Origin of the sequence: Blautia sp. MSK.18.38, from assembly GCF_024460535.1 — a bacterium.
Classification (GTDB): Bacteria; Bacillota; Clostridia; order Lachnospirales; family Lachnospiraceae; genus Blautia_A; species Blautia_A fusiformis.
Window position 1 is genome coordinate 1 of record NZ_JANFYP010000022.1, and the last position, 57671, is coordinate 57671.

The following is a 57671-nucleotide window of genomic DNA, read 5'->3' on the forward strand; positions in this document are numbered from 1 at the left end:
ATATTGGACTTCACATACAGAAAGAGAACATACAGAGTGTTGTGTGTTCTTTTTTTCGTTGGATAAAAAGAGAAATGCTTGAATGGGATATCTTTATGTATCTTTAAACGCCCAAATTAGAAATATTACTCTTCTTCACTCTTCTTCAACTTCGAATAATAACTATCCGCAGTATAAAGCGCCGCCACCGGATTATGCCCCAATACACGGTCTTTCGTCACTGCTGTCGTAGTCAGTGCCTCGGAATATTTGTAAAACAGACTGTCATGCCCCACACAAAGTCCGACCACAACATTCAGGTCCGTCTTCGCCTTGTTCAGAAGCTTTGCCTGCAGGATCGGATTACACATATTCACACCGACACCTTCGCAGCATTCCGGGATGCCGACCGATGTCTTCTTCTGTGTTCCGGCTTTACAGCCGACACCATACACCTCAAAGCCATGTCTGCGCAGGATATCTGCCAGGATACGGCTTTCTTTCAACAATCCGACACAGGTTGCGATCCCGATCTTTTTCGCATTAATCTTCTTTGCAAAATCCATGATTTCTTCGACACGGGTATGTTTGCAGTAATTCTCATACTCTACTTCAGCTGCAGCGATTGTTACTTTGCGGTTCTCGTCTTCATTGTAGCATTCCATAGCTTCATTTAGAACTTCTTCATCCATGTGTGTTGTCAGACAGAAATCCGGATAGGTTTTGTCCATTTTGCTGCAGTTTTTTACTGCGCAGTCGATACAGGACATGGCTTCTTTTTTCATTTTTTCACTCTCCTTTTGTATACCTTGGTATCTACAGAGGCCTGCCACTGGCAGATTCTCTAGATTAAGCTTTACTTTGTAAAATATCCTCTATTTACTTCATAATAACAAATACTTATACTACAGACAATGGTTTTCCGTTTTTATTTTCTTATTTTTTGTAGTTCTTTTCTATGAGAAACGTTCCCCGATTCAGGGTTGATTTGTCATGAATTGTCGATTCTGATTTTTGAAAAATTATTGAAAATTATCTTTTTAAACTTGAAGATATATAACAGTCTCTCTGATAGACCATCATCTTTGGATTTATACTATCATGTATAGGTTATTTCGTCAATCAAAACATTTATCCACTTCCCTCATTTTAATCCTAGCTCTTTCAATACCTCAGCCGAATACTAGCTACATGGAAGCCAATAAACCATGCAACAGCGGTTCTTTTATTCGCCAGTATATGCAATTTCTATCTCATAGCCGCCGTTCTCATAGTAGGCGTGGGAAAAATAGTATCTTATTGTTATTTTTGAAATATAAAATTTGAATCATAAAACTTCTTTCCCTCTCAAATCCATTTTTACCAAACCAACTACTAACAATCCAATAAAAATTGCCGTGTCCACAAATAACAGTACAACAACACTTTTTACCACTCCGAAAGTAAAAAGTATGGAGAAGATTTCCACTGACAACACAATAAAACACATATAATTTGTCAAATACTCTGTTATAATTTCTCCATAATAATTGTTCATCTGTAATTTCGCATAGATAAAAGGTTTTAATAAATAACGGATTATGATACATATAACAGGACAAATAAAAATCCAGTTTTTATTAACTAGGGATGTTGCCGCTCCTTTACTCCATTGTACTGGAATTTCTGTCGGCAACTTAGAATAAGACAAAGCCCCAATAATCAAGCATAGTGCGGTAATCATAGTCCAGGTAAGCATACTTCCCCATATATACAAAAAGCTGACGGAATCCAGTTTGAAAACAGTTCGATTATCTTTCCAATAGTCATGCAAATCTGTTACATATTGTTCTACCTGTAATTTTTCATAACTAATACTTTCTTCATCCAGTATTTTTTCGCACATGAGTTTCGCCTTATTCAAATCAGTAATCTGATTTTTTAATACTTCCTTTTGCTTCTCAAGCATTTCCTGCAATGTTACTTTTTCGGATATAATACTTCGTATATCTTCAATAGAAATTCCCAATGTACGTAGATATGCAATCTTCTTTATATTTTCCACATCATTTTCAGAATAATCTCTATAACCATTACTTTCATTTCTCGAAGGCTCAATAAGTTTTTCCTTTTCATAAAAACGGATATTAGAACGGGATAAACCTGTTCGCTCTTCTACGTCTTTTATAGTCATATTATGCCCTCCTTTCGAGCAACTCTATTTTACTTAATAATAAACTATAAACAAGGTTTACAGTCAAGCATTTATCAAAAAACTATAGTTGTTGATAAGGACATGAAAAGCTGTCCAAAATAGAAGGTGAACCGGATTGCTGCTCCGACTCAATCTTCCACGTGGAATACATCTTCCACCAGCATATTAAAGTATTTTGATATCCGCAGCATAAATTCGGCAGATGGGGTGCTGTCCCCACGTTCTATCCTGCCAACAGTTTTGGTGCTGTATCCGATAGCAGCGGCAAGGTCATCCTGGTAAATGCCACGCTGTTCCCGGATTTCTCTGATATTATTGGTAACCGCCATAAAAATCCCTTCTTTCAGTTCTATAGATATTTTCTTATTGTCAATTATGCAAAATAATGTGTCCAATAAAAAGGACTTGCAATTTTATCGGCAATGCTTTATCGGCAATGTCCTGTAATAGCAGAAGCATCAGATTTTCCAAGAACTTTTCCAAATATGTCTAAGCGGTCATTTTCACTAACCTTGATAGGTGCATACTTTTCATTAAGAGAGATAAGGAAAATTCCGTCTTTATCGTTTTGTAATTTCTTAATATAGGCTTCTCCGTTAAGAGCGAAGATGCCGATTTCTCCATTAGCAACAGATTCCTGTTGTAATACCCATGCAATCTGACCATCATGGAATTCAGGTTCCATACTGTCACCACTAATACGGACACCGAAAGTAGTATCTTCCGGCAGGATAGATTCATCTATGCGTACAGTCTCTTTCGGTCCGTCTACAAGGAAGTTACCGGTTCCGGCTGATACGGCATTTTCAAAAATATCAATGCTACGGAATGGAATTATCTTAGCAGTCTGCTTTTCATACATTCCGGATGCGTGGAGCAGATTGATATAATCCATAGCTTTTGCGGTATGCTCCTCAGTGCTATTCATGAAGAAGAAGGCGAAGAAAAGCTTCATCTTCTGATGGTTGATAACCATATTCCGGCAGGTGCTAAGCTGTACTAAAATTAAATATAAAATCTCTAAAACCATGATGTCAGACCACAGTTGACAACAATTTGACAACAAAATTTGGGAGAATGATGAATCGTTATGAAGCATGACGAATTTCAGGTGAAAGGACACAGGTTTGAGAATGAAATCAAAATTGATTCACTGGATCAATGATTGATATGCATGACAACAAGAGCACTTCTTAGAGTTAATCTGAGAGGTGCTTTTTTTTCGCACTAAAAAATATATCCCGGCAGTCAACTTCTGTAAAACAGTGAATTATGCGAAAATATCATGGATAAAAATTATAAACCAATCACAAGTATGAAGGAAGTATCGGAGCAGCTTAGAAAATTGCGCCGACAGTATCTGCGTTATCAACAGGCAGAGATTATTTACAGTATTTCTCATAAGAAATTATTTGAACTTGCCAGTGATGCAGGTGCGATTTACAGAATAGATGGAACCGTATTGATCAACCGGGATATTTTTGATGCCTATCTGGAATAATTCCATGAACCAGCGACAGGAAAGGATAAGGTGGTGTATGGGATATGCACGTAAAGATGTAGAGAAAACAAAGAAAATGGCAAAGAAATTTGTACGCTATCAGGAAGGGGCTGAGCTTTACAGCATTGGACTGAAGTTCCTCTCAGATTCCATGAAATGCCCGGTATTCCCGGTACATTTCAATCATATTTTTTTTTGCATTTTTCAAATAAGAAGTATCGGCGCTGATTCGTCCAAGAAGAAAATATCCCTGATAGATAGAAAGCATGCGCTGAGAAAGAATTTTTGCATGATCTGGAGACAATCCGGAGCATAACAATACTTCCTGAAAAATCTGCTCAAATTTTTTCAGTCCTTCCATAAATACAGATGCAACTGCAGGCTTGCTAAGTGCTGTTTCCATGCCCATCACCGCATACGGGCAGCCTGCAAATGTTTGTCCATTTGTCCTTTCAGATAAAAAATCAAAGATTTCTTCAATAAAACTTTCCCAGTCATTTCCCTGAGAACTATTTTGAAATTGTTCCAGTAAGATTTTTTGATAGTATTCCGTTACCGCTGTTGCCAGGTCATCCTTGCTTTTGAAATAAAAATAAAAAGATCCTTTTGGAAGCTCTGTTTGTTTGAGAATTTCGCTGATTCCAGTAGCAGAATACCCATTTTTCCAAAATAATTCAGCAGCACACTCGATCAGGCGTTGTCTGGATTCTTCACCCTTTTTCAATTCGCATTTCCTCCTTCAGTCTGGAAAGCAGATGTGTAAGTGCAAACATAAGCGTTTCATAATGCATGTAATCTAAAGTATTCCTATCTGCAAGAATTTGAAGACTTGCCGGGAACTCGTCATCAGCTTCCCAGAAACGAATGATAATCGGCAAAAAAGGAAAAAGATTTAATTTAAAAGCAACATCTCCTTTTTCCAGTTCCTTTCCGGAAAGTGATATACAGGCATTACGCAATTCAACGGTTTTTCCGTTAAAAAAGTCAGCGGTATTCTGAAAAAATCCTCTGTTCGGTGAGAGATTTCCTGTTCGGACAGAGGAAAGGCTGTTTATATTTACAAATTCATGTGACAGATGGCATCTATCCTTTGAATAACATAAAACATCATAAATAGTCATTGCTTCATTATGATTGGCTTCATGAACTGTTTCAAAATCATTATCTGACCACTGAACACTTCCCGTTTTTCGGTTAATACGATAGGTACGGTTAATAAAAGTAATATATAACCAGTCAGAATTGTAATCTAATGAATATTTATGTATCATTGTAGCCTGATCATATTGCAGGAAAACATGTGCCATTGAAATTTTTGTTTTATCATAATTATTGATAGCTTTCGTCATATATTTCTCCAAGAATATTTTGGTTGTAGTTATTTACAAAATAGACTAATCGGTCTATAAAGCCAATACATTTTGCGTAACAAATAAAAATTAATGATCATGAAAAGTAAATGACTAAGACTTCCCATACCTTCTAATGGCAGATGACAGAATCCCGGCAGTCAACTACTGCAAAACAGTATATAACAGTTGACAACAGTATTACGCTGTTATATACTGTTTGCAACAGGAGGGAACATATGAAGATTATAATCAATAATACATCGATGGTACCAATTTATGAACAGATCATGGAGCAGATCAAGGCGCAGATCATCTCCGGAGAGTTAAAAGAAAATGATATATTGCCGTCCGTGAGAACAATGGCAAAGGAATTGAAGATCAGTGCACTTACTGTGAAGAAAGCATATGACAATCTGGAAGCAGAGGGCATGACAGTCACAGTTCATGGGAAAGGAACGTATGTAGCGGCTTCGAATACACAGCTGATGGAAGAAGAGCGCAGGAAAGAGGTTGAGGCGGATCTGGAAGCAGCAATTCAGAAGGGAAGGCGCTGCGGAATGAAAGAGGAAGAGATCCGTTCGTTGTTTGAACTCATCATGGAGGATGAATGATTATGTTGGAGATCAAAGGAGTAAAGAAAAGCTACGGTGAATTTCAGTTAGACTGTTCGTTAAATGTAGAAAAAGGAAGAATCACCGGTCTGGTTGGAGAGAACGGAGCCGGTAAGAGTACTTTGTTCAAGGCAGTGCTCGGACTCATTTCTTATGATGCCGGTGAGATAAAGATCCTGGGAAAAATACCGGAAGAGTTAAGTGAAAAAGAGAAAGAAGAGCTGGGAGTTGTCCTGGCAGAAACCGGATTCAGTGGATACTTGAAAGGGAAAGATGTTGAGGCAGTCCTTGCCAAATTGTATCCAAAGTTTGAAGCAGAAAAATTTCATCAGATGTGTGAAGAATATCAGATTCCGTTGGATAAATTTATAAAAGAGTACTCAACAGGAATGAAAGCAAAGCTGAATCTGATCATTGCATTGACACATCAGGCAGAATTCCTGATGCTGGATGAGCCGACAGCAGGGCTTGATGTCGGAGCGAGGGAAAGGATGCTGGATATTTTAAGAGAGTATATGGAAGAAGAACCGGAGAGAAGTATCCTGATCAGTTCACATATTTCTTCGGACTTAGAACATCTGTGTGATGACATTTATGTGATACATAAAGGAAAGATTGTACTTCATGAAGCGATGGATACGATTCTTGAAAAATATGCAGTGTTGAAGGTCAGTGAGGAACAATATCAGGCAGTGGATAAAAGGTATCTTTTGAAAGAGAAAAAAGAGTTTTTTGGAGTTGCCTGTCTGACGAACGAGAAGCAGTATTATATAGAAAATTATCCGGAAATCGTAGTAGAGAGCGGATCACTCGATCAGGTGATCCTGATGTTGACAGGGGGCGAAAGATGATGAAAGGAATCAGAGGGCTTTTGGAAAAGGATTTTCGATTGTTTTTTCGACAGGGTGGTAATCTTTTTTTGGTGTTAGTGTTTGTAGCATTGTTTTTTATACTTACAGGAAAAACGGCAGCTGCTTTCATTGCAATGTATATCCCATCTGTTCTGGCGATATATTCAGGTAATACGATCAGTTATGATGAAAATGGCCATGGTTACACATATTTATTTTCTTTACCCGTAAATAAAAAAATATATGTCAGAGAAAAATATATTTTTTCCTTTATCATGACAGCATGTGGATGGTGCATTGGAATGATCTGTGCAGGAATTATGGTACTCATAAATCCTGAAGAGGTGTTTGATCTGGAAATGCTGGCAATGGAGTTGATCACATTTTTTGTGTTTCAGGCAATTGCGGGAATTATGATCGCGATCAGGATAAGGTTCGAAGGAGAGAAAGGGCGAATTGTGCTGCCAATCGCAATTTTAATTATTTTTGCGATTTGTTATACAATTAGATCTTTTGTGAAGACTAACTTGGGATTAAAAGAAAGTATTCTGCATATGATAGGGGGAATAGGGGATTTTGAAATCGGGATTGCCCTTATTGTGCTAAGTCTGCTTATATGGTTTGCTTCGTATAAGTATAGTATGAGCGCCATGAAGAAGAAAGAGTTTTAATATAGGCGTGGCAAAAATGATCCATTAAAAATAATGATCATAAAGATGTAATAGCTACCAAAAATATGAGAAAAACTTTGTGAAAAAATAGTCTTGTGTTTCGTAAGAGTCCCTTGTAAAATAACGGACAAGGATGAAAAGAAAAGGAGATTCTTATGGGAACTAATGAAAAAGATATGACTGCCGGATCTCCCGGAAAACTGATCATAACTTTTGCCATACCAATGATGCTTGGAAATATTTTTCAGCAGTTTTATACAATGGCAGACACCATGATTGTCGGACAAGTGGTAGGAGTTAAAGCACTGGCGGCAGTAGGTGCCGGAGATTGGCTGGTATGGCTGGTGTTGGGGATCATGACAGGTATCACACAGGGTTTTTCTATTCTTGTATCTCAGTATTATGGAGCAAGGGAAAAGGAAAATCTGAAATGTGCAGTAGCGAAAAGCTATATCATGACAGCATTACTGTCTGTGGTCGTACTCGCAGTAAGTGAAGGTACAGTTTATCATGTTCTTTTATTTTTACAGACACCGGATAATGTCATTAATCTGACAATGCTATATTTGCGGCTGATCTTTGCGGGAATCCCGATCATAGCTGCTTATAATATATTTGCAGCGATCCTTCGGGCACTTGGAAACAGCAGATCTCCGTTGATCGCAATGACAGTGGCAGCAGTGATCAATGTGGGACTGGATCTGTTATTTGTGGCGGTTTTTGGCTGGGGTATTGCCGGAGCAGCAGTGGCAACCGTTATCGCACAGGGATTTTCAGCCTTGTACTGTTTGATCGTATTACGTAAAATCCCGGATATCCGCCTGGAAAAGAAGGACTTTTACAGGCAGCCCTCTATGAGCCTGCGGCTTTTGGAACTGGCGGTTCCTCTTGCGATACAGAATGTGATCATCTCCGTGGGAGGACTTGTGGTACAGTATGTGATCAATGGATTTGGTTTTCTGTTTGTGGCGGGATTTACGGCATCGAACAAGCTGTATGGGGTTTTGGAGATGGCTGCCGTTTCATATGGATATGCTATTACAACCTATGTGGGCCAGAATCTTGGTGCAAAAAAATACCAGAGGATTCGAAAAGGCGTGCGCAGCGGCACTTATATGGCAGTGCTCACTTCGGCTTTCATTTCCGGCATGATGGTACTGTTTGGACGTAATGTACTGTCCCTGTTTGTATCCGGTGAACCGGATCAGACCCGACAGGTATTGGATATAGCATATAAGTATTTGTTTATTATGGCTGTCTTTTTGTGGGTGCTGTATCTGCTGTATGTGTATCGTTCCGCTATCCAGGGCCTGGGTAATACTTTGATTCCGCTTGCCAGCGGCATTGCAGAATTTATAATGCGTGTCAGTGTTGCGCTGCTGCTGCCAAAACTGATCGGTGAAGATGGAATATACTATGCAGAGATCTGTGCATGGAGCAGCGCAGCTGTTTTATTATTCGTAAGTTATATGATCATTATACGGAAATATAAAGAAGTCACCGTTCATACATAATGTTATTTACTTAAGAGATTTATAATAATACAGGCAGAAAATATCCGGGTTTCACTATGAAATGTTCAGATATTTTATATTTGACAAAAAACTATTTATATAAAAAGAAAAGTATGATATTATAATATTTATTCATTGCAACTATGAAAATTGAATAGTCAGAAGGGTGTACAAAGTACTTAATAAGGAATCTGGTGAAATGCCAGAACAGCCACCGCTACTGTGACAGGGACGAAAACCAAAATATCACTGGAGAGATCCGGGAAGATGGTAAGTAGGAAGAACTGGAGTCAGGAGACTTGCCTTTTTGACAGAAGAATTCTGATTCGGATGGGATACAGAAGGAATAAGCTCTGCCTGAGGTAGAGGTTTGTTTTTTGTGCTGATATGATGCTGGATCATATCAGCTTTTTTTATTTTAACCGAATAAACAGATGAAAAATGAGGAGAAATGAAAATGGGAAAAGTAATTGCAAAGCGTTTTATATTTATGATTCCGGTAGTGCTGGCGGTTACATTTATTATTTTTATGCTGAGTTTTATATCGGCAGGTGATGCGGCCAGAGTGCTGGCGGAGAAAAAATATGAGCATCCGTCACCGGAGCAGGTAGAAGAAGTACGGCATGAGGAAGGACTGGATCAGCCGGTGCTGGTACAATACGGGAAATGGCTGGATCAGGCACTTCATGGCGATTTTGGAAAATCATATTCTACCAGAAAACCGGCTTTTGAGGAATTAAAAAGATATTTTCCACAGACATTTAAACTGGCAGTTACTTCGTTTTTATTGTTGATGATCGTGTCAGTCCCTCTTGGAATTTTGTCGGCAATTTATGAAAACAGAGTTCTGGATAAAGTCATTCGCATTTTGTCGTCCCTCAGTGTATCTATGCCGTCTTTCTGGATCGGTCTGATGCTGCTCTATATATTTGGAGTAAAGCTAAAAGTGATTTCCGTGATCGGAGGAGATGCCGGAGGCATCCCGATTCTTGCGGCATTTGCCATGGATATCAGTTTCTTTGGAATTATGACGAGATTGATCCGTACCAATATGATACAGGTGCTGAAGCAGGATTACATACGTGCCAGCAGAGCTAAGGGATTGTCATCTGTAAATGTAATTTTGCGTCATGGTCTGAAAAATATCCTGATTCCTGTGCTGACACGTCTGGTATCAATTGTGATCGGTTTTTTCTGTGGCTCAGCTGTGATAGAAAGTATTTTTTCAATTCAGGGAATCGGAAATCTGGCATTGAAATCCGTGATCTCAAAAGACACTCCGGTGCTGCAATGTTTTATCTTTATTCTGGCTGTTGGCATTGTAGTATTAAATTTTCTTGTGGATATCGCCTATTCTGCGATTGACCGGCGAATCCAGTTAAAGTAAAGGAGAGATCATAGAATGGGAAGCAGAAGAAAGCAGAAAACAGAAAAAAGCATGATCCAGAATCTGTACTGGAAACAGGTATTCCGGTCACCGAAAACAAAAATAGGATTGATGGTGGTCATAATTTTTGCATTGGCAGCTATTTTTGCACCTGTACTGGCGCCGCATGATCCACTGCTTGTGGATGTTTCGATAAAATTAAAGAATCCGTCGGCGGCATATCCTTTAGGTACTGATCAGCTGGGACGATGTATTTTATCAAGACTTCTCTGGGGCAGCCGGTATTCACTGAGCTATAGCTTTACGGTGCTTCTGATTACTGTATGTGTCGGGGTGCCGATCGGACTGTTTGCCGGATATGTAGGTGGAAAAATCGATTCCATAATTATGAGGATCATTGATGTATTTATGGCTATGCCGGTCTTTATTGTGGCACTTGCCATTGCAGGAACCGTAGGAGCCAGCGGCGCTCATCTGATTCTGTCCTTATCGGTCGTATCCTGGGCAGAATATGCAAGGCTTGCCCGAGCATTGACACTTCAGGAAAAAAATAAAAATTATATGACCGCACTAAAAGCCGGCGGCTGCGGCCACGCAAGGATCATATTTAGGCATGTATTGAGAAATATCCTGCCATCTGTGATCGCACTGGCAACAATGGAAATCGGTTCGATCATTCTGTCAATTGCCGGTTTTTCCTTTATCGGCCTTGGTGTGCAGGCACCGACACCGGAATGGGGGATCATGCTCAGTGACAGTAGAAGTTATATCCAGACTTATCCAAGACTGATGTTTTATCCGGGCATACTGATCATGATCATTGTTCTGGCATTTAATTATCTGGGGGAGGGAATACAGAATGGAACAGCCCAAAAATGATGTCCTAAGGGTAAAAAGACTACATGTGGAGTTTCAGACATCTCACGGAATGGTTCATGCAGTAAAAGATGTCAGCCTGGAAGTAAAACGCGGAAGGATCCATGCTCTGGTGGGAGAAAGTGGAAGCGGCAAGTCAGTTACCTCTCTGACGATCATGAATCTGCTTGCAGGAAATGGAAAGGTGATATCCGGAGATGTGACACTGAACGAAAAGAGTCTTCTGAAGTTATCAGGAAAAGAAAAACGACAGTTATACGGAGACAGGATCGGAATGATCTTTCAGGATCCGACTGCTGCTCTTGATCCGCTTTTTACAGTTGAACAACTGCTTCTGGAAGGACTGAGAAAACATCGCAAAATGAGCAAAAAACAGGCAAGGGAAGTAGCGTTGGAAAGTCTGCGGATGATGAATCTGCGTGATCCGGAAGAACTGATGAAGAAAAAACCTTACGAATTGTCTGGTGGTATGTGCCAACGTGTTATGATCGCCATTGCCATGTCCATGAAACCGGATTATCTGATCGCAGATGAGCCGACGACAGCCTTGGATGTAACCGTACAGAAGCAGATCCTGGAAGAAATCTATCAGCTATCCAGGAAAGAAAATCTGGGCGTGTTATTTATTACGCATGATCTGGGTGTGGTGGCAGAGATCGCAGATGATGTTTCGATCATGAAAGACGGCGAAATAGTGGAAAACGGAACGGTTGAAGAGATCTTTTATCATCCGCAGCATTCATATACAAAAAAACTGTTGGATGCAGTTTTATAGGGGAAAAGTATGAGTACGTTACTAAAGACAGAACATTTAAAAAAATATTATGGCAAGAAAAAAATTGTGAAGGCAGTGGATGATGTAAGTCTGGAAATCCATGCAGGATCATCCATGGCCCTGATCGGTGAAAGTGGAAGTGGTAAAACTACATTCGGAAAGCTGATCGCCGGCCTGGAGAAACCTACAGATGGAAAATTCTGGTTTCAGGGACAGGAAATGCAGGATTTGTCTGAAAAGCAGTTTCGTCCATATCGCAAGAATCTTCAGATGGTCTTTCAAAGCAGCAGCGGGGTATTTGATCCCGGTTATACCATTGGAGAAAATATTCTGGAAATTTTGAAATTACATGAAAAACTGCAAGAGGGTGAGTATGAAGAGCGAGTAAAGGAGGCTTTGATCCAGACGGGGCTTGATCCGGATATCCGCAACCGTTATGTTGGACAGATTTCAGGAGGTCAGTGTCAGAGAGCTAATATTGCGAGAGCATTGGTATTAAGACCGGAACTTGTGATCTGTGATGAACCGGTATCCAGTCTGGATTATTCCATACGAAAGCAGATCCTGCATCTGTTAAATGAGCTGCAGGAAAAATATGAGATGACCTATTTACTGATCACTCACGATCTGTCCAACGTTCCATATCTCTGCAAAGAGGTGGCTATTATGTATCAGGGACGCGTGGTCGAGTTTATTGATCATACGGACAGCTTAAAGGAGACTGCCGTACATCCTTATACAAAAGATCTGTTTGATTCTATTCCGGTAAAAGAACCGAAAATGCGAAGAATCGGATCGCAGGAAAAGAAAATATTTTCAGATACCATTCCGGAACAGGGCTGCCCATATCAGAACCGGTGCAGAAGATGTACAAATATATGCAGAGAGCATATACCGGAATTGACAGAAATTGAAACAGGACATTTTGCGGCATGTCATATGCTGTAAAATATAAAACAAACAAAGGAGAGGAAGAAATGAAGAAAAGACGTGTAGCAAAATTGATAGCATTGAGCATGGTGGCGGCAACTTTACTGACAGGTGTCAATGTACAGGCAAAAGAGGAAAAAGTAGTTACGGCAATGACATCCATTGATCTGACTCCTGAACTTTGTGACCCTATAAAAAGTGGTCCGGACTTTCGTCTTTATGAAATGATCTATGATCCTCTGGTACGTTACGGAGAAAATGGAGAAATCAAACCGGCATTGGCAGAATCCTGGGATATCAGCGAAGATGGCACAACCTATACGTTCCATTTAAGAAAAGATGTGAAATTCTCGGACGGCACAGAGTTTAATGCAGACAATGTGATGTGGAATTATAACAGATGGGTGGAACAGGATGTGATCGGTAACTTTTCAGCCAAACTGGAAAATGTTACAAAGGTAGATGATTATACTGTAGAATTTAAGTTCGCAGAACCATGTTATACTCTGCTGATCGAATTCAGCTATCCAAGACCGTTCCGTTTTACCTGTGAAAGTGCACTGGATGAAGATGGAGAATTTTGTCAGGAAGTGGGTACCGGAATGTGGATGATCGACAGTTATGAAAGCGGTCAGGAGGTTGTCCTGGTACCAAATCCTAATTATTACGGTGAGAAACCAAATATTGATAAAGTAGTTCTGAAACAGGTGGTAGACGGTGATGCCAGAGTGATGGCACTTCAGAGTGGAGAGGCAGATCTGAATCTTCAGGATATTCCATCCGAAAGCTTCAGTATTATCCAGGCAGATAAAAATTTATCGACAGAACAACAGGTTTCCACACTTTCTTACTATCTGATCGAAAATTATGATACACCGGCGCTTCAGGATGTAAACGTACGTCAGGCACTGAATTATGCAACAAATAAAGAAAGCATTGTAAATGATCTGCTGGATGGTTACGGCAATCCTGCAACCGGACTTATGTCTCCGACAGTTCCTTATGTAACAGAAGAAAACAGCAAGGGCTATCCATATGATCCGGATAAAGCAAAGGAACTGTTAAAGGAAGCAGGATATGAGGATACAGATGGAGATGGTATTGTAGAAAAAGACGGAGAACCACTGAGCCTCAGACTGGTATTCCAGACTGAAGAATATGCTTCATGGAAATCTCTTTGTGAATTCCTGAAATCTGAATATGAGAAGGTCGGTGTAGGTATTGAACTGGTAGAAAAAGAATCCGCAGCTTACTATGATGAGATCTGGAACACCAGAGATTACGATCTGTGCATTTACCGTAGCTATGAAGATTCCTGGATGCCTCATGGATTCCTGAAATCAATGTTCTGTGCGGAAGATGGAGCAAAGGCAGTAAACTGGTACGATGAGGAGCTGAACAAAGATCTCGGAGAAGTATTAAAGACACAGGATGAAGAAAAGCGGACGGAATTATACGATAAGATCCTCACACGTATCAATGATCAGGCAGTAACAGTGCCGCTGTATTATCCGAACCGTGATTATATCTATAACAATACCAGACTGACCAATGTAGAGCTTGCACCGACTGCCTATGAAGGCATTAACTGGGCAACACTGGATGTAGTGGAGTAAAAAATGTTTGAAAAGATCGAGAATAAATGGACAGAAGATTCCGGCGATTATGATGATATGATCCAAAAACAATTGAGTAACAAAAGAACGGTATCTCACTGGACAAAAGAATTGAAAAGACTTCTTGGACCTGAGCCCCTTCGTATTTTAGAAGTGGGCTGCGGCCCGGGTTTTATGAGCATCATAGCAGCGCGTCTGGGACATGATGTAAAAGCGATCGATGGTTCATCAGGAATGGTAGAAAAAGCCAGAAGGAATATGCGACAGTATCATCAGCAGGTGGAAATCTGTGAGGAAGATGGTGTAACTTTGCCATTGGAACAGGAACAAAGCTATGATGTGATACTTTCCAGAGATGCGGTGTGGACATTATATGATCCGGAAAAAGCTTTCAGACGCTGGAAGGCTGTATTAAAACCAGGCGGAAGGATCATTTATTTTGATGGGGATTATCGTACCATCGAACCCACATTAAAAAATAAGATTCGTATGAAAATTGCTGATTTTCTTATTTATGTTACAGAAAGAAAAACATATGGATCTGACGTGAAGGAAAACAGCGGAATTTATGAAAAGCTGCCATTTACATCGCAGAAGCGTCCGGAAGCGGACTTTCAGATATTAAAAAAGGTACGCTTTGCCAGGATCCAGATCAGAGAGAACCGCTGGCTAAACAGACCATGGACGATGGATTTCTGGAAATACGGATATCAGGGAAAAAAATTTATTGTAGTAGCCACAAAGAAGGAGAAGTGACATGCAAAACGATAAGATCAAAGAGTACTGGGAAGGAGAAGCCGGCATTTACAGCGAAGGGATCAAGGCAGAACTGAAAAGTGAAACAGCAGAAAACTGGAAGAATCTGATTCTGGAGTATGCGCCGGAAAAAGAACATCTGGAAGTACTGGACGTAGGCTGCGGGCCGGGATTTTTTGAAATTATGCTGGGAAAAGAAGGACATCATGTGACCGGGATCGATATTACTGAAAATATGATCCATGAAGCAAAGGAAAATGTAAAGGCAGCAGGTTTATCCGCAGATCTGATGACTATGGACTGCCACAATCTGAATTTTCCGGATGAGACATTTGATATGGTTATCTGCAGAAATATCACATGGACGCTGGACGATCCACAGAAGGCTTACAAGGAGTGGCTGCGTGTACTGAAAAAAGGCGGACGTCTTTTGGTATCGGACGCCTGCTGGTATCTGCATCTTTATGATGAAGAAAAGAAAAAGATTTACGAGGCACATGATGCTGCTATGTGGGAAAAATATGGAAGAGGTATCCATGCTCATGAAGATGCGGAAACAGGGAAAGAGCTCAGCAGTAAGCTGTTTATGAGTGATAAAAAGCGTCCAGTATGGGATCTGGATTACATGATGGAGATCGGCTTTTCCAAAGTGTTTGCCCTGAAGGACATTAGTGATATTTCCAGAACTTCCATGGAACGTGAGCTGAACAAGCTGACACCTCAGTTTTTAGTGGGTGGAGAAAAATAAGCGGACCGGCGTTAAATAAAACGCTGGACCCGCTCCATTGTGGTTTTTAGAATAAAGATATCCTTCAGTACATCACCGGTTTCCAGAGAATGGTTGGCGTTTTGGGTGAGAAAGAGAGGGACATCTTTCTGCGCTGCCAGTTCCCGTATGGAATCGGTTTCGGCCCAGGGATCTGCGGTGCCGTGGAAGGCGATGCTTCCGGCAAGTGGGAAGGAAAAGGTCTCTGCAAGAGGCGTGAACAGGATGCTTTTTACAGTCAGATCGTGTCGGGAAGCATAGGCTGAGGAGATGACTGTACCAATGCTTTTGGAAATAAACAGAACGCTGCCATAAGAATTCCAGTCGATGCTGCTTAAGGAGCGTTCTGTTTGTTCCAGGGCAAGGTCAAAGGCCTGTTTCATTTTCTTCGGATCACCTTTTACATTTTCCGGGAGGTTGTCATAGGATACCGTGCGGATCTGGTAGCCTTGTTTGCTGGCAAGGCGGCTGGTATAGTACAGAAGCGGCTTGTCAGCAGTGTATCCGATGCCCGGAAAAACAACAGCTAATTTTGGGGCATTTTTATCTGCTCCGGCTGTATGAGCGGAAACTTTTGTATAGAGCATTTGCAGCTGAAGCTTTTCCTGAAGTTCCTTTAAGGTAATGGAGATCGTACAGGAATCGGATGGAAGATAATCATAATCAGTAACAACGCCGTCCTCTTCCATGGAATAAACAATGTGTGAGGAACCCATGAGCTCCATGTCTTCTTCAATATCTGAAAGTAATTCTTCGTATGATTTCATTTTAATTCAAACCTTCTTATTTAAAAAATCGTTTATTTTTACAGATTCTTCTATTATACTGGATTCATTGAATGACAGCAAGAGGTTACTGTTCACTGGCAATGTCCCGCGAGGTGTTTTTGTGAGAGAAGTTAAACCTTGCTTTTATCCTGCCTGCACGATATACTAATATAATACATATCTGATTAATGGAGGGTTTTACAAATGAAAATTGCAGCAACATACGACAACGGAAATATTTTCCAGCATTTTGGAAAAACGGAGTTTTTCAAGGTGTACGAGGTAGAGGATAACAAGGTTGTTTCCAGTGAAGTGATCGGTTCCAATGGCACCGGACATGGTGCACTTGCAGGACTTCTTGCAGAGCAGGGAATCAGCGTTCTGATCTGTGGAGGAATCGGCGGCGGAGCACAGAGTGCACTTGCTGAGGCTGGCATTGAGTTATGTTCCGGAGCACAGGGAGATGCAGACACAGCTGTGGATGCTTATCTGAAGGGCGAGCTGGTATCCACAGGTGTGAATTGTGATCATCACCATCATGAGGATGGACATTCCTGCGGAAGCCATGAGAATGGACACTCCTGCGGCGGTCATGAAGACGGACATTCCTGCGGAGGCTGTGGCGGAGGATGTGGTTCCCAGCCATCTATCACAGGCCCTAATGTCGGAAAAACCTGCCGTACACATTACAGAGGAACCTTTAATGACGGAACACAGTTCGATTCTTCCTATGACCGTGGCGAGCCACTGGAATTCATCTGCGGAGCAGGACAGATGATCAAAGGCTTTGATGCGGCAGTTGCAAACATGGAGGTTGGCCAGGTGGTAGATGTTCATCTGATGCCTGAGGAAGCTTACGGTATGCCGAATCCGGATGCGATTTTTACACTTGAGATCGAACAGCTTCCGGGTGCTGAGGATCTTACTGTAGGACAGCAGGTATACCTCTCCAATCAGTATGGTCAGCCGTTCCCGGTTAAAGTTAACGCAAAAGATGAAAAAACCATTACTTTCGATGCTAATCATGAGATGGCAGGTAAAGAGCTGAATTTCAGAATTGAATTAGTAGAAGTGAAATAAGAAGGAACAGTGGGAGGTGCTGTATGGGAGCATATGGCATCTCCTTTTTTGTCTGAAGGGAGGAAGCTTTCCTGATGAGGATCTCTATGATACCATTTGGATTACTATCCGGTTTTATGGACGGCAAAGAAATCCGGATCACAGAGCTGGGTGAAGATGGATTTCGATTTCGGCTGGCAGAGGAATGCCCGGAACCGGAGCAGTTTCTGATCTGTTTTTATGATATGAAAAAAGCCGGGTACAGGAGAGTGGAGATCCGGAGGTTTGGGATGAGTGCAGCAGAGGAGCAATGCCTGCAGGATCAACAGCCAGTTGAAAAGAAAACCGGAAAATATTTTTACAGGGAATATTCTGTGAGAGTGGAACAGAAGGATTATGTACAGGAGGTTCGGCGTCTGGCCGGAGAGTACAACCGATATATCCGTCTGAAGCTGGATGAAGACGATGGAGAGCTGGCGAAATCACTGACCGGTTATCCTGCGGAGCTGGATGAGATGCACTGCAGGAGTCTGGAGGAACAGAAGAAGCAGTGGTTTCTCAGAGAAAATGAAAAGGCTTCCGGAAATCCACAGGATACAATGGGTGCAGAAGAATTAAGGCTTTTGGATAATGCAGAGTTTGCCCTGGAATTAAACTGCACTTCCCTGTATGAAGAATATCTGTGCCAGCCGCTGCAGGCTTTTCTGGCGTCTTACTGGCAGAAGAATTATCTCACTCACAGTTATTTTGCAGGCCGGATACCGGACAGATTTTATATTGGAAATCAGTTCTGCCATAACCTGTTTCCGACAGAAGAGCAGCTTTTTTCTATCATGGATAAAATGTATTCGGAGGGCTCGGAGATCACACTGGTATTTTCTTATATCCGGGAATTTATGCTTTCGTCTGTGGGAAAGCTTCTGGAAAAGGTGGATAACTGGTGCTGTATTCATGGGGTGAATGTGGAAATCGTAGTCAATGACTGGGCCATGGTGGAAATGCTCTGTGGAAAAACATCCCGCCTGCATCCTGTTCTGGGCACATTGCTTAATAAACGAAAAAAGGATCCGCGAATGAAATATAAATCCGGTGATACCTTATTATTTCAGCAAAACAGCCTGAATGCGGGGTTTTATCGGGATTTTCTGGCTGAAGAATTTCATATCCACAGATACGAGTGGGAGTCCTGTGGATATCCACAGGAGCTTCCGCCGGGAAAAAACAGTCTGCATTTGCCTTTTTATCAGACAAACACTTCGCAGTACTGTCCATTGTATGCTTTGTGCACCACCGGAGATCGCGGTACACAGCAGCTTGCGGAGCACTGTCCGAAATTTTGTGAAAAATACACACTTCTTTATCCGGAACATTTACACATGGCAGGGAGGTATAATTCCCTGTTCGGTGTGGATAAAACATTTCCGGAGATACCTGAAATGTGGAAAAATATAAAAGGCACAAAGCCGGATCGCATTGTTGTTAATATATGACAGGTGATGAGCAGGCTGTGAAGGTGGAGCACGAATATCTGTTTGACAAGAATACATTGCAGAAAAAGGAACAGGACATGGATAACAGTATGAAAATAACAGCCGGGTTAGGCTCCATAGATGAATATGAACGTTTTGTGCAGGCAGGAGCAGATGAATTTTTCTGTGGCTATGTACCATTTTCCTGGGCGGAAAAATATGGCACAGTAATGCCGTTAAATCGCAGGGAGGTTCTCTGTTGTAATGTTCAGCTTGGAGCATACAGTGAGCTGGAAATTCTTTCCCGGATGGTAAAAAAATATAAAAAGCCGGTGCATCTCACCTTCAATTCCCTGTATTATCTTCCGGAACAGTATCCGGAGATCGGAGATATCATAGAAAAGTGCATGGGAATTGGATTTCGAAGCTATATCATTGCAGATCCGGCGCTTCTTGTTTATCTGAAAAACAGGGGGATTTCCTGTGAGATCCATCTCAGCGGAGAGACAGGGGAAGTGAACAGCGAAATGCTGAAGATGTTCCGGCGCTTTCCTCTGAAGAGATTGATCTTTCATCGGAAAAACATGTTCCGGGATATGCAGTCTGTTATTGCATCTCAGAGAGAAGGGGAAAAACAGGCCGGGATCCGACCGGAAGCGGGAATGGAGTTCGAGGCCTTTGTGCTGAATGAAATGTGCCAGTTTACGGGAGCATTCTGTAATTCTCTTCACTGTGATGAGATGGGATATCTTTGCAGGGTGTCCTATTGGCTTGGAACTGTACGGAATGGTGATGCTGTTCCGGAAAAAATAATGGCTCTTCAGGAGCAGGCGTGGGATCAGGAACCGGATCTGAAAGCATATGATGAATCCGGATATCTTTGTGGTGAGACAGGCTGTGGACTGTGTGCACTGTATCAGCTGAAGCAGGCAGGGATCACGCATCTGAAGCTGGTTGGCCGGGGAAACTATGTGGATCACATGGAAAAAGATATCCGGAATTTGCGAAAAGCGTTGGAAATCCTGGACGCTGCAGAAAATGAGAGGGAATTTAAATGTACGTTAAAACGGATAGTGTTTCCGGCGGGGTGTAGCGAAAGATGTTATTATCAGTAACAAAAAGAGAAGCTTTTTTGAGTTAGAATAAATGATAAATGGGATGAAAACCAGAATCAGAAAAGGACATGGTGCATATATGCTGAGACAGTTTTTTAAATATATTTTTCAAAGCATTGCAGGTATGATCGGAATATCGGTTTATATTCTGGCGGATACATTTTTTATATCAGTTCATTCAGGCGCAGATGGCCTGGCAGTTCTGAATCTGATCCTTCCGGTGTATGGATTGGTATATGCTATCGGGGCAATGATCGGTATCGGTTCTGCCACCCGATTCGGGATCAACAGAGCCAAGGGTGAGAATACGGATCACTATTTTCTGCAGTCTGTTTTCTGGAGCGTTCTGTGCAGTGTGCCATTTATTATCACCGGTATTGTTGCACCGGAGAAATTTCTTCACCTTCTTGGCGCAGATGCAGGTCTGACTGCCCTTGGAAAAAGCTATCTCAGGATCATGCTGATCACTACGCCGCTGTTTATGGCCAATTATACGTTTACTGCTTTTGCAAGAAATGACCAGGGAACCTCCACTGCCATGGCAGGGGCGATTTCCGCAAGTCTTTTCAATATTGTGTTTGACTATATTTTTATGTTTCCAATGAAGCTGGGGCTTGCCGGAGCGGCGCTGGCAACGGCCATCAGTCCTGCCATTACAATGGCGATCTGCACAACCCATTACCTTGGGAAAAAGAATCAGGTAGGTTTCCGGTGGGTACGGCCTTCCATTCGCCATCTGATCTCATGCTGTCAGCTTGGGATTTCGGCCTTTGTCGGAGAGCTTTCCTCAGCGATCATTACGATCATTTTTAACATGCTTCTTCTTGGGATCGCAGGAAATGTAAGCGTGGCAGCCTACGGAGTAGTGGCTAATCTTTCCCTTGTGGCAATGTCTATTTTTAACGGACTGGCGCAGGGTGCACAGCCGCTTATCAGCAAAAGCTACGGAGAAGGACAGCGTGACCATGTAAAAAGCCTGCTTCGCTGGAGTCTGGTTTCCTGTGCAGTGCTGGAAGCGGTGACGATCCTGGTGGTGTGGGGCTTTACAGACAATCTGGTCGCTGTTTTTAACAGTGAAAATAACCAGCAGCTTCTGGATTATGCGCATGTGGGCCTGCGGATTTACTTCCTTGGATTCCTGTTTGCGGGGATCAATATTATGCTGGTGGCGTATTTTTCGGCGGTGGATCGTGCAGTTCCGGCGATCGTGGGATCGCTTATGCGTGGTGTTATCACTATTGCTGCAAGTGCGGTGATCTTGTCCGGATTATTTGGGATCAATGGCGTGTGGAGCTCCTTTCTGAGTTCAGAGATCATTACATTTGCTGTGATCCTGATACTGGCGAGATCCGGGCGGAAAAAGAATGTATTTTCAGGAGAAAGGATATAAAATGAATTTCGAGCGTGTAAAAAGAGAAGAAGCAGATACAGTTCTGAAGCTGTACCGTTCATTGCTGGGGACGCCCTATTGTGTGTGGACAGAGGAGTATCCTTCAGAAAAAGAAGTGGAATTTGATCTTTCCAGAGATGCGCTGTTCTGTATGCGGGACGATGCGGGAAATATCGCAGGTGTGATCTCCATTGATGATGATCCAAATGTGGAATGTCTCACATGCTGGTCAGAAACCATGGTGCCGTCAGCGGAGGTCTCCCGGGTGGGAGTATGTCAGGAATTCCAGAATCAGGGGATTGCCGGGAAACTTCTTAAGGGTGTGATGGAAGAACTGAAGAAGCGGGGCTATAAAGCTGTACATCTTCTTGTTGCGAAGGACAATGTAAAAGCACTCCGTTCTTATGATAAGCTGAATTTTGAGAACGTGGGAGAGTGTGAACTCTGGGGACATATGTACTGGTGTTATGAGAAAGCATTATAAAAAATGAAAAACAGGTATCTTTTTGCCGGGCGGTAGATCGACCACCAATGTTAGATCGATAAGAGGTGGTCAATACACAGTCAGCAGAGAAGATACCTGTTTTTTGTTTGAAAGCAGATCAGATCCTCCGGCAGCTGTTCCTTTCGATTAGCTGGTGAGGTACAATGATCTTTGTGGCCGGAAGACTCGGATTTTCGATATGACTGATCATCTGCGTGGCTGCTTCCATTCCAAGCTGCCCGGAGTTAATATCAATGGAGGTCAGCTGAGGCGAAGTCAGTCTGGCAAAAAGTGAGTTGTTAAAGGAAAGAATGGACAGATCCTCCGGTATGGAGATATCTGCTTCTATACAGATCCGCTCCAGGGAAAGTGCCAGAATATCATCACTGACAAGCACAGCTGTAGGGCGCTCCTCACTTAAAAGCAGCTTTCGAAGCTCCTGAAACTCATTCTGGGAAGCGGCAGGAACCTCTATACAGTATTCGGGCTGTACGGTTAATCCGTGGCTGATCAGCGCAGTCATATAGCCGGTTTTGCGGTCTGCGGAAAAGACCAGGGAATTATCTACACCCAGATAAGCGATCTTCCGGTGGCCCAGAGCATAAAGATACTCCGTTGCCTCCTGTCCGGCCAGAAGGTTGTCATTATCGATATAGATCGTATGATTGGTGTATTGTGCCGGTTTTCCGATCAGGATATAGAGAAGTCCTTCACTGAAAAGAAAATCAATAACAGGATCATTCACACGGGAATAAAGAACAATAAATCCGTCAACCTTACCGCTTCTGGACATGGAACGTACTGCGTTAAGGATCTCTTCTTCATTCTGACCGGTAACAATGGTGCTGATATACTGATGTGCGTTACAGTAGTGGCTGATTCCCCGGATCGTCTCAAGGTAAAAGGAATTCTCGTATGTCTCCTTTGGGGATGGAGGCAGGATGATACCGATGGAGCGGGAAATCTGTGCTGCCAGGTTGCTGGCCTGGAAATTCGGCTCATAGCCAAGCTCCGCCATGGCTCTGCGTACACGTTCCTTGGTTTCTTCACTGATAGATGGATTATTTTTGCAGGTTCTGGAAACGGTGGACGGGGATACCCCGGCCAGAGCTGCCACATCTTTGATGGTTACTGCCATAAATTTGCCTCCTCACGGATATGCCGGATCAAAGCGGAAGTATGCCTCTGATCCGGCTTTTTTTATCTCAGTCTGATAGAGATATTGTAGTTCATAACAAGGATACTGTCAAACATATTGCACGGAAAATTGCATGAAATTGCGTAAAAACAGATGCACAGAAAATCAGGTAGTGAGATGCAGACAGATTCTGTTTGACATAATGAAAAACTGCACAAAATCAGGATGTAAAAATTGTAAGAAAGGTAGAAAAGACAAAAACGCATTGCACTTCATGCAAAATGGACGTATAATTTACGCAAACGATTGCGTAGATTATATGAATATGCATCCGTGAGAGGATAATAGATAAGATGCTCTGAGATGCAGGGCTCAACATAAGGAGAGAAAAGATATGGATAAAAGAGCAGCCGGCATTCTGATGCCGATCACAAGCTTGCCGTCAGAGTACGGCATCGGATGTTTTTCAAAGAGTGCCTATGATTTTGTGGACTGGCTGAAGGAAGCGGGACAGAGCTACTGGCAGATCCTTCCGCTGGGACCTACCAGTTACGGAGATTCTCCATACCAGTCCTTCTCCACTTTTGCGGGAAATCCGTATTTTATCAGCCTGAAGGCACTGGTGGAGGAAGGCGTCCTTACAAAGGAGGACTGTGATAAGGTCAGCTGGGGAAGAAGAGCAGACAGCGTAGACTATGAAAAAATCTACAAAGGCCGTTATAAGCTTCTCCGCAAAGCTTACGAAAACAGCAACATCAGCGAGAATCCGGATTATCAGAAATTTGTTGCAGAAAACAGCTGGTGGCTTTCCGACTATGCACTTTTTATGGCAGTAAAGGATCAGTTCGGCGGTGTTGAGTGGACAAAATGGGCAGAGGATATCCGCCTTCGCTGGGCAAATGCCATGGACTACTATCGCAGAGAATTATATTTTGATATTGAATTCCAGCAGTATATGCAGTTCAAATTCTATGAGCAGTGGATGAAACTGAAAAAATATGCCAACGAAAAAGGCATTCAGATCATCGGAGATATCCCGATCTATGTAGCTATGGACAGTGCAGATACCTGGGCTCATCCGGAGCTTTTCCAGCTGGATGAGGAGAATGTGCCGGTGGCTGTAGCCGGATGCCCGCCGGACGGTTTTTCCGCAACAGGACAGCTTTGGGGAAATCCACTGTACCGCTGGGATTACCACAGAAATACAGGATATCAGTGGTGGATCTCCAGACTGAGCTACGTATTCCGCCTTTATGATGTGGTAAGGATCGACCATTTCCGTGGCTTTGACGAGTATTTTTCCATTCCATACGGTGCAGAAAATGCCATTGGCGGTCACTGGGAAAAAGGTCCCGGGATCGATTTGTTCCGCAAAGTGGAGCAGGCCCTTGGCTGGAAGCAGGTCATTGCGGAGGATCTTGGCTATGTGACAGATTCTGTGCGTCAGCTTGTCCATGACAGTGGATTCCCGGGAATGAAGGTCCTGGAGTTTGCGTTTGATTCCAGAGATTCCGGTTGTGCCAACGATTATCTTCCACACAACTATCCGGAGAACAGTGTGGCATACACAGGAACCCATGATAATGAGACCATCGCCGGATGGTGGAAGAGCATTATGGCAAAAGAGCGTAAGCTTGCCAGGGATTATCTCTGTGATAACTATACACCGGATAAAGAGCTGCATAAATGCTTTATCAGCCTGGTTATGAGAAGCAGTGCAAAGCTCTGTGTGATCCCTATGCAGGATTATATGGGCCTGGATAACAGCTGCAGAATGAACCAGCCTTCCACAGTAGGAAAGAACTGGAAGTGGAGGATCCGCAAAAGGGAGCTGACTGTGAAGCTTCAGAAAGAGATCCAAGGTCTTGCACTTCGCTACGGACGTATGAACTGGTCTGATTAAAAGAGAAATCCAAGAGACATATTCCATTTAAACGGGACGTGAAAGAAAGTAGAAAGATTTTAGATAGAATCGTGATTTTTTATGTGATATAATGCTGTTTCGTGGAGGCAGCTGTCAGTAAAAGGTAAGGCTGACAGCTGCCTTATTGTATTTTCAGATCTGCGGTAAATGATAAAGTGATACATTTATATATGCAGAAGATCAGAAGAGAGTGTCTGATCTGTAGCAGTGGATAATCCTGAATAACGGAAGATTTTTTACAATAAGGGGAGAATTATGACAGGAAAAACACACGCGGCAGTCGGACTCGGAACAGTGCTGGCAGTTACACAGCCCTCTACGGTTTCCGGTCTGGTACTTGCGGCAGGAACAGGAATGCTTGGAGCATTGATCAGCGACATTGATGTGGGAACCTCCAAATCCCATAAGGATGCGGACAGGCTCACACTGATCGCGGTACTGCTTGTGGCAGCAGAGATCGCATTGAATTATTTTTATGATTTTTCCATCTGGGAAAAGATCCGCAATAACCAGTCTATGGCGCCGGTTGCCATGGGAGTTATTATTTTTATTGCAGTCTGCGCCTTTGGAAAAAATCAGCCGCACCGGTCATTTATGCATTCGATCATGGCTATGGCCATTTTAAGTGCAGCCATATCCATGGTGTCCGTGAAGCTGGTCCTTTATTTTGTGGTTGGATTCGTATCACATCTGGTGCTGGACTGCTTTAACCGGAAACGGGTACGGATCCTGTATCCGCTGCCGGGAGGCATTGCGCTGGATTTCTGTAAGGCAGGAGGCTTTGTGGATTCCCTGCTTTTTAAGCTTGGATCTGTAGCTGTGATCTTTGAGATCGTATATCTGGCTGTGCAGATGGGAGAGAACTGGAAGCTTTTTCGAATGTAGAGGATGTTTTATTTACCGATTACGGATAATTTTATATGGGGCAGATATTGCAGGAACTGAAGGTTAGAGCGTGTTTGAAAAATCATTCCCGTAATCTGCACGCCCCACTTTGCGGTATATTTTACCCGAATTCAGTTGCCGTAGCCCGCTACGGCGCCCTCATCCGGACAAAATCTCCCACAAATTGTGACGCACATCTTGCAGAAAGCCTTTTTCAAACACGCTCTAAGCCAAAAAGGAGCAGATTTTCCAAATACGGAAGATCTGCTCCTTTTAACCGAATCAAGGGAGTCCCCTGTTTCAATTACGAATATCCACCTGACGGTTTATAAGTGTGATCATTTATTCTTTCTGATCCTGCAGGCGCATGCTGTGTAAAGTACGTCTGTGGAAGAATTCAGTGCTGTCTCACAGGAATCCTGGATCACGCCTACGATGAAACCGACACCAACTACCTGCATGGCAACATCATTGGGGATTCCGAAAAGGCTGCAGGCCATCGGGATCAGAAGAAGAGAACCGCCGGCAACTCCGGAAGCACCAGCCGCACTTGCAGCAGCCAGGATGCAGAGGATCAGAGCGGTCGGGAAGTCTACGCTGATACCGAGTGTATGTGCAGCTGCCAGAGCCATGATGGAAATGGTGATCGCTGCACCACCCATGTTGATGGTCGCACCAAGAGGGATGGAGATGGAGTAGGTATCCTCATCAAGTCCGAGATCCTTGCACAGCTCCATGTTTACCGGAATGTTGGCGGCAGAGCTTCTTGTAAAGAAGGCTGTGATACCACTGTCCTTCAGGCAGCGCAGAACCAGCGGATACGGATTCTGGCGTGTGCAGATGAAAGTAATGATCGGGTTGATCACCAGTGCAACAAAGAGCATGGTTCCCACCAGTATACAGATCAGACGGCCATAGCTTAACAGTACGCCAAGCCCCTGCTCGGAGATGGTTGTGAAGATCAGGCCCATGATACCAAATGGAGCAAGGCTGATGATCCATCTTACGGCTGTGGAGGTTGCATCGGAAATGTTTTCGATGACAGTCTTGGTAGTTTCACTTGCGGCCTTCAGTGCGATACCGAAGATGATGGCCCATGCAAGGATACCGATATAGTTGGCGTTGACAAGTGCGTCAACCGGGTTGGAAACAATGTTCATCAGAAGGTTTTTGAGGACCTCTGCAACACCGCTTGGCGGAGTGACGTCGGAAGTATTTGTATTTTCGGAAAAAGTCAGCATGATCGGGAACAGGCGGCTGGAGATCACAGCTGCCAGTGCTGAGAGTATATTTCCCAGAAGATAAAGTACAACAACGAATTTCATGTTTGTTTTCTGGCCTTTTCCCATGTGGCACAGAGAGCTCATTACCAGGAAGAACACCAGAAGCGGAGCAATTCCACGAAGAGCACCGACGAACAGATCACCGAGAATGGAGATCACAGATGCCTGAGGGATCGCAAGTCCGAGAATGATACCAACGATCAGACCACAGATGATACGCTTGATCAGGTTGATGCTGTTCCATTTTTGAATCAGTTTTTTCATAACTAGTTTCCTCTTTCCTATTGTGTGAGTGTGCTAAAAAATGCTGAGCCGCAAAGCAACGATCCAGTGTAAAGGGCGGATCGTTCTAAGTGGTATTACTGCATCGCGTAAAAGCACAACAGGATAATTATATACAATTATGTCCGCCTTGTAAAGACAAATGTACATAAAACGCGAGAAAGATATAAAAAGCGCCAGATCAATGCTTCGTCTGGCGCTATATATTTGAAGTATCAGGTCCGAATTTTCCGGAAGCTTACAGCAAAGAACAGAACCTCCGCAAAGCCTGTAATTCCCCATGAGAAAATATACAGGAGATAAAGTGAGGAAATGGTCTGGAAGTGTGCAAACACCGTATAGAACCAGATGACACGGAATACACAGGATCCCAGAATGATGATGATGGTCGGTGGGATACTTTTTCCGATGCCACGGGAAGCGGCGATACTGCAATCCATAAAACAGCTGAAGGCATAGCTGAAGCCCATGATCCGGATCCTCTCCATGCCGGCATCAATGACTGCCGGTTCTGTGGCAAACAGTGACAGAAACTGCGGACCGAAAACAAGAAGCAGTCCACCAAGGATCGCACCTGCGATGAAGGCATAGGTAAGGCTGATCCCATAAGTTTTCAGCATACGTTTTTTATTTCCGGCACCCCAGTTCTGACCGATGAAGCTCGCGCATGCAGTATAGAAAGCAAACATGACGTTGTAGATCAGAGAGTCTGCATTTGCGGCAGCGGCATTTCCGGAAACCGTGACTGCATCGAAGGAGTTGACCCCGGTCTGTACGAACAGATTTGCAATGGCAAAAATTCCGTTCTGCAGACCTGTGGGAATACCAAGAAGCAGTACTGCTTTACAGGCCTTCGGGTGAAGACGGAGCTTACGCAGGGATACCCTGCATTCGTCTTTTCTCCGAAGGAGGTGGATCATTACCAGCGCTGCGGAGATATACAGTGCGATCGCGCTGGCAGTTGCCACACCTGCGGCGGCCATATGACAGACGATAACGAAAAACAGGTTCAGAAGAACGTTGATCACTCCGGCAATGGAAAGATAGATCAGCGGTCGCTTTGTATCGCCGCGGGCACTTAATACGCCGTTACCGAAATTGTATACAGCCATGGCCGGCATACCCAGAGCATAAATCTTCATATATAAAACAGCCTGGTCCATCAGCTCCGGTTTCGTATTCATCATGGACAGCATCTGTCCGGAAAACAGAAGACAGACGACACAGACTAGAAGTCCTGCGATGGCACAGAGAAGAAGAGATGTATGAATCGTTTCTTCGGTACCTTTTCTGTTTTCGGCACCAAGCTCGTGTGCTACACGAACATTGACTCCGGCGCCCATGCCGATCAGGATTCCGGTAAATAAAGTGACCAGCAGAGTTGTGGAACCCACAGCTCCAAGTGCCATGTAATCTGCAAATCGCCCTACAACCGCAACATCACTTAAATTAAAAAGAACCTCCAACACCTGGGACCCCATCAGGGGAAGGCTAAAGAGGAGGATATTTTTCCAGAGAGAGCCGGAGGTCATCTCAATGGAAGACGTTTTCTTTTTTTCATTTTCACACATAGTTTACCTCATAAAAATTATAAAAAATTCCTTCATCCAAGGTATACAATACTATGTTGGAATAGGTTTGTAAAGAGGGGAAAATAGCTCTTTTACCAGGCGCAGAGGTTTGTTTTTATTTATAGATTCTACATTGATTTCAGTACGAACAATGATATAATAAATGAGAGCAATAAGAAAGTATTTTCAGAAATATTGGAAATATAAAATACAGCAGACTAAGGAGGAACTCAATACAATGAAAATCGGAAATGATATTTATTATGTAGGAGTAAACGATCATCAGGTAGACCTGTTTGAGGGACAGTATGTAGTGCCAAACGGAATGTCCTACAACTCCTATGTGATCAAAGATGAGAAGATCGCAGTTATGGACACTGTAGATGCCGGCTTCACAGAAGAGTGGCTGGGAAAAGTTGCAGAGGTTCTGGATGGTGCGAAACCGGATTATCTTGTAGTCCAGCATATGGAGCCGGACCATGCAGCAAACATTGAGAATTTCATGAAAGCATACCCGGATACAACTGTTGTTGCCAACACAAAGACCTTTACCATGATGGAGAATTTCTTCCGTGGAATGGATCTGGAAGGAAAGAAACATATTGTAGCCAACGGTGACACCCTGACACTTGGAAAACACGTCCTTACCTTCGTATTTGCACCGATGGTTCACTGGCCGGAGGTTATGGTTACATATGACAGCACAGACAAAGTTCTGTTTTCCGCAGACGGCTTTGGCAAATTCGGAGCTCTTGATGTAGAAGAGGACTGGGACTGCGAAGCACGTCGCTACTATATTGGAATCGTCGGAAAATACGGTCCGCAGGTACAGAAGCTTCTCAAGGCAGCAGCAACTCTTGATATCCAGACCATCTGCCCGCTTCACGGACCGATCCTTACCGAAAATCTTGGACATTATCTGGAGAAATATGATATCTGGTCTTCTTATAAAGTAGAGAGTGAAGGAGTAATGATCGCCTACACATCTGTATACGGACATACAAAGAAAGCAGCAGAGCTTCTTGCACAGAAGCTGGAGGAAAAGGGCTGCCCGAAGGTTGTTGTCTGCGATCTTGCAAGAGAAGACATGGCAGAGGCAGTGGAGGATGCTTTCCGCTACGGCAAGCTGGTATTGGCTAGCATTACATACAACGGAGAAGCATTCCCGTTTATGCGTACATTCATCGAGAACCTGACAGAGCGTAATTACCAGAACCGCACCATCGGCCTCATTGAGAACGGAAGCTGGGCACCGACTGCAGCTAAAGTCATGAAAGGAATGTTCGAGAAGAGTAAAAATATCACATGGCTTGAGAACAATGTAAAGATCATGTCCTCCCTCAGTGATGAGAATGCGGCAGAGATCGATGCAATGGCAGAGGAGCTCTGCAAGTAATTTCTGAATACCAGAACAGCTTATAAAAAATAAAGATATAACATAATAAAAAGACGTGGATCCGTAAGGCCACGTCTTTTTTATTTACCAAGTAACAGTTACATCCTCTTACACCACATAAATCCATAAGCCTGAAGCTCCACGTCCTTAAGCTCCAGTGTCTGGTCAGTGATCAGATCACGGAAGGTTCCTTCCTCCTGCATCCAGGCAGTTTTTTCGCTGTCACTGAAATTGAAGATTCCGATGAAACGTTCGTTTCCTTTCTGGCGGAGGATGCAGAGAATGCTGTCATCATGAACATCGTATGTATATACATCACAGTCCTTATCAAAAACAGATTCCTGGCTGCGGATCTGCTCCATGCGGCTAAGAGTCTGGAAGATCTGTCCCTCAACGGAGGATTTGGAGTTTCTTTTTTCGGCAAGCTCCCACTGGAAAGCACCACGGTGGATATAGCGGGAATCTGCAGCCTTATCCGGATCCTCTTTATAGGAATAATCATTGAGACGTCCGATTTCATCGGAGCTGTAAAGCATCGGGATCCCGGACTGGGTAAGCATATATGCGTGAAGCATCAGATCCTCGCGGATACCCCTTTTCAGCTTCTCGTCATCTTTTTCAAAAAGAGCAGCCTCGATCCCGCACATGGAAGCAGTAGTTCCGCAGAAGCGGGCATCCTGAGTTACCGGGTCATCATTATAGAGCTCTCCGCGGCTGTCGCTTCCCGGATGCTTTCCTGTAAAGAAATCATTCAGGTAACGCTTATGGGATGGCTCATCCATGTCCCATTCTTTCAGTGTGGCGAAATCAAGTCCCCAGCCGATATCGTCATGGCAGCGGAGATAATTCAGGAAGGTGTACTGCTTCGGAAGGCTGTTTACAATATCCATCTGTTTTTTCAGAAGGCGGATATCACGAGTGGCAATGCTGTTCCAGGTTGTAGCCATGGTTGTTACATTGTAAAGCATATGGCATTCCGGCTTCTCTACGGTTCCGAAATAGGGAACAACTTTCTCCGGCTCCATAACGACCTCACCCAGAAGTACAACACTTGGGCAGACGATCTCGGCAATCATACGCATCATACGAACGATCGTATGCACCTGCTTCAGGTTACGGCAGGGAGTTCCCAGTTCCTTCCAGATATACGGAACCGCATCGATACGGATTACGTCCATTCCCTGGTTTGCAAGGAAGAGGAAGTTGTACATCATCTCATTGAAAACACGGGGATTGCCGTAGTTCAGATCCCACTGGTACGGATAAAAGGTAGTCATGACATAGTGACCGATATCCGGAAGCCAGGTAAAGTTCCCCGGAGCAGTGGTTGGGAATACCTGTGGTACGGTCTTTTCGTACTCGTCCGGGATCTCACGGTTGTTGTAGAAGAAGTAACGGCTCATATATTCGCCGTCACCTTGGCGTGCTTTTTTGGCCCACTCATGATCCTCGGAAGTGTGGTTCATAACAAAATCCATACACAGGTTCATTCCGTTTTTGTGGCATTTATCTGCAAGGGCAGCCAGATCCTTCATGGAACCAAGGTCCGGGCGGACTTTGCGGAAGTCAGCTACTGCGTAACCACCGTCGGAACGGCCCTTCGGAGTGTCCAGAAACGGCATCAGATGCAGGCAGTTCACATTGCATTCCTTAAGATATGGAAGCTTGGCAGAAACTCCCTTGATGTTGCCGGCAAAATTGTCAATATAGAGCATCATGCCAAGCATATCCTTCTGGCGGAACCAGTCCGGATTTTTTTCTCTTTCCAGGTCGCGGTTTTTGAGCGCGCGGCGGCGTGCTGTAAAATACTGGTACATCTGGTCGCAGAGCTCTGCAAACATATCGTCATTGTGATAAAGCTCTGTGTACAGCCATCGAAGCTCGTCGTGATGATGGTTTAAACGTTCCTGAAAAATTTCCTGATCTTTTTTCATGATTTCCTCCCTGAATAGATATTTATAGATGTCGGGAAACCTGTCAAATATTTCCCGGCGGTAATGGTTATCTGATATTTTTCCACAGAATTATAGCATGAAGTTTCCGGTACATGAATATACGGGTTGTTATGGAATATGGAAAAATGTTGTAAGTATTTTCAGTCTCCTGTTGTCTGCCGTCGTATCAGAACAGGAGTGATCTTTTTGTGGATCGGTTTTTGAAGCGGTGCCGGTTTTCTTTTCTTCATTTCGTTCATCTGTTCCACAAGCAGTTCCATGGTAGTCTGTGCGATCACATCAATCTGCTGTCCAATAGTAGTGATCGGGATGATGGACTCCGCAGCAATGGGTGAATTATCGAATCCGATGATCTGATATTCATCCGGTAGACAGTTGTATTTCTGGAAGATCAGATTGAGAAATATATTTGCGTAAGTATCATTGGATAAAAATATGCCTTTTTTCTGACCGGAATATTTACTGTCAATATCCTGAAAGATCACACGCATCTGTTCAAAAAGCTCCTGATAGGAATCACCGGAAACATTAAGGTTCAGTTCATAAGGAACATGATATTCCCGGCATGTTTCCTCAAAGGCACGGATACGATCATAAGCCGGAATATTCTCAGGTACATGGACATTGATGTGGATCAGTACATCACACTGATTGCGTATCAGCAGAGAAGTAGCCTGCATGCTGCCCATGTAATTGTCTGTTGTAACGCTGCATATATGTTCTGCTTCACGTTCAATGGCGATCACAGGAATATTATAGGAAGCCAGTTTTTCAGAGGAAAGAGTATGGCTGAGAACAATAAGTCCTTCAATCTTATAAGCCATCAGCTCGTCCAGATACTGCATTTCTTTCTCCGGGCCGCCATCACTGACAAAAACCAGAAATTTGTAATGATAATCGGAGTAACTTCGAAGAAGTTGTGTCAGCATTTCGGAATAATAATGAAGATAAAGGTTCGGGACAATGATCCCTACAAATTCGCTTTTTCCATTGGCAAGAACCCTGGCAAGCTTGTTTTTTCTGTAGCCGAGCTCATCAAGGGCTTTTGCGATCTTTTCCTGATTTTCCAGGGTCAGAGAATCCGGATGATTGAAATATCTGGAGATCGTAGTCTTGGAAAAACCAGTGTATTCTGCAATATCGGCAAATGTTACCTGCTTTTTAGCCATAAAAAAATAGTCTCCTTTTAACAGCAGAAAGTTATGATACGGAATGCAGATGTGATCATATAAGAGAAATCTGCAGACCGTACAGGATAATTGGATTGATGTAATTAAGTATAACAATACAGACGTTAAATAGCAATAAAAAAAATAACCAGTTAAGTTACCGGTAACTTTTCTTGAATAAATTAACAAAAAAGGTTGACAGAAGCTATGTCATATAGTAGTATCAAATTATAAAGTAACCGGTTACTTTACCGGTTACTAAACAAGAACGAAAGAACAAAAACGGGAGGAAAAGAGAATGAAAAAAGGTTCTGCGAAAGCTGTTCCGGCAGGAAAAAGAACTGCTGCAGAAAAGCTTCAGTATGTGAAAAAGAACTGGCAGCTGTATGTGTTTTTTCTGCTGCCTGCACTTCTTCTGACGATCATCTTCAAATACGTGCCCATGGGTGGCGTACTGATCGCTTTTGAGGACTACAATGTCATTGATGGTGTATTTGGAAGCAAATGGGTAGGACTGGAATACTTCCGGAGATTTCTGGCATCACCGGATTTTATGAATTATCTTGTGAACACTCTGAAACTGAGTATTTACGGACTACTGTGGGGATTTCCGATTCCAATCATCCTGGCACTTCTTCTGAATCAGATCCGGAGAGCCGGGATCAGGAAAAAAATTCAGCTTCTGATCTATGCGCCGAATTTTATTTCCGTTATCGTACTCTGCGGTATGGTTCGTATGTTTCTTTCACCTGTAGGTCCGCTGAATAAACTGATCGGTTCGGATGCCAACTGGATGACCATGCCGTCGGCATTCCGTACGATTTACATAGCCAGCGGAATCTGGCAGACAGCCGGATGGGCATCCATTATGTATACTGCAGCACTTGCCAATGCAAGTAAGGATCTGGAAGAGGCAGCAGTGGTGGATGGTGCAAATATCCTGCAGCAGATCTGGTATGTACAGCTTCCGGCTATTAAAAACATCATTGTGATCCAGTTTATCCTTCAGGCCGGAAATATTATGAGCATTGGTTTTGAAAAAGCATATGCACTGCAGACAGATATGAACCTTCCTGCATCTGAGATTCTTTCTACTTATGTATACAGAATCGGTCTTCTGAATGGAGACTATGGATATTCTACAGCAGTGGGGCTGTTTAATTCAGTGATCAATGTAATTCTTTTGATCTTTGTAAACTGGGTAGTCAAGAAACTGAATGACGGAGAGGGATTATAGGAGGTGCTGTTATGGCAAAAGCAAAGAAAAAGAAATATTCGGCATCTGACAAAGCCATTTTAGGAATCGGATACGTACTTCTGGGTGCATTTGTACTTTCCATTCTGGTTCCGCTTTTATATGTTGTGATCGCATCCTTTATGGATCCGAATGTGCTGAACAGCCAGGGGATCAGCTTTGATGTGCGGAAGTGGACGATCGATGCGTACCGCAGAGTTCTTGAAAATAATATGATCTGGAGAGGCTTTGCAAACTCATTTTTTTATTCCCTGGTGTTTACCATTATTTCAGTTCTGGTAACTCTGCTGGCAGCATATCCAATGTCCAAGAAAGAATTTGTGGGAAGAAATTTCTTCAATGTTATTTTTCTCATTACCATGTTTTTCGGTGGAGGAATGATCCCGACGTTTATCCTGATCAATCAGCTGCATCTGGTAAATACAATCTGGGCAATCCTGCTTCCGGGTGCGTTTAATGTCTGGAACATGATCCTTGCCAGAACCTATTATCAGTCTATCCCCAAGGAACTCAGAGAGGCATCTGCCATTGACGGTGCCACGGAAATCGAGCATTTTTTCAAGATCATGATGCCGGTATGCAAACCGATCATCGCAGTGCTTGCACTGTGGTCCTTTGTAGGAATGTGGAACAGTTATTTTGACGCTATGATTTATTTGAATGATGCGAAACTGCAGCCATTGCAGCTGGTACTTCGTTCCATCCTTGTACAGAATACACCGCAGCCCGGAATGATCGCAGATATCCAGAGTACTGCACAGATGGCAAAGGTAGCGGAACTTCTGAAATATGCTACGATCATTGTATCAAGTTTACCGCTTCTGATCATGTATCCATTCTTCCAGAAATATTTTGACCAGGGCATTATGGTTGGTTCTGTAAAAGGCTGATGACAGGAGGTTGATAATGATGAAAAAAAGAATGAAGGCATTATTGGCAATCGGGCTTTCTGCAATTATAATGGTATGCAGTGCCGGATGTGGAAATGGAAAAGAACACATGAAAGCAGAAACAGATCCGGATACCCCGGTGGAAGATGTGTCCTTTCCTCTGAAAGAAAAAGCAGAGCTGTCTTTTATTACCAGTGCACCTGCAACATCTACACAGGAACCTAATGAAAGAACGATCTTTGAAAGACTGGAAAAGCAGACCAATGTCCACATTGACTGGACCTGTTTTGTATCGGATCAGTTTGATGACAAAAAAAATCTGGCGCTGGCACAGTTCGGAAATCTTCCGGATGGACTTTTTAACGCAGGGATGAGTGATTATGATCTTCTTCGTTATGCCAAACAGGGAATCATTATTCCGGTAGAAAATCTCATTGATAAATACATGCCGAATCTTAAGGCTGTATTTGAAAAATACCCGGAATACAGAACAATGTGTACAGCACCGGACGGACATATTTATTCTTTCCCATGGATCGAGCAGCTTGGTGCGGGGAAAGAAGCCATTCAGGCAATTGGAGATATTCCCTACATTAATAAAAAATGGCTGGATTATCTGAAGCTGGACGTTCCGACTACAACTGAGGAACTGGAACAGGTTCTGATCGCTTTCCGCGACAATGCAGATAAACTGGAAAAGAAATTCAACATTGAGGGTGGTGTGATCCCGATGTCCTTTATCATCAATAATGGTGATCAGGATCCTGCAATTCTCATCAACGGATTCGGAGAAGGATATGGTGACACCGGTGATCATTTTGCAGTAAAAGATGATGGAACCGTTATTTATACAACTGTACAGGAAGGCTATAAAGAAGGTATTCAGTGGCTCCATCAGCTGGTAGAAGAAAAGCTGGTGGATCCGGAGGCTTTTACCCAGGAATGGTCAACTTATGTTGCAAAAGGTAAGAACCACAGATATGGTCTGTGTTTCACCTGGGATATTGCAAATATTGATAACAATGAAGATTATGTAATGCTCCCGGCGCTGGCCGGTCCGGATGGTCTTGTAAATATCACAAGACAGAATAACAGTGAAACCAGTGGCTTTGACAGAGGACGCTGCGTTCTGACTACAAGCTGTCGAAATACGGCACTGGCAGCAGCATGGATCGATCAGATGTATGCACCGATCCAGTCTCCGCAGAATAACTGGGGTACTTACGGGGAAAAAGATTCATTTAATATCTTTGAGATGTCCGAGAATGCAGAAGGTGGTCAGATGCTGAAACATATGGATCTGGGAGATGCATCTCCGGTAGAGGTTCGTGAAGCACAGTCTGTAAATGGACCGTTGGCAATACTTAACGAGTATTACGATGTATATGTAACAGAGCCGGCAGATGCAAAATGGCGTCTCGACAATATGCACGAAACATATCTTAAGGATATGAACAGTAAATATGTGTATCCGAATGTATTTATGAGTATTGATGATACCAATAAGGTATCTCAGTACGACACGGATATCAAGAAGTATGCGGAACAGAAAAAAGCAGACTGGATCCTGAATGGCGGCATCGATAAAGAATGGGATTCCTATCTGAAAAAGATGGAGCAGTATGGACTGTCTGATTATCTGGCAATCAAACAGAAATATTTTGACCAGTATCAGAAGTCTCTTAGTGAGACAGAGAAATAAAAACAGAAAAAGATACCGGTCAGAAACATAAAAAAGAAAGAGAGAGCAGAGTATGAGTGAAAAACTTGAAAAAGCACGTCTTTATGAAATAGAGGAAGCAAAAAATATCCCGCAGGAAGAGAAACCGGCCTTTCATGTATCTGCACCGGTTGGCTGGATCAATGATCCCAATGGATTTTCTGTTTTTAAAGGAAAGGTACATCTTTTTTACCAGTATCATCCTTACAGCCGTGACTGGGGCCCTATGCACTGGGGCCACAGTGTGACGGAGGATATGATCAGATGGGAGCAGCTTCCTACAGCGCTTGCACCGGATCAGGAATATGATCGAGAGGGATGCTTTTCCGGAAGTGCTATTGAAGCGGATGGAAAACAGGCTTTGATCTACACAGGAGTTACAACAGAAAAGCTGCCTGATGGAAAAGAAGAAGTCCGGCAGAATCAGTGCCTTGCCTGGGGTGACGGAAAAGATTATGTAAAGGCAGAGAAAAATCCGGTAGTCACCGGGGATATGCTTCCGGAGAAATGCAGCAGAGTTGATTTCCGTGATCCGAAGGTATGGGAAGATAACGGAACATACCATATGCTCGTAGGATGCCGCAGCGAAGAAATTCCTGGACAGGTAGTTCTGTTTTCCAGTAAAGATCTGAAAGAATGGAAATTTGAAACAATTCTTGCGGAGAACTCCACAGGAGAAATCGGTGTTATGTGGGAATGCCCCGATTTCTTTCCGCTTGGGGATAAACATGTGCTGATCTGTTCTCCGCAGCATATGCGGGCAAAAGGGTATGAGTTTCATAATGGACATAATTCCCTATATTTTACGGGAGATTATGACAGCGAAAAACATACATTTGAAAAAGACGCACCGGTAAGTCTGGACTACGGACTTGATTTTTATGCGCCGCAGACAACCCTTCTTCCAGATGGAAGAAGAGTGATGATCGCCTGGATGAAATCCTGGGATAGCTGTGTGATCAAGGAAAAGCAGAGATGGCAGGGAATGATGACTCTTCCGAGAGAGCTGGAATATCGTGACGGAAAGATCTGGCAGAAGCCGGTCCGAGAAATTGAGAATTATCGGAAAAACCGTTGCTGTTATGAGAATGTAAAAGTGGGTGAGAGCTTAAGCCTTGAAGGCGTCCGTGGCCGAATGATCGATCTGACTGTGGAACTGCAGAACGCAGATGGCATCATGGATGGAAGCAGGAACTCCGGAAATCCAAATCAGGAAGCATTGGATGTGTACAATGAGTTCCGGATCGAGCTTGCACGCAATGAAGAATATACAACGGTCTTTACCTATGATCGAAAAAGACAGATACTGGAAATCGACAGAACCTGGAGCGGGGTGCAGCGTGATGTTGTATGTACAAGAAAGTTCCAGATCACAGATGACAGACAAAATCTGAAGCTGCGTTTTATCCTGGATCGAAGCTCCATAGAGCTTTTTATCAATGATGGAAGCAAAACTGCGACTACCGTGATCCCAACACCAGTGGAAGCAGATGAGATCCTGTTTCACAGTGACGGAAATGCTGTGATCCAGGTTGAGAAATATGATATTGTGTTGTAGAAGCCTCTCAAATATTGACAATTTCTCTATTTTTGTATAACATAGGGGAAGTTGCTTACGCCGGATCAGGAGTTATTCGTATCTCCTGATCCGGCATATATTTACAGGAGAGGAACACAGGAATGTTTTATCAGTTAAAAATCACAAGAAAAGGAACGAAACCGCCGGTATGGAGACGTTGTACTGTTGCGGCTGACGTTACATTTGCAAATATGGCAGCCATGCTTGAAAAACTGGTTCAGTATCCGGCAGGCAGCCTATATGAGATTGAATTTTTTCAGAAAAAAGTACAGATCCGTGAGAACGGTGACGGAGAAGCGAAGAATAATTTCACATTATTAAATGCAGGCGAGACAGAGACTGCAGAGCTTATGGATTCCGAGAAATGGTTTACCTTCCGTCAGTATGGTGCGGATAAGGAAACTCCGGAATACAGAGTTGATATTGAGAAGAAAGACGAGGGAACAGCAGAAGCTCCTTCTATTATAAAAGAAGTAAAGGGTGAGGATGATCCGTACTGGACAGAGGCACCAGAGCTGGGATGCACTGCAGCAGTTGAAACTGAGGTGGAAACAGCCAAAGCATCTGAAGACATTGCTGCAACAGTAGCGGCAGTAGAGGCAGCAGCCAGAGCTGCAAAAGCAGATGAGGCAGCCACAGGCAGCAGAAGAAATCCTACAGTAAAAGATTTCCTCATGTCCTATCGTAAAGAAGACCTTCTCAGCATTGCAGGTGAGCTTGGACTTCACTGCAAGGGAATGGATCAGGAAGAGATCGCCGCAAAGGTTGCCGCAGAGGTTCTTAAACCGGAGGTTATGAAAGCAAGCTTCCTCGTAGCAGACGATCAGGAGGTACTGGCTTTTGAGGCGGCTATTCAGAGAAAATGCTTCCATGTTGCAGAGGATGAGTGGAATACATTAGAATGGCTGAACGATATGGGCTACCTTGTTTCCTACAGTGATGATTACGCAGAAGTTCCGGCAGAGGTTGTAGCTGTTTACGATCAGATCAATACACCGGAGTTCCAGACACTTCGCAGCCAGGTAAACTGGTTGAAGGATTGCCTTATTATGGTAAGCTATCTGTATGTATCTGCACCGGCAAAGACCGTATATGAGATGTTTAAGCAGAGAAAAGGCTTTGACATCGGATATGACAGATTCATCGAGCTGTATCATACCATTCCGGAGAAGGCCTGTATCTGTGAGCTTGCGGAGGATCAGCTGATCCTGAAATCCGCACTGGTCAATAACATTTACAAGGATATCGAGAGACGTCAGGGTGGACGGAAATTCTATATTCCGTCTGTAGATGAGATCCTGGATTATTCCGAAAACGGGTATCCAACAAAATCTGCTTCTTACCAGAGACTGGGCAGATTCCTGCTGGATGAGATAAAGGTTTCCGATGCAGTGAAGGATCAGGTACTGTTCTTTATTTACAAAGAATGCTCCATGGATGGCAGAATGTCAGCGATCATGGAAAACCTGAACCAGAAGGGGATCCAGTTTAACGATGAGCAGCTTGAGAAATTTACAAAGCTGATCATGGAGGCAAACAATAACACAAGAATGCTGGAATTCCGCGGTTACACACCGAATGAGATCTCAGGAGCAGTATGGCCGTTTGCCACAGGCAAGCCGCACACTGCAATGCCGAACAGCTTTGTGCCGACAGCAATGCCGATGCAGCCGGCATCTGCAAGAAAAATCTATCCCAACGATCCGTGTCCGTGCGGAAGCGGTAAGAAATATAAGAAGTGCTGCGGAAGAAGATAGTTCCGCAGGAAATTCACAGAGGTTCCGGAGCTGATACAGCTGAGCTTTTGAGATAGTATCGCCGGGATATCATACAAATTAAATATAAGACAGTTCGTTTGTACCATCCTGTCTATAAATAAAACCAGGGCTGAAGAAGATGTGAGAATCAGGGCAGACTCGTGGCGGGTCTGCCTTTTTTTATTTATGGAATATCGGGGTGGTGTGACAGATTCAGAAGGAGGAAGAAATTATGTATCAGTTAAAAACAGAAGCAGATTTTGATTCTGCACATTTTCTGTCCGGTTACACCGGCAAATGTTCCAATATCCATGGCCATCGCTGGCATGTGGAGATTGAGATCGAAAGCCGAAAGCTGGAGAAAAACGGCCAGAAGCGAGGGATGCTGGTAGACTTTGGAGATCTGAAAAAGGATCTTCGGGAGCTGGCAGATTCCATGGATCACACACTGATCTATGAAGAAAATACATTACGTCCGAAAACTCTGGAAGCACTGGATGAAGAAGGATTCCATCTGGTGAAGGTTCCCTTTCGCCCTACAGCAGAGAATTTTTCAGAGTATTTTTTCAGAAAAATGAAAGAAAAAGGATATCCTGTAAAAAGAGCTGTTGTTTACGAAACTCCTAATAACTGTGCAGCTTACCGGGAAACGGAAGAAGAAACGGAGGCGGCATGGCTATGAGTACATATCAGGTTGTAGAGAAATTTGTCAGCATCAACGGAGAGGGCAGACGGGCAGGAGAGCTTGCCGCTTTTATCCGGTTTAAGGGCTGCAATCTTCAGTGCAGTTATTGTGATACCAGCTGGGCAAATGAGCCGGGGGGTGAGAGTGAAAGGCTGACAAAAGAAGAGATTCTTTCCTGGATCCGTGAAACAGGCGTAAAAAATGTGACACTTACAGGCGGGGAACCACTTTTGCGGGAAGGGATGGAGGAGCTGATCGAGGCAATCCTGGAGGATCCATCCCAGCGGGTAGAGATTGAGACCAATGGAAGTGTGGATCTGAAGCCTTATCATATATTAAAAAACCGTCCGTCCTTTACCATGGATTATAAAACACCGGACAGCGGTATGGAAAAAGAGATGCTTCTTTCCAATCTGGAGCTTCTGGACAGTGAGGATACGCTGAAATTCGTGGTCAGCAGCCGCAGAGATATGGAAAAAGCCCTGAAAATCCTGGAAAAGTACAGGCTGATCGGAAAAACAGCAGTTTATTTCAGCCCTGTTTTCGGCAGGATCCAGCCGGTGGAGATCGTGGATTTCCTTATGGAAAAAAAGCTCAACGATGTAAAGCTTCAGATCCAGCTTCATAAGGTGATCTGGGACCCGCAGAAACGGGGAGTATGACAGGAAAACATACAAGAAATACCGCAGAAAAGGAGAACGCTATGAAAGCACTTGTACTTGCAAGCGGCGGTGTGGATTCCACCACCTGCCTGGGGCTTGCCGTAAACAAATATGGAAAAGAGAATGTAATTGCATTAACAGTAGCTTACGGACAGAAGCACACAAAAGAAATCGAGGCTGCCAGAAAAACAGCAGAATATTATGAAGTGGAACATCTTTATCTGGATCTGGAGCCGATCTTCCGGTACAGTGACTGCTCACTGCTGAAGCATTCAGACAGAGAAATCCCTCACGAAAGCTATGCAGAGCAGCTGAAGGAAACCGATGGATCACCGGTGTCAACCTATGTGCCGTTTCGGAACGGATTATTTCTTTCCTCAGCAGCAAGCATTGCGCTGTCAAAAAACTGCAGTGTGATCTATTACGGAGCGCATGCGGATGATGCTGCCGGAAATGCGTATCCGGACTGCAGCAGTGCGTTTCACAATGCGATCAATGAGGCAATTTATCAGGGAAGCGGCGGTCAGCTGAAGGTTGAGGCACCTTTTGTCAGCTGCACAAAGGCAGAGGTCGTAAAAACCGGACTGGAGATTAATGTTCCTTATGAACTGACATGGAGCTGTTACGAAGGCGGTGAAAAGCCCTGCGGTGTGTGCGGAACCTGTATTGACAGAGCAGAGGCATTCCGTCTCAATGGAGTGAAGGACCCGGCACTTGACAGATAGATCGGATCATAAATATCCGCCTGACTATAGAAAGGAAAAAAATATGAGCAGAGAAAACCTGGAAAAAGAAGGGATCACCCTTCTCGGAAATCGGAAAGTAAAATATCCGGACAATTATGCTCCGGAGGTATTAGAAACATTTTTGAACAAGCACCCGGACAACGATTACTTTGTAAAATTTAACTGCCCGGAATTTACAAGCCTTTGTCCCATTACCGGACAGCCGGATTTCGCGACGATCACAATATCCTACGTACCCGGTGAAAAAATGGTGGAGAGCAAATCTCTGAAGCTGTATCTTTTCAGCTTCCGCAATCACGGAGATTTTCATGAGGATTGCGTGAATATCATTATGAAGGATCTGATCCGTCTTATGGACCCGAAATACATTGAGGTCTGGGGAAAATTTACTCCGAGAGGCGGCATTTCCATTGATCCCTACTGCAATTACGGAAAGGCCGGAACCAGATGGGAGGAGATTGCCTGGAAACGCCTGACAGAGCATGATATGTACCCGGAGAAGATCGATAACCGGTAGAAAAACAAAAAGTCCCTGTTTTCACTGCGAAAAGCAATGAAAGCAGGGGCTTTTTGTGTGGTGCGCCTGACAGTGTACGTTTATCTTTATGACAGCCGGATGCATTCTGATTCTGTGCCAAACAGATCAGCGATCACGTCGTGCACGGTTTCGATCTTATCTGCCATATAAGCCTTTGCTCCGCAGAACAGCAGGCCGTTTTCCACGTCGCCTTTTACGGCGGCGATCAGCTTGTCTGTAATGCAGTAAGGGATCTCGCCGGGGGAACATTTGGCAAGGCAGCGGTGGCATGGGCTGTGTGGGATTTTTTCACCGGCCATGACGTGCTGCATGAAGGGATTCATAATGGCACGTCCCGGCATACCTACCGGGCTTTTTACAATGGCAATGTCGTCCTTTGCGGCGTGGATCAGGGATTCTTTCAGCCGGATGTCTGCGTCACATTCTTCCGTTGGGATAAAACGGGTGGCGACCTGAACGCCGTCCACACCAAGATCAAGGACATGTTTTACATCCTCGTGCGTGGCGATGCCGCCGGCAGCTACTACAGGGATTTCCGTGCCGAATTTTGCGGCATAGCTTTTTACAGTCTGGACGATCTTTCGGATCTCATTGTCGTAGGCTTCCGGTGTATAGGAATCCAGCTCTTCCTTGTGGAAGCCCAGATGACCGCCTGCCTGGGGACCTTCGATCACCACAAGGTCTGCAGTGCGCTTGTACTTTCTTTCCCAGTATTTCAGGATAACCTTTGCAGATTTGTCCGTTGAGACAATGGGGGCGATCTTTGTTTTGCTTCCGCTGACAAGAGCAGGGAGCTCTGTAGGAAGTCCTGCACCGGAGATGATCAGGTCAGCACCGGCCTGGACAGCTGCCTTTACATGAGATGCATACTCCTTCAGTGCAACCATGATGTTGTAGCCAATGATACCGTCAGGAGAAATCCTGCGTGCTTTTTTCATCTCGGACAGGATAGCCCGCTGGTTGGCTTCTTCGGTATTCCGGTCGAAATCCTTTTCGCGGTAGCCGATCTGAGCGGTGGAAATGATTCCGATTCCGCCTTCTTTTGCAACGGTGCCTGCCAGCCGGCCAAGGCTGATGCCGACACCCATTCCACCCTGGATCAGGGGAAATCTCGTAAGTTTATCACCGATTTTAAAATTCTTCATAATGATCAGATCCTCACATTCATTTGCGTTCTTTAAATGATTTTAATATAAAATAGTTTTATCATCAAAGTATATCATAACAGGGAAATTTGTCAATGTATATGTAGGAAGGTTGGCTCAGGGAGATGTGGGGATTTGTCGGTATAGCTTTTCGGAATAAGAAAAGGGTGAGCTGACAGCATTACGCTGTGCAGTCTCACCCTTTTTATGTGTGATGAAATCTAAAACTGTAAAGCAGTAGACTGTAGCTGAACTCCGTCTGGCAAAATCAGAATTTAAACAGATTCAGACCGATCTCTTCGCTGAACTCACGACCGATTTCTCCGTCGATCACCTGGATCTGGATCTCGGCGGTAGCACTGATGATGGCACGGTTCAGATGGCCGCCGTGTACAAGGCCTTCTTCGTCACCGGCTGCGATATGGAGATGAAGATAAACGTCACCGTCCTTGCGGGTAACGGTACCAGTAAGAGAAACAATCTCATAAGCTCCCTGAAATTGGATAGAGTGGTATTCCTTTGTTACGGTGTTGTATACACCTGCGGTGAAATCATTGATGGCACCAAGGCCTGTGACCTGTGCAAGGCGGATGTTCTCTTTCTCTGCAACCTTGCCGATCTCCTCCAGGATCTCTTCCTTCGGATCAAGTCGAAGATAGATCGTGTTTCCAAAACGTCTGTATTCCATGATAAAAAACCTCCCTGTAAATTCTTTGATTTTCCCATTGTCTGAGTATGATTTCAGTATAATACATTCCTGTTTTTATTCAATAGTTACATTAATCAGATTACAGCACTTCCGGAGATTGTTGCATCATGCTCTGTTCAACTTCTTTTTAATGTATTAATTTCTGGAATTGCTATAGGTGTATTTTTTACATGTTCAGATTTTTTACATGAAAAAAAGGACTAAACCGATGAAAATATTGAATTTATATTTTTACCGGCTTTTTTTATAATGATTTTCATAAAGAACGGAATGTAAGAACTGTAAACTGGAAGCAGCAGGGAAAGGGTGAAAGTATGAAAAAAAGATTTGGTCAGATGATCAAGGTAAAACCGGAAAAGCTTGCCGAATATAAAAAATGGCATGCAAATCCAATGCCGGGCGTAAATGAAATGATCAAAGAATGCGGCCTGAAAAATTATTCTATCTACAGCAGAGGAGAATATCTTTTTACATATTTTGAGTACGAAGGCGAAGATTTTGATGCAGATATGGCAAAGATGGCAGCAGATCCGGCAACACAAAGATGGTGGGATGTTGTAAAACCGCTGATGTCACCCCTTCCTGACAGAGCAGAGGGCGAATTCTGGTCAGATATGGAAGAAATTTATCACCTTAACTAATAAGCAAAAGCAATAGATATGGAGGAAAAGAAACATGAACAGTAGAGAAAGATTTATCGCAACTGTAGAAAGAAAACCGGTAGACAGACCGGCCTGCTGGCTTGGTGATCCGACACCGGAGGCAGTTCCTGCACTTTGCGATTACTACCATGTAGACAATATCAAAGAACTGAAAAAAGTATGCGGAGATGATTTCTACGCAGTAGAGATCCCGTACAAATCCCCGACATGCTCCGCAATTTTCGCGGCATTTGACTGGTATATGAACGGAAGCAACGTAGATACAGAGCACAGAACACTGACAGCAGACGGATGCTTTGCACAGTGTGAGGATCTTGAAGATGTGGAGGCAGTGAATTTCCCATGGCCGGATCCGGAGCTTTATATCGATCCGGAAGAGTGCCGCCGTCTTGTTGATGAGGCACCGGATGATAAAGTAGTTATGGGTATGCTCTGGGCCTGCCACTTCCAGGATACCTGTGCTGCATTCGGAATGCAGACATGCCTTATGAACATGGTTGCAGAGCCTGAGATGGTACATTATGTAGATGATCATATTGTAGATTTTTATCTGAAAGCCCTTAAGATTTTCCTTGAGGCAACAAAAGGTAAAGTACAGGCAATCCTCATCGGTGATGATGTAGGAAGTCAGAGAGGCCTGATGATCAGCCCGGCTCTTATCAGCGAGTTCGTTATTCCCGGAGCAAAGAAACTTATCGATCTGGCACACAGCTATGGCGTAAAGGTTGTATATCATTCCTGCGGATCTATTGTTGAAGCTATCCCGCTTCTCATTGAGGCTGGCGTTGATGTTATCCATCCGATCCAGGCACTTGCAGCAGGTATGGATCCTGCAAACCTGAAAGATAAATTCGACGGAAAGATTTCTTTCTGCGGCGGTGTTGATACACAGGATCTTCTTCCGAACGGAACACCGGAGCAGGTAGCTGCAAAGGTTAAAGAGCTTCGTACCTACTTCCCGACAGGCCTTATCGTATCACCAAGCCATGAGGGATTACAGCCGGATGTTCCGCCAAGCAATATCAAGGCGCTGTTTGACGAAGCAACCAAGATCTACGAATAGGGAGGAAGAAAAATATGATTATTATTGGAGAAAAAATCAACGGTTCCATTCCTTCTGTTGCAGAGGCTATTGCAAAAAGAGATGCGGAGTTTATCAAAGACCGTGCAAGAAAACAGGCAGAAGCCGGAGCAACATTTATCGATTGCTGTGCATCTGTTCCGGAGGAAGAGGAAGTTGAAACACTGAAATGGATGATCGACTGTATTCAGGAAGTAACAGACCTTCCGATTTCTGTGGACAGTCCAAGTGCTGATGTACTGATCCAGGCTTATAAATTCTGTAAACGTCCGGGACTTTTCAATTCTGTATCCGGCGAGGGCGACAAGATCGACAAGATTTTCCCTGTTATGGCACAGGAAGAAAATAAAGGCTGGGAAGTTATCGCTCTTCTCAGTGATGATACCGGAATCCCGAAAAATGCAGCAGACAGACTTCGCGTATTTGATAAGATCATGGCAAAAGCCAAAGAATACGGAATCGCTCCATCAAGGCTCCACATTGATCCGCTGGTAGAGATGCTTTGTACATCTGAGAACGGAATTGAGACAAATATCGAGGTTATCACTTCTGTTCGTGAGCAGTATCCGTCCATTCACATTACAGCAGCGATCAGCAATATTTCTTTCAACCTGCCGGTTCGTAAGCTGATCAACCTTGGATTTATGGTACTGGCTATGAATGCCGGACTGGACAGTGGAATCCTTGATCCGACAAACAGAGACATGCTTGGCCTTATTTATGCAACAGAAGCTCTTCTTGGAGAAGATGACTACTGTATGGAGTACATCGGAGCATACAGAGAGGGTCTTATTGGACCTGTAAAAAAATAATCAGGATCCCTTCAGGTTTGCAGAGCCTGCGGAGGACTCTGCAAACGAATCCCATAAAAAATACGATAAAAGCTGAGATGAGTGCGAAAAATTATCAGCCTGTCCGTAGCAAATAATGAATATACATAATATTTGGAGGTAGAACAATGTCAAAAATCGAAGAAGTTGCAAAATTAGTAGAAATCGGTAAAGCGAAACTGGTAGGAAAAGCAGTGCAGGAAGCTCTTGATGAAGGCTGCGATCCACAGGAGATCTTAAATAAAGGTATGATCGATGCCATGGCTGTTGTAGGTGAGAAGTTCAAAAATAATGAGATCTTTGTACCTGAGATGCTGGTAGCAGCAAGAGCCATGAAAAAAGGTGTTGAGGTTCTGAAACCGCATCTTGCATCCGGAGCTACAGGCGTAAAGGGTAAACTTATCATTGCAACAGTAGCAGGAGACCTTCATGATATCGGTAAAAACCTTGTTGCCATGATGATCGAGAGTGCAGGCTTCGAGGTTATCGACCTTGGTGTTGACGTTTCCAATGACAAGATCATCGAGTGCTACAGAGAGAACCCGGATACAAAGATCATCGCTCTTTCCGCTCTTCTTACAACAACAATGCCTGCACTTCGTGATGCTGTAGATGCACTGAACAAATCTGATTTCAGAAGCAATATCAAGGTTATGGTCGGCGGAGCACCGATCACTCAGGAATTCGCAGACGAGATCGGCGCAGACGGATATTCCGAGGATGCTGCAAGTGCTGCAACACTGGCAAATCAGCTGATCGGAGCATAACTGAATAATCCAACCGCTTATGATAAACCTATGCCATCAGGGATACCGTATGGAACAGAATTCAGAGATTCTGTTCATGCGGCATCCCTTTTGGGGTTTTAGAAACATATTGTCTGTACTTTATCTTCTGGCATCCTCAACAGCTTTATACATAGCCATGATATTCTGAGGAGGAACATCACCGAGGATGTTGTGCTCCTGGTTGAATACGAATCCGCCATCCTGGAAGAAGATATCGATCATGCGTCTGCAGTAGTCGTAAACCTCTTTTTCAGTTCCCATGTTCAGAATTTTTCTGGTGTTGCATCCGCCGCCCCAGAAGGTGATATCTTTGCCGTATTCCTGTTTCAGTCTGGCAGGATCCATATTGGCTGCTGATGTCTGAACCGGATTAAGGATATCGAAGCCTGCTTCTGCCAGATCTCCGATGACCGGGAAGATGGAACCGCAGGAGTGGAGGAATGTCTTCATGCTGCTGTGTTTATGTACATACTCATTAATCTTTGTATGATACGGTTTGAATAAGGTACGGTATTTTTCCAGGGACATGAACATGTTGTTGTTCATTCCGAGGTCATCACCGAAACGGACGATATCTACGATTCCGTTAAGGTACTTACATGTGTTTTCCAGGTTTTTCAGGTGGCGTTCCAGAAGCTGGTCATTAAGTGCAAGAACCTGCTCCGGTTCCTCATAAATATCCATGAGATAATTTTCCATTCTGCGAAGGAAAGTTCCCCATTCGAAGAAGTTGCATCCGCAGGTGATCATCAGGGCACGGTCTGTGCTGTTCTTCAGTACAAGACATCTCTCACGAAGTGTTTCCCAGAAATATTTTTCGTTGGAATGATCCCATGGACTGTGAACCATAGCACTCCAGATAACCTTTCCCATCTCTTTATCCAGATCATTGTAGTTTTTCGGGTAATCTTCTTTATATGGGAAGTACTGCTGGTCAAAACACATTCCGCCGTTTGGCATCTTGGCAATGAGTGTGCCCTCGCAGTCAAAATATTCATAAGAGCCATCTTTGTTATGTCTCGGCCTGAACCAGCCCGGCCACTGTGCGGCAACGCCGTTTGATAAGGTTACATCGTACCAGTTGGAGTCTTCTGTGTTAAATACACGGCCAACGTCAAGGACGTCAGCTCCGATGATATCAAGAACCTGGATCTCAGGCTGAGCTACCTGCTGTACCACATCGTAAATACGGTTGTGGCCTGTTGTGATTCCAAGATATTCTTTTAATTTTCCGTAAGCCATACCACTGATTCCGGCACTTACGTTGCTTCCCAGATCCATTGGAAGGGAATCAGGATTCTGATGATTGACAGACGCCATTACACGTTCTCTGGGTGTCATTTTCATATATATTTACCTCCTGTAGTTTTTCATTTGCTTCAACTTATAACTACATTATGTGAAAAAAAAGTGTGTGTTTCAATACGATTGCCGGAATAAAAATCTAAACGTTTTACTACGAATTTTACTATGTTGAATGAAGCGGATCTCATAGGACATATAATGAAAAACAGATAAAAACAGAGAGAAAAACGACGAAACAGAAGCATTTGAAGGGACATAAAAATGATAACATTAAAAGACGTTGCAAGGGAAGCAGGTGTATCCATAGCAACCGTTTCCTGCGCACTGAGCGGAAAGAAAGCAGTCCGTCCGGAAACCTATACAAAGATAATGGACGCTGTGGAGAAGCTGAAATATATTCCGAATTATTCTGCCAGAAATCTGAAAAAAAAAGCCAGTAATATGGTAAGCGTGCTGCTTCCGGGAATGAGGAGCCAGTTTTACTCAGGGCTCTTTGACGGAATATCTTCTTATCTTCAGTCCCATGGATATTCCATTAATATTGCGTTTTCCAATGATTCCGCAGATGTTGAATGTACGAAGATCGACGAATTTATTACCCAGAATTCAGCAGGGCTTATTATCGTGACGACACAGCCCGGTAATACAGCTTTTTTTCAGAACCACATTATGGATTATCAGATTCCGGCGGTTTTTGTTGAACGTGAGCCGGATTCGGTGTTCTGTAATTATGTAGGATTTCGTCATTACGATACCTTTTACAGCATAACAAAACAGGTTCTGGAACAGGGATACCGGGATATCAGTATTGTCTGTGGTCCTCTTGAGTTTTCTTCTGAGCGGAATTATGTCCGGGCATGCAGAGATGCCATGGAAACACTGGGAGAAGATTTGGCACCGGAGAAGATATGTGCGACGAATTTTACCAGAGAAGATGCATTCAGCAGTTTTATGAAAATTTTTTCCAGGAAGCCGCCGGAGGTTTTGCTGTCAACAAGTCGTGAGATCACATATGGAATTCAGACTGCCATGGAATACTGCGGATTGCGAACCCCGGAGGATATTGTTCTGATCAGCTGTTCCGAGGAATCCTGGATCAACATCAATCAGAATGATGGTGTGATCAAAATCTCCAGAAACAGTACTGTTCTGGGGGAGCAGGCAGCCAGGATACTTTTGCAGAATATCCATAACCCAAGGCTGTATGAGCAGATTATACAGGAGATTGATTTTTCGGAAAAGGATATCCGGCTTGTGAGTCTGCCGGAAAAAGAAAAGCAGCAGAAACAGAGCTTCCGGATATCCTGCAGAGAGAAAATCCGCTTTCTGTCAGTGGACAATCCGACTATCCAGGCACTGCAGCTGCTTACCGGACATTTTGAAGCGGAAACCGGGATTCAGGTAGAGTTTCATTGTGTACCTCAGAACCAGCTGCTTTCCATGATTTCAGAGTCCTGTGCTACGCTGACGCAGACCTATGACTTTTATACCTATGATGTTCCGTGGCTGGAATATATGGTTCAAAATATGTGTCTTGCAGATATTTCTTCCTTTATTGAAAGTGACAGCTTCAAAAAGGATCAGTTTTTTCAGTCAGGCTTCCGGAACTGCCAGTTGAACGGACGGTATTTCGGAATCCCGGTGAGCGGAGGAACACAGCTTCTTTTCTACAGAAAAGACCTGTTTGAAAACAGGGAGCTTCAGACTGAATACCAGAAAAGGAGTCTGATATCACTTCGGGCACCGAGAACATGGAAGGAATTTAATGATGTGGCTGCCTTTTTTACAAGGAAGGAGAATCCTGCGTCACCTACAGAATACGGAGCTTCTTTTGCGGGAGCGATCGATGAAGAACTGGCACCGGAGATCCTGATCAGGCTCTGGGCCTGCGGCGGAAAGCTGTGGGATAATTATCATAGGCCAACCTTTCATACGAAGGAGAACAGAATGGCTTTTGAGAGTATTCTCCATACGCTGGATTATATACCGGAGAAAGATATGAACAAATCTATCACTCAGACAGTAGATGATTTCTGTACAGGCAGGACAGCTATGCTGATCACATATTCAGAGTTTGCCCATGGAATAAACCAGCGGGTGAAAGAGAATGTATCCGGTCGGATCGCTTCCGGTATGGTTCCGGGAAAAGCACCTGCCAGTGTAGGATGGAATCTGGGACTGAATCCTTTTTCCTCACACAGAGAAGCTGTCTGCCGATTTTTTTCCTGGCTGTGCAACAGTGATACGAATCTGTATCTGACTATACTGAATGGTGCGTCAACAGTTGTGACACCGTACCGCAACAGTGAGCTTCTGAAGCTGTATCCCTGGCTGGTCAGCACTGAGGAGAGCCTTCAGTATGCAAAAAGACGAAACAGTCCGTATCGAAAGAATCGCCTGATTATTCCTGTAGAGCAGATTGAGAAGATCATGTGTCAGGCTCTGCGAAAAATATACCAGGGAGATATCTCTATTGAGGAGGCTCTGAAAGCAGCACAGGAAGAGGCGGATCACCTGTTCAGCATGTATGGATATCCAACGATTCACGAAATATTCAGAAGATGACGAAAAACCACGTTTAATAATTTTTGTAATATGCAATATACACAAGAATAATTGTGGGAAAAGTTGTAACTTTTGTGAAAATATAGTATAATCAACAAAAAAGTGCACGAAAAACAGACAAAAATTATATATAATCACGGGCGATGTACAGATGGGAGGGGAAGAAAATGTATACACTTCTGATTGCTGATGATGAACCTCTTATCCGCAATGGGGTGAAAAAGATCATAGACTGGGAATCTCTGGGATTTTCGGAGATTTTTCTTGCGGAGGATGGACAGGAGGCACTGGATATTATACGGAAAAATCATGTGGATCTTGTGCTGACAGATATTGTGATGCCGTTTATGGATGGTCTGGAGCTGACGGAGATCCTTTCAAGGGAATTTCCGCAGATCCATGTTGTGATCCTCACTGGACATGAGGATTTTCAGTATGCACAGAAATCTGTCGGACTTGGAGTGAAGAACTATATCCTGAAGCCTATCGGTGCCGAAAGCCTTTATAAGGAAATGAAGGAGATCTGCGAGAAGCTTCATATAGAGAACAGCCAGAGACAGTATATCCAGTCAATGAAGAATCAGCTTCGCCAGAGCCTGCCTGTACTTCAGGAACAGACACTGAACAAGATTGTCTGTTCTGCAGACCGTAATCTCAGGCTGTATCTGGAGAGGGCAAAAAGCCTTCAGCTGGATATGAGCCAGGCACCATATGAGATTGGAGTCATGGATCTTGATATGGAAAATATTTCAGGGGCAGATTATGATCTTTATCTTTTTGCATCGCGGAATATTGTGAAAGAATGTCTGGGAAAAGAACATTATGTTTTTGAAGATGGAAAAGACAGAGTGGTAATTTTGTTTCGCTGCGGTACACTTGAAGCAGAATCGCATGATCTTATTTATGATGTCCTCTGTATTATCCAGAAGTCTATCTATAACACGATCCGGCTGAAAACCACCTGTGCACTGGGGACAACGGCAGCCACCCTGGATGAACTGAACCAGGCCTACCGCAATGCAAAGAAAGCACTGGAGTGTAAATATTCACTGGGAAGCAATAATGTTTATGATATTGAAGACCTGAATTATCTGGAGCGTTCCTTCTATTATCCGCAGCAGGAACTTCACCATCTTACTAAGAGTATCATGATCGGCAATACGGAAGAAATCGAACGAGCAGTACGTTCTGTATTTCGTGACAATGGAAAGGACGGTTCCCTTTCCGGAAAAAATGTCAAGGTTATTTATATGGAGGCAATGAATGCGCTTTTGAGAGAACTTGCCGGGCTTAAGGATATCCCGGATGAAATGTGGAACAGAGGATTTGTATTATACCAGAAATTTGAAACATACAGTTCCCTAAGAGAGATGGAGGATGAGCTGATCCGTTTTGCATGCAGTATCCGTGACGAAATGAATTCTGCTCAGACAAACAGTGGAATGCAGGTTATTGACAAGGTGAAGGATTATGTAATGAGAAATTATAAAAATCCGGAGATTTCCCTTACATCAGCAGCGGAATTTGCATCTGTCAGCACAGGATATTTAAGCGGACTCTTCAAGAAAGAAGCGGGAACGAATTTTGTAAAATATCTTACAGATGTCCGTATGGAAAAATCCATGCAGCTGCTTCGATCAACAGATATGAAAACCTATGAGATTGCTTATGAAACAGGATTTTCCAATCCTCATTATTTCAGTGTTTCTTTCAAAAAATATACAGGAATGTCTCCTTCCGAGTTCAGGGCAAAGGAGTAAGCCATGAAGAAAAAACAGAAAAGCAGCCTGAAAAACCGGGCCCTGAGTCAGACAGCGGTGCTGATTATTGTTACCATGTGTATTATGGTTACTGTTTTTTATATGGTCTTTCATTCAAGGGCATTTAATGAACGGGGAAAGTACGAAGAAGAAAATCTGGTAAATATGGAAGCCTATCTGAACAGCTATCTGGAGGAAGTGGATTCCATTGCAAAAAATGTAAATTATAATTATTATCTTCAGGATTATCTGGAAACTGTGATCAAAGAAGAAGATGATTATGTGGATAGCGGAATCGGAAAAAATATGCGTTCTTATGAGATGAGCTCCCAGGCATTCAGTGACACCTTACTTTCCAGGGCAGATATTTCCTCCATTATGATTTTTGGAAAGAAAAAAATGCTCCTGAACAGATCTATGTATACCTATCAGAAGGTCGCATTGGATTATTCCAAGCTGGACTGGTATGCGAAGGCAGTGGCAAAGCCACAGGATGCAATTATCACAGGACCTAACAGACATTCATTTTTTGACACAGATGATGAGGTGATCTCACTGAGCAGGGAAGTCCAGAGCTATGAAAACGGAACCTTCCGAGGTGTGATCCTGATCAATCTGAATATGAATAAGATCACGGAGATCTGTAATTCTTTTCAGGAAAAACAGGAGAATTTTATATGTATTATAAATGATAAGGGCGAGCTGGTTTATGAGCAGCAAAATGGAAGAGAACGCTTCGCTTTTGATGAGAAGGAAAACCGTCAGGAGCTGAATACAGCACTTGGGAAAACGAAGGAGAGCTGTTTCAGGCTGAACTACAGAGGAGAGAAATATCTGGTAACCAGAACCGATATGAAAACAACAGGGTGGACTCTGGTAAGTATGGTTCCGTACAAGTCTGTGATGGCAGAAACAATGGCAATCAGTGGGGTAATGATCCTGGCTGTGGCAATTACTCTTATAGTAACCCTGCTTCTGCTTAACCGGATTCTTACAGGAGTAGTAAAGCCTCTGAAAAAACTGGAAAAATATATGGTTCAGGTTAATCCGGATAATATGGATCAGCGTATGGAAATTCTTACAGACGATGAGATCGGACATTTGTCAATGAAATTTAATCAGATGATGGACCGTATCCGGAATCTGAAAGAGCAGGTGATCGAAGAACAGGAAGATAAGCGAAAGTACGAGCTTCAGGCTCTGCAGGCACAGATCAATCCGCATTTTCTGTACAATACGCTGGATTCCATTATATGGATGGCAGAGACAAATGACTCAAATATCGTGGCAATGACAGAAGCACTGGCAAAGCTGTTCCGGATATCCCTGAACAAGGGAAATGAAGAAATCTCTCTGGAAAGGGAGCTGGAGCATGTGAAAAATTATCTGATCATTCAGAGTATGCGTTATGCAGATAAATTTACATATGAAATTTCAGCAGAGCCTGGTGTGGAACGGTGCAGGACGATAAAGCTGATCCTGCAGCCGATAGTGGAAAACTGTATTTATCATGGCATCAAAAAGAAACGAGGAACAGGAAAGATCACTATCCGGGCGTACAGGCGGGAACAGAATCTGATCATAGAAGTCAGCGATGACGGATGCGGAATGCCGGAAGAAATATGCAGGAAAATCCTTTCTGATGAGATCGAATCTGAGAATATCAGCGGTTCCGGAATCGGAGTCAAAAATGTAAATGAACGCATCCAGCTCCGTTTTGGAAAGAAATACGGTCTGAGCTATTCATCAGAAGAAGGCGTTGGAACGACAGTGACTTATGTTCTTCCATATAATGAGGGAGGCAGTATATGAATAAGAAGCATATGAAAAAAAGGCTCCTGATTTTTGCGGCGGCAATTTTGATGATAATAACGACAGTAACTGTTCATTATAAAACAGAAGTCAGATCTGAGGCAGCCGGTATAAAAACGCAGCAGGAAACAAAGAAAAAAATAATCGGTGCCACCCTTGCATCCAGTCAGGCCAGTTATCAGTATGCTATTGGAAATCTTCTTGTTGCAGAAGCAGAGAAAGATCCGGATTATAAGTTGGAAATCCAGTATGCAGAATGGAATGTAAAAAACCAGGAAGAGCAGATGAGGGATTTTATCCGGAGAAAGGTTGATGCCATCATTTTTTGTCCGGTTAATGCGAAATCCTATCTGAATGTACTTCGCGAGGCAAAGAACGCCGGAATCCCTGTGATCAATCTGAATATGAAGGTGGATACTGTATCTGCGGAATATATTACAACTTATGTAGGGGCAAGTATGTCGGAAGAGGCTGATCTGGCAGGTCAGCTGGTGGTGGAATGTCTTAATGGAAAAAAAGGAAAAGTGGGAATCATAGAAGGTTCTCAGGGAACAGATCCCCAGATTTACAGAACACAGACATTTCTGGAATATCTGTCCAGTTATCCGGACGTTGAAGTTGTGGGGATTGAAGAAGCCAACTGGTCCCGGGCAAAAGCAGGTCTGGCAGCATCCAGACTTCTTTCCCAGAATCCGGATATCAATGTATTTTACTGCCATGACAGCAATATGGCACTGGGAGTTTATGATATGCTGAAGGCAAGAGGAATACAGGACAAGATCCAGGTAATAGGAATTGGAAATGAAACAGAGCATATGGAAGCGGTAAAGAGTGGAAAGCTTTATGGTATTGTAACCCAGCCGCCGGAATATGAAGCGGAATATGCATGGAGCTGTGCAAAAAGAGCTGCTTCGGGAGAAATCCTGAGACTGTGGTATAAGAACCTGGTGGTAAGCCTTACAAAAGATAATATAGACACTTATTTCAGACCGTCACTGGATTAAAAAAAGGACTGTCACTGATGTGAAAAATAAGACTAAACCGATGAAAAAATTGAATTTCAATTTTCATCGGTTTTTCTTATTATACTAATAAATACTTCGTAATGATCGGATTTGTTACTCAGAAAGATGAACTGACATTGGCGGAGGTGTCATTCATGGGAAAGGAGATAAATATGAGCAGTGGAGTAAACAGCACGGGACAGACATATGCTCTGGATATGCAGAAGGTTTCAAAACGTTTTCCAGGTACACTGGCTGTTGATAAGGTAGATTTCCGTGTGAAAAAAGGTGAAGTGCATGCTCTGATGGGAGAGAATGGTGCGGGAAAATCAACTCTGATGAAAATGCTGAACGGTTTGTTTAATGACTATACAGGAGATATCTACATTAACGGAGAGAAGAAACTTCTCCATTCCCCGACAATGGCCAAGGAAGCAGGAATCGGAATGGTATATCAGGAACTTTCTCTTGCAAGAAGAATTTCCATTTATGAGAATCTTCTGGTGGGAAGA

52 protein-coding genes, 4 pseudogenes and 1 riboswitch (1 of these 57 running past the window's edge) are annotated in these 57671 nt (G+C 43.5%); of the genes and pseudogenes, 40 read left to right on the forward strand and 16 right to left on the reverse strand.

The annotated features are described in order from the left end of the window. Positions 1-125: 125 nt before the first annotated feature. The 4 genes from NE638_RS13215 to NE638_RS13230 form a co-directional block, all read right to left on the reverse strand. Positions 126-764: a DUF1847 domain-containing protein gene (locus NE638_RS13215; protein ID WP_059086447.1), complete on the reverse strand. Its 639-nt coding sequence runs from the start codon at positions 762-764 to the stop codon at positions 126-128. Positions 765-1306: 542 nt separating this feature from the next. Continuing rightward, a complete protein-coding gene (locus NE638_RS13220; protein WP_114002690.1) occupies positions 1307-2152 on the reverse strand; it encodes a MerR family transcriptional regulator in 846 nt (281 codons plus the stop codon). 149 nt (positions 2153-2301) lie between these two features. Further along, positions 2302-2502, reverse strand: a complete 201-nt coding sequence (locus tag NE638_RS13225; RefSeq protein ID WP_004611564.1) for a helix-turn-helix transcriptional regulator — start codon at positions 2500-2502, stop codon at positions 2302-2304. A gap of 98 nt (positions 2503-2600) precedes the next feature. Continuing rightward, complete coding sequence (locus NE638_RS13230) at positions 2601-3068, reverse strand: S24 family peptidase (RefSeq protein WP_084449142.1); 468 nt, start codon at positions 3066-3068, stop codon at positions 2601-2603. Between the two features lie 6 nt (positions 3069-3074). On the opposite strand from NE638_RS13230, the pseudogene NE638_RS18285 reads away from it, so the two are divergent. Further along, positions 3075-3176: pseudogene (locus NE638_RS18285) on the forward strand (methionine--tRNA ligase subunit beta); the annotation flags it as partial. 282 nt (positions 3177-3458) lie between these two features. After that, positions 3459-3674, forward strand: coding sequence for a DUF6462 family protein (locus NE638_RS13240; protein WP_114002688.1), 216 nt, complete (start codon positions 3459-3461; stop codon positions 3672-3674). Positions 3675-3816: 142 nt separating this feature from the next. Here NE638_RS13240 and NE638_RS13245 read toward each other — a convergent pair whose 3' ends face one another. After that, positions 3817-4398 (reverse strand): TetR/AcrR family transcriptional regulator, encoded by a 582-nt coding sequence (locus tag NE638_RS13245; protein ID WP_114002687.1) that lies wholly within the window; start codon positions 4396-4398, stop codon positions 3817-3819. Then, positions 4385-5023, reverse strand: coding sequence for a DUF3786 domain-containing protein (locus NE638_RS13250; protein WP_114002686.1), 639 nt, complete (start codon positions 5021-5023; stop codon positions 4385-4387). The genes NE638_RS13245 and NE638_RS13250 overlap by 14 nt, the downstream gene beginning before the upstream one ends. Before the next feature lie 239 nt (positions 5024-5262). Here NE638_RS13250 and NE638_RS13255 point away from each other — a divergent pair, with 239 nt between their 5' ends. The 11 genes from NE638_RS13255 to NE638_RS13305 all read left to right on the forward strand — a co-directional run bounded on the left by NE638_RS13255 (position 5263) and on the right by NE638_RS13305 (position 15761). After that, positions 5263-5637 carry a GntR family transcriptional regulator gene (locus NE638_RS13255; RefSeq protein WP_015526677.1) on the forward strand — a complete coding sequence of 125 codons (375 nt, stop codon included), beginning with the start codon at positions 5263-5265 and terminating at the stop codon, positions 5635-5637. A gap of 2 nt (positions 5638-5639) precedes the next feature. Then, positions 5640-6488, forward strand: a complete 849-nt coding sequence (locus NE638_RS13260; RefSeq protein ID WP_114002685.1) for an ABC transporter ATP-binding protein — start codon at positions 5640-5642, stop codon at positions 6486-6488. After that, entirely contained in the window at positions 6485-7159 is a 675-nt protein-coding gene (locus tag NE638_RS13265; RefSeq protein WP_092071575.1) for an ABC-2 transporter permease, read from the forward strand. The genes NE638_RS13260 and NE638_RS13265 overlap by 4 nt, the downstream gene beginning before the upstream one ends. Positions 7160-7314: 155 nt before the next feature. After that, entirely contained in the window at positions 7315-8673 is a 1359-nt protein-coding gene (locus NE638_RS13270) for an MATE family efflux transporter (protein WP_114002684.1), read from the forward strand. Between the two features lie 147 nt (positions 8674-8820). Then, positions 8821-8994, forward strand: a riboswitch (cobalamin riboswitch). Between the two features lie 136 nt (positions 8995-9130). Then, positions 9131-10060 carry an ABC transporter permease gene (locus NE638_RS13275; protein ID WP_015526672.1) on the forward strand — a complete coding sequence of 310 codons (930 nt, stop codon included), beginning with the start codon at positions 9131-9133 and terminating at the stop codon, positions 10058-10060. A gap of 15 nt (positions 10061-10075) precedes the next feature. Beyond that, a complete protein-coding gene (nikC, locus tag NE638_RS13280) occupies positions 10076-10939 on the forward strand; it encodes a nickel transporter permease (protein WP_021650926.1) in 864 nt (287 codons plus the stop codon). Then, positions 10920-11711, forward strand: coding sequence for an ABC transporter ATP-binding protein (locus tag NE638_RS13285; protein WP_114002683.1), 792 nt, complete (start codon positions 10920-10922; stop codon positions 11709-11711). Before nikC ends, NE638_RS13285 begins: the two co-directional genes overlap by 20 nt. A 9-nt stretch (positions 11712-11720) precedes the next feature. Further along, positions 11721-12659 carry an oligopeptide/dipeptide ABC transporter ATP-binding protein gene (locus NE638_RS13290; protein ID WP_059086421.1) on the forward strand — a complete coding sequence of 313 codons (939 nt, stop codon included), beginning with the start codon at positions 11721-11723 and terminating at the stop codon, positions 12657-12659. A 29-nt stretch (positions 12660-12688) separates the two neighbouring features. After that, entirely contained in the window at positions 12689-14257 is a 1569-nt protein-coding gene (locus NE638_RS13295) for a nickel ABC transporter substrate-binding protein (RefSeq protein ID WP_244094848.1), read from the forward strand. Between the two features lie 3 nt (positions 14258-14260). Next, entirely contained in the window at positions 14261-15013 is a 753-nt protein-coding gene (locus NE638_RS13300) for a class I SAM-dependent methyltransferase (RefSeq protein WP_173746373.1), read from the forward strand. Position 15014: 1 nt separating this feature from the next. Beyond that, positions 15015-15761: a class I SAM-dependent methyltransferase gene (locus NE638_RS13305; protein ID WP_015526666.1), complete on the forward strand. Its 747-nt coding sequence runs from the start codon at positions 15015-15017 to the stop codon at positions 15759-15761. 11 nt (positions 15762-15772) lie between these two features. Here the strand turns inward: NE638_RS13305 and NE638_RS13310 are convergent, their stop codons facing one another. Beyond that, positions 15773-16546, reverse strand: a complete 774-nt coding sequence (locus NE638_RS13310) for an alpha/beta hydrolase (RefSeq protein ID WP_173746375.1) — start codon at positions 16544-16546, stop codon at positions 15773-15775. Between the two features lie 204 nt (positions 16547-16750). Here NE638_RS13310 and NE638_RS13315 point away from each other — a divergent pair, with 204 nt between their 5' ends. The 5 genes from NE638_RS13315 (at position 16751) to NE638_RS13335 (ending at position 22063) form a co-directional block, all read left to right on the forward strand. Next, a complete protein-coding gene (locus NE638_RS13315; protein WP_173746377.1) occupies positions 16751-17626 on the forward strand; it encodes an FKBP-type peptidyl-prolyl cis-trans isomerase in 876 nt (291 codons plus the stop codon). Positions 17627-17712: 86 nt separating this feature from the next. Next, the gene (locus NE638_RS13320; protein WP_173746378.1) at positions 17713-19095 is read left to right on the forward strand and encodes a hypothetical protein; all 1383 of its coding nucleotides are present in this window, start codon (positions 17713-17715) and stop codon (positions 19093-19095) included. Between the two features lie 23 nt (positions 19096-19118). Further along, positions 19119-20189 carry a U32 family peptidase gene (locus NE638_RS13325; RefSeq protein ID WP_256137215.1) on the forward strand — a complete coding sequence of 357 codons (1071 nt, stop codon included), beginning with the start codon at positions 19119-19121 and terminating at the stop codon, positions 20187-20189. 43 nt (positions 20190-20232) lie between these two features. Continuing rightward, complete coding sequence (locus NE638_RS13330) at positions 20233-21579, forward strand: MATE family efflux transporter (RefSeq protein ID WP_330603456.1); 1347 nt, start codon at positions 20233-20235, stop codon at positions 21577-21579. A gap of 1 nt (position 21580) precedes the next feature. Then, positions 21581-22063: a GNAT family N-acetyltransferase gene (locus tag NE638_RS13335; RefSeq protein WP_021650238.1), complete on the forward strand. Its 483-nt coding sequence runs from the start codon at positions 21581-21583 to the stop codon at positions 22061-22063. A gap of 118 nt (positions 22064-22181) precedes the next feature. Here the strand turns inward: NE638_RS13335 and NE638_RS13340 are convergent, their stop codons facing one another. Then, positions 22182-23201, reverse strand: a complete 1020-nt coding sequence (locus NE638_RS13340) for a LacI family DNA-binding transcriptional regulator (protein WP_173746380.1) — start codon at positions 23199-23201, stop codon at positions 22182-22184. Between the two features lie 394 nt (positions 23202-23595). Here NE638_RS13340 and malQ point away from each other — a divergent pair, with 394 nt between their 5' ends. Both malQ and NE638_RS13350 read left to right on the forward strand, forming a co-directional pair. Next, complete coding sequence (gene malQ / locus NE638_RS13345; protein ID WP_021650234.1) at positions 23596-25104, forward strand: 4-alpha-glucanotransferase; 1509 nt, start codon at positions 23596-23598, stop codon at positions 25102-25104. A gap of 276 nt (positions 25105-25380) precedes the next feature. Next, entirely contained in the window at positions 25381-26010 is a 630-nt protein-coding gene (locus NE638_RS13350) for a metal-dependent hydrolase (RefSeq protein WP_173746381.1), read from the forward strand. A gap of 8 nt (positions 26011-26018) precedes the next feature. On the opposite strand, the pseudogene NE638_RS18290 reads toward NE638_RS13350, so the two are convergent. Further along, positions 26019-26207: pseudogene (locus NE638_RS18290) on the reverse strand (DUF6783 domain-containing protein). On the opposite strand from NE638_RS18290, the pseudogene NE638_RS18295 reads away from it, so the two are divergent. Continuing rightward, positions 26145-26342: pseudogene (locus NE638_RS18295) on the forward strand (DUF6783 domain-containing protein); the annotation flags it as partial. The pseudogenes NE638_RS18290 and NE638_RS18295 sit on opposite strands and share 63 nt — an antisense overlap. A gap of 6 nt (positions 26343-26348) precedes the next feature. On the opposite strand, the gene sstT reads toward NE638_RS18295, so the two are convergent. Together sstT and NE638_RS13360 are read right to left on the reverse strand one after the other, a co-directional pair. Next, positions 26349-27557 carry a serine/threonine transporter SstT gene (gene sstT / locus NE638_RS13355; protein ID WP_173746383.1) on the reverse strand — a complete coding sequence of 403 codons (1209 nt, stop codon included), beginning with the start codon at positions 27555-27557 and terminating at the stop codon, positions 26349-26351. Positions 27558-27790: 233 nt separating this feature from the next. Continuing rightward, a complete protein-coding gene (locus NE638_RS13360; protein ID WP_021652900.1) occupies positions 27791-29146 on the reverse strand; it encodes an MATE family efflux transporter in 1356 nt (451 codons plus the stop codon). 238 nt (positions 29147-29384) lie between these two features. Between NE638_RS13360 and NE638_RS13365 the strand changes: the two are divergent. Continuing rightward, positions 29385-30539, forward strand: a pseudogene (locus NE638_RS13365) (FprA family A-type flavoprotein); the annotation flags it as partial. Positions 30540-30640: 101 nt separating this feature from the next. Here the strand turns inward: NE638_RS13365 and NE638_RS13370 are convergent. Next, on the reverse strand, positions 30641-32476 hold the full coding sequence (locus NE638_RS13370; RefSeq protein ID WP_173746385.1) for an amylosucrase: 1836 nt from the start codon (positions 32474-32476) through the stop codon (positions 30641-30643). A 161-nt stretch (positions 32477-32637) separates the two neighbouring features. Then, positions 32638-33666, reverse strand: coding sequence for a LacI family DNA-binding transcriptional regulator (locus NE638_RS13375; protein ID WP_015526650.1), 1029 nt, complete (start codon positions 33664-33666; stop codon positions 32638-32640). A 298-nt stretch (positions 33667-33964) separates the two neighbouring features. Between NE638_RS13375 and NE638_RS13380 the strand changes: the two genes are divergently transcribed. From NE638_RS13380 to queF, 9 genes are all read left to right on the forward strand, one after another. Further along, the gene (locus NE638_RS13380; protein WP_173746387.1) at positions 33965-34903 is read left to right on the forward strand and encodes an ABC transporter permease; all 939 of its coding nucleotides are present in this window, start codon (positions 33965-33967) and stop codon (positions 34901-34903) included. An 11-nt stretch (positions 34904-34914) separates the two neighbouring features. After that, on the forward strand, positions 34915-35811 hold the full coding sequence (locus NE638_RS13385) for a carbohydrate ABC transporter permease (RefSeq protein ID WP_015526648.1): 897 nt from the start codon (positions 34915-34917) through the stop codon (positions 35809-35811). A 70-nt stretch (positions 35812-35881) separates the two neighbouring features. Beyond that, the gene (locus tag NE638_RS13390) at positions 35882-37513 is read left to right on the forward strand and encodes an ABC transporter substrate-binding protein (protein ID WP_370817453.1); all 1632 of its coding nucleotides are present in this window, start codon (positions 35882-35884) and stop codon (positions 37511-37513) included. 52 nt (positions 37514-37565) lie between these two features. Then, positions 37566-39089 carry a glycoside hydrolase family 32 protein gene (locus NE638_RS13395; protein ID WP_173746389.1) on the forward strand — a complete coding sequence of 508 codons (1524 nt, stop codon included), beginning with the start codon at positions 37566-37568 and terminating at the stop codon, positions 39087-39089. 122 nt (positions 39090-39211) lie between these two features. Continuing rightward, positions 39212-40867, forward strand: a complete 1656-nt coding sequence (locus tag NE638_RS13400; protein ID WP_173741562.1) for a YecA family protein — start codon at positions 39212-39214, stop codon at positions 40865-40867. A gap of 232 nt (positions 40868-41099) precedes the next feature. After that, on the forward strand, positions 41100-41549 hold the full coding sequence (gene queD / locus NE638_RS13405; protein ID WP_173740867.1) for a 6-carboxytetrahydropterin synthase QueD: 450 nt from the start codon (positions 41100-41102) through the stop codon (positions 41547-41549). After that, positions 41546-42214 carry a putative 7-carboxy-7-deazaguanine synthase QueE gene (gene queE, locus NE638_RS13410; RefSeq protein WP_173740868.1) on the forward strand — a complete coding sequence of 223 codons (669 nt, stop codon included), beginning with the start codon at positions 41546-41548 and terminating at the stop codon, positions 42212-42214. Before queD ends, queE begins: the two co-directional genes overlap by 4 nt. Continuing rightward, positions 42211-42939, forward strand: coding sequence for a 7-cyano-7-deazaguanine synthase QueC (gene queC, locus NE638_RS13415; RefSeq protein ID WP_173746391.1), 729 nt, complete (start codon positions 42211-42213; stop codon positions 42937-42939). Before queE ends, queC begins: the two co-directional genes overlap by 4 nt. A gap of 43 nt (positions 42940-42982) precedes the next feature. Further along, positions 42983-43477, forward strand: coding sequence for a preQ(1) synthase (gene queF / locus NE638_RS13420; protein ID WP_173746393.1), 495 nt, complete (start codon positions 42983-42985; stop codon positions 43475-43477). An 86-nt stretch (positions 43478-43563) separates the two neighbouring features. Here queF and NE638_RS13425 read toward each other — a convergent pair whose 3' ends face one another. Continuing rightward, entirely contained in the window at positions 43564-44643 is a 1080-nt protein-coding gene (locus tag NE638_RS13425) for an NAD(P)H-dependent flavin oxidoreductase (protein WP_173740871.1), read from the reverse strand. Positions 44644-44911: 268 nt separating this feature from the next. Beyond that, positions 44912-45331, reverse strand: a complete 420-nt coding sequence (locus NE638_RS13430; RefSeq protein WP_147603681.1) for a PPC domain-containing DNA-binding protein — start codon at positions 45329-45331, stop codon at positions 44912-44914. A 335-nt stretch (positions 45332-45666) separates the two neighbouring features. On the opposite strand from NE638_RS13430, the gene NE638_RS13435 reads away from it, so the two are divergent. The 4 genes from NE638_RS13435 to NE638_RS13450 all read left to right on the forward strand — a co-directional run bounded on the left by NE638_RS13435 (position 45667) and on the right by NE638_RS13450 (position 48692). Then, positions 45667-45993: an L-rhamnose mutarotase gene (locus NE638_RS13435; protein ID WP_059086402.1), complete on the forward strand. Its 327-nt coding sequence runs from the start codon at positions 45667-45669 to the stop codon at positions 45991-45993. 34 nt (positions 45994-46027) lie between these two features. Continuing rightward, a complete protein-coding gene (locus NE638_RS13440; protein WP_015526635.1) occupies positions 46028-47077 on the forward strand; it encodes a uroporphyrinogen decarboxylase family protein in 1050 nt (349 codons plus the stop codon). Positions 47078-47091: 14 nt separating this feature from the next. Next, positions 47092-47907 carry a methyltetrahydrofolate cobalamin methyltransferase gene (locus NE638_RS13445; protein WP_059086401.1) on the forward strand — a complete coding sequence of 272 codons (816 nt, stop codon included), beginning with the start codon at positions 47092-47094 and terminating at the stop codon, positions 47905-47907. Positions 47908-48053: 146 nt separating this feature from the next. After that, a complete protein-coding gene (locus NE638_RS13450) occupies positions 48054-48692 on the forward strand; it encodes a corrinoid protein (RefSeq protein ID WP_015526633.1) in 639 nt (212 codons plus the stop codon). A 120-nt stretch (positions 48693-48812) separates the two neighbouring features. Here the strand turns inward: NE638_RS13450 and NE638_RS13455 are convergent, their stop codons facing one another. After that, the gene (locus NE638_RS13455; RefSeq protein ID WP_110925806.1) at positions 48813-50060 is read right to left on the reverse strand and encodes a uroporphyrinogen decarboxylase family protein; all 1248 of its coding nucleotides are present in this window, start codon (positions 50058-50060) and stop codon (positions 48813-48815) included. A gap of 219 nt (positions 50061-50279) precedes the next feature. Here NE638_RS13455 and NE638_RS13460 point away from each other — a divergent pair, with 219 nt between their 5' ends. The 5 genes from NE638_RS13460 to NE638_RS13480 form a co-directional block, all read left to right on the forward strand. Beyond that, positions 50280-52583, forward strand: a complete 2304-nt coding sequence (locus tag NE638_RS13460; RefSeq protein WP_059086400.1) for an extracellular solute-binding protein — start codon at positions 50280-50282, stop codon at positions 52581-52583. Between the two features lie 167 nt (positions 52584-52750). Beyond that, positions 52751-54343 carry a response regulator gene (locus NE638_RS13465; protein WP_161206355.1) on the forward strand — a complete coding sequence of 531 codons (1593 nt, stop codon included), beginning with the start codon at positions 52751-52753 and terminating at the stop codon, positions 54341-54343. Positions 54344-54346: 3 nt separating this feature from the next. Continuing rightward, a complete protein-coding gene (locus tag NE638_RS13470; RefSeq protein WP_015526628.1) occupies positions 54347-56155 on the forward strand; it encodes a cache domain-containing sensor histidine kinase in 1809 nt (602 codons plus the stop codon). Further along, positions 56152-57159 (forward strand): sugar ABC transporter substrate-binding protein, encoded by a 1008-nt coding sequence (locus NE638_RS13475; protein WP_059086398.1) that lies wholly within the window; start codon positions 56152-56154, stop codon positions 57157-57159. The genes NE638_RS13470 and NE638_RS13475 overlap by 4 nt, the downstream gene beginning before the upstream one ends. A 155-nt stretch (positions 57160-57314) precedes the next feature. Continuing rightward, positions 57315-57671, forward strand: the beginning of a protein-coding gene (locus NE638_RS13480) for a sugar ABC transporter ATP-binding protein (protein WP_015526626.1). Its footprint extends 1200 nt past the window's final position; only the first 357 of its 1557 coding nucleotides appear in the window; its start codon is at positions 57315-57317; the stop codon falls past the right edge of the window.

Coding starts and splice junctions, on each gene's coding strand:
- NE638_RS13260 (WP_114002685.1), top strand. CDS start 5,640: ATGTTGGAGATCAAAGGAGTAAAGAAAAGCTACGGTGAATTTCAGTTA.
- NE638_RS13370 (WP_173746385.1), bottom strand. CDS start 32,476: ATGAAAAAAGATCAGGAAATTTTTCAGGAACGTTTAAACCATCATCAC.
- NE638_RS13385 (WP_015526648.1), top strand. CDS start 34,915: ATGGCAAAAGCAAAGAAAAAGAAATATTCGGCATCTGACAAAGCCATT.
- NE638_RS13380 (WP_173746387.1), top strand. CDS start 33,965: ATGAAAAAAGGTTCTGCGAAAGCTGTTCCGGCAGGAAAAAGAACTGCT.
- sstT (WP_173746383.1), bottom strand. CDS start 27,557: ATGAAAAAACTGATTCAAAAATGGAACAGCATCAACCTGATCAAGCGT.
- NE638_RS13360 (WP_021652900.1), bottom strand. CDS start 29,146: ATGTGTGAAAATGAAAAAAAGAAAACGTCTTCCATTGAGATGACCTCC.
- NE638_RS13320 (WP_173746378.1), top strand. CDS start 17,713: ATGATACCATTTGGATTACTATCCGGTTTTATGGACGGCAAAGAAATC.
- NE638_RS13215 (WP_059086447.1), bottom strand. CDS start 764: ATGAAAAAAGAAGCCATGTCCTGTATCGACTGCGCAGTAAAAAACTGC.
- NE638_RS13390 (WP_370817453.1), top strand. CDS start 35,882: ATGGTATGCAGTGCCGGATGTGGAAATGGAAAAGAACACATGAAAGCA.
- queE (WP_173740868.1), top strand. CDS start 41,546: ATGAGTACATATCAGGTTGTAGAGAAATTTGTCAGCATCAACGGAGAG.
- NE638_RS13275 (WP_015526672.1), top strand. CDS start 9,131: ATGGGAAAAGTAATTGCAAAGCGTTTTATATTTATGATTCCGGTAGTG.
- NE638_RS13230 (WP_084449142.1), bottom strand. CDS start 3,068: ATGGATTATATCAATCTGCTCCACGCATCCGGAATGTATGAAAAGCAG.
- queF (WP_173746393.1), top strand. CDS start 42,983: ATGAGCAGAGAAAACCTGGAAAAAGAAGGGATCACCCTTCTCGGAAAT.
- NE638_RS13240 (WP_114002688.1), top strand. CDS start 3,459: ATGGATAAAAATTATAAACCAATCACAAGTATGAAGGAAGTATCGGAG.
- NE638_RS13270 (WP_114002684.1), top strand. CDS start 7,315: ATGGGAACTAATGAAAAAGATATGACTGCCGGATCTCCCGGAAAACTG.
- NE638_RS13305 (WP_015526666.1), top strand. CDS start 15,015: ATGCAAAACGATAAGATCAAAGAGTACTGGGAAGGAGAAGCCGGCATT.
- NE638_RS13455 (WP_110925806.1), bottom strand. CDS start 50,060: ATGAAAATGACACCCAGAGAACGTGTAATGGCGTCTGTCAATCATCAG.
- NE638_RS13425 (WP_173740871.1), bottom strand. CDS start 44,643: ATGAAGAATTTTAAAATCGGTGATAAACTTACGAGATTTCCCCTGATC.
- queC (WP_173746391.1), top strand. CDS start 42,211: ATGACAGGAAAACATACAAGAAATACCGCAGAAAAGGAGAACGCTATG.
- NE638_RS13440 (WP_015526635.1), top strand. CDS start 46,028: ATGAACAGTAGAGAAAGATTTATCGCAACTGTAGAAAGAAAACCGGTA.
- NE638_RS13330 (WP_330603456.1), top strand. CDS start 20,233: ATGAAAACCAGAATCAGAAAAGGACATGGTGCATATATGCTGAGACAG.
- NE638_RS13335 (WP_021650238.1), top strand. CDS start 21,581: ATGAATTTCGAGCGTGTAAAAAGAGAAGAAGCAGATACAGTTCTGAAG.
- NE638_RS13340 (WP_173746380.1), bottom strand. CDS start 23,201: ATGGCAGTAACCATCAAAGATGTGGCAGCTCTGGCCGGGGTATCCCCG.
- nikC (WP_021650926.1), top strand. CDS start 10,076: ATGGGAAGCAGAAGAAAGCAGAAAACAGAAAAAAGCATGATCCAGAAT.
- NE638_RS13475 (WP_059086398.1), top strand. CDS start 56,152: ATGAATAAGAAGCATATGAAAAAAAGGCTCCTGATTTTTGCGGCGGCA.
- NE638_RS13395 (WP_173746389.1), top strand. CDS start 37,566: ATGAGTGAAAAACTTGAAAAAGCACGTCTTTATGAAATAGAGGAAGCA.
- NE638_RS13315 (WP_173746377.1), top strand. CDS start 16,751: ATGAAAATTGCAGCAACATACGACAACGGAAATATTTTCCAGCATTTT.
- NE638_RS13250 (WP_114002686.1), bottom strand. CDS start 5,023: ATGACGAAAGCTATCAATAATTATGATAAAACAAAAATTTCAATGGCA.
- NE638_RS13285 (WP_114002683.1), top strand. CDS start 10,920: ATGGAACAGCCCAAAAATGATGTCCTAAGGGTAAAAAGACTACATGTG.
- NE638_RS13220 (WP_114002690.1), bottom strand. CDS start 2,152: ATGACTATAAAAGACGTAGAAGAGCGAACAGGTTTATCCCGTTCTAAT.
- NE638_RS13375 (WP_015526650.1), bottom strand. CDS start 33,666: ATGGCTAAAAAGCAGGTAACATTTGCCGATATTGCAGAATACACTGGT.
- NE638_RS13265 (WP_092071575.1), top strand. CDS start 6,485: ATGATGAAAGGAATCAGAGGGCTTTTGGAAAAGGATTTTCGATTGTTT.
- NE638_RS13300 (WP_173746373.1), top strand. CDS start 14,261: ATGTTTGAAAAGATCGAGAATAAATGGACAGAAGATTCCGGCGATTAT.
- NE638_RS13350 (WP_173746381.1), top strand. CDS start 25,381: ATGACAGGAAAAACACACGCGGCAGTCGGACTCGGAACAGTGCTGGCA.
- NE638_RS13225 (WP_004611564.1), bottom strand. CDS start 2,502: ATGGCGGTTACCAATAATATCAGAGAAATCCGGGAACAGCGTGGCATT.
- NE638_RS13290 (WP_059086421.1), top strand. CDS start 11,721: ATGAGTACGTTACTAAAGACAGAACATTTAAAAAAATATTATGGCAAG.
- NE638_RS13445 (WP_059086401.1), top strand. CDS start 47,092: ATGATTATTATTGGAGAAAAAATCAACGGTTCCATTCCTTCTGTTGCA.
- NE638_RS13460 (WP_059086400.1), top strand. CDS start 50,280: ATGATAACATTAAAAGACGTTGCAAGGGAAGCAGGTGTATCCATAGCA.
- NE638_RS13430 (WP_147603681.1), bottom strand. CDS start 45,331: ATGGAATACAGACGTTTTGGAAACACGATCTATCTTCGACTTGATCCG.
- queD (WP_173740867.1), top strand. CDS start 41,100: ATGTATCAGTTAAAAACAGAAGCAGATTTTGATTCTGCACATTTTCTG.
- malQ (WP_021650234.1), top strand. CDS start 23,596: ATGGATAAAAGAGCAGCCGGCATTCTGATGCCGATCACAAGCTTGCCG.
- NE638_RS13255 (WP_015526677.1), top strand. CDS start 5,263: ATGAAGATTATAATCAATAATACATCGATGGTACCAATTTATGAACAG.
- NE638_RS13470 (WP_015526628.1), top strand. CDS start 54,347: ATGAAGAAAAAACAGAAAAGCAGCCTGAAAAACCGGGCCCTGAGTCAG.
- NE638_RS13435 (WP_059086402.1), top strand. CDS start 45,667: ATGAAAAAAAGATTTGGTCAGATGATCAAGGTAAAACCGGAAAAGCTT.
- NE638_RS13450 (WP_015526633.1), top strand. CDS start 48,054: ATGTCAAAAATCGAAGAAGTTGCAAAATTAGTAGAAATCGGTAAAGCG.
- NE638_RS13465 (WP_161206355.1), top strand. CDS start 52,751: ATGTATACACTTCTGATTGCTGATGATGAACCTCTTATCCGCAATGGG.
- NE638_RS13400 (WP_173741562.1), top strand. CDS start 39,212: ATGTTTTATCAGTTAAAAATCACAAGAAAAGGAACGAAACCGCCGGTA.
- NE638_RS13310 (WP_173746375.1), bottom strand. CDS start 16,546: ATGAAATCATACGAAGAATTACTTTCAGATATTGAAGAAGACATGGAG.
- NE638_RS13295 (WP_244094848.1), top strand. CDS start 12,689: ATGAAGAAAAGACGTGTAGCAAAATTGATAGCATTGAGCATGGTGGCG.